At 72.9% G+C, this 54,077-nt stretch carries 47 protein-coding genes and 1 rRNA gene (2 of these 48 running past the window's edge); 28 read left to right on the forward strand and 20 right to left on the reverse strand.

Features of this window, described 5'->3' with window-relative positions:
• The 3 genes in view from ACGH2B_RS17400 to ACGH2B_RS17410 are tightly spaced (each overlapping or abutting the next) and all read left to right on the forward strand, a layout consistent with a single transcriptional unit that may run on beyond the window.
• Nucleotides 1-256: the 3' end of a hypothetical protein gene (locus ACGH2B_RS17400; protein WP_399090027.1), read on the forward strand. It extends 659 nt beyond the left edge of the window; only the last 256 of its 915 coding nucleotides appear in the window; its start codon lies off the left edge, out of view; it ends in the stop codon at nucleotides 254-256.
• On the forward strand, nucleotides 253-1,362 hold the full coding sequence (locus ACGH2B_RS17405) for a hypothetical protein (protein ID WP_399090030.1): 1,110 nt from the start codon (nucleotides 253-255) through the stop codon (nucleotides 1,360-1,362). The genes ACGH2B_RS17400 and ACGH2B_RS17405 overlap by 4 nt, the downstream gene beginning before the upstream one ends.
• Nucleotides 1,362-2,777, forward strand: coding sequence for a hypothetical protein (locus ACGH2B_RS17410; RefSeq protein WP_399090033.1), 1,416 nt, complete (start codon nucleotides 1,362-1,364; stop codon nucleotides 2,775-2,777). The genes ACGH2B_RS17405 and ACGH2B_RS17410 overlap by 1 nt, the downstream gene beginning before the upstream one ends.
• Nucleotides 2,778-2,932: 155 nt before the next feature.
• Here ACGH2B_RS17410 and ACGH2B_RS17415 read toward each other — a convergent pair whose 3' ends face one another.
• Nucleotides 2,933-4,462 carry a peptide MFS transporter gene (locus ACGH2B_RS17415; protein WP_399090036.1) on the reverse strand — a complete coding sequence of 510 codons (1,530 nt, stop codon included), beginning with the start codon at nucleotides 4,460-4,462 and terminating at the stop codon, nucleotides 2,933-2,935.
• A gap of 474 nt (nucleotides 4,463-4,936) precedes the next feature.
• Here ACGH2B_RS17415 and ACGH2B_RS17420 point away from each other — a divergent pair, with 474 nt between their 5' ends.
• Together ACGH2B_RS17420 and ACGH2B_RS17425 are read left to right on the forward strand one after the other, a co-directional pair.
• Nucleotides 4,937-5,617: a response regulator transcription factor gene (locus tag ACGH2B_RS17420; RefSeq protein WP_030282226.1), complete on the forward strand. Its 681-nt coding sequence runs from the start codon at nucleotides 4,937-4,939 to the stop codon at nucleotides 5,615-5,617.
• Nucleotides 5,618-5,734: 117 nt separating this feature from the next.
• A complete protein-coding gene (locus ACGH2B_RS17425) occupies nucleotides 5,735-6,982 on the forward strand; it encodes an ATP-binding protein (RefSeq protein WP_399090041.1) in 1,248 nt (415 codons plus the stop codon).
• 38 nt (nucleotides 6,983-7,020) lie between these two features.
• On the opposite strand, the gene ACGH2B_RS17430 is transcribed toward ACGH2B_RS17425, so the two are convergent.
• A complete protein-coding gene (locus tag ACGH2B_RS17430) occupies nucleotides 7,021-7,554 on the reverse strand; it encodes a GtrA family protein (protein ID WP_399090043.1) in 534 nt (177 codons plus the stop codon).
• A 250-nt stretch (nucleotides 7,555-7,804) separates the two neighbouring features.
• Here ACGH2B_RS17430 and ACGH2B_RS17435 point away from each other — a divergent pair, with 250 nt between their 5' ends.
• Genes ACGH2B_RS17435 through ACGH2B_RS17445 form a run of 3 tightly spaced genes read left to right on the forward strand, consistent with a single transcriptional unit; the run spans nucleotide 7,805 to nucleotide 10,688 of the window.
• Nucleotides 7,805-8,956 carry a 5-(carboxyamino)imidazole ribonucleotide synthase gene (locus tag ACGH2B_RS17435; protein ID WP_399090046.1) on the forward strand — a complete coding sequence of 384 codons (1,152 nt, stop codon included), beginning with the start codon at nucleotides 7,805-7,807 and terminating at the stop codon, nucleotides 8,954-8,956.
• On the forward strand, nucleotides 8,953-9,495 hold the full coding sequence (purE, locus tag ACGH2B_RS17440; RefSeq protein WP_399090049.1) for a 5-(carboxyamino)imidazole ribonucleotide mutase: 543 nt from the start codon (nucleotides 8,953-8,955) through the stop codon (nucleotides 9,493-9,495). The genes ACGH2B_RS17435 and purE overlap by 4 nt, the downstream gene beginning before the upstream one ends.
• The gene (locus tag ACGH2B_RS17445; RefSeq protein ID WP_399090052.1) at nucleotides 9,495-10,688 is read left to right on the forward strand and encodes a dipeptidase; all 1,194 of its coding nucleotides are present in this window, start codon (nucleotides 9,495-9,497) and stop codon (nucleotides 10,686-10,688) included. The genes purE and ACGH2B_RS17445 overlap by 1 nt, the downstream gene beginning before the upstream one ends.
• A 93-nt stretch (nucleotides 10,689-10,781) precedes the next feature.
• Here ACGH2B_RS17445 and ACGH2B_RS17450 read toward each other — a convergent pair whose 3' ends face one another.
• A complete protein-coding gene (locus tag ACGH2B_RS17450; protein ID WP_399090055.1) occupies nucleotides 10,782-11,153 on the reverse strand; it encodes a VOC family protein in 372 nt (123 codons plus the stop codon).
• Nucleotides 11,154-11,327: 174 nt separating this feature from the next.
• Nucleotides 11,328-12,668 (reverse strand): UDP-glucose dehydrogenase family protein, encoded by a 1,341-nt coding sequence (locus ACGH2B_RS17455; RefSeq protein ID WP_399090058.1) that lies wholly within the window; start codon nucleotides 12,666-12,668, stop codon nucleotides 11,328-11,330.
• Between the two features lie 248 nt (nucleotides 12,669-12,916).
• Here ACGH2B_RS17455 and ACGH2B_RS17460 point away from each other — a divergent pair, with 248 nt between their 5' ends.
• Nucleotides 12,917-14,089 (forward strand): acyl-CoA dehydrogenase family protein, encoded by a 1,173-nt coding sequence (locus ACGH2B_RS17460; RefSeq protein WP_399090061.1) that lies wholly within the window; start codon nucleotides 12,917-12,919, stop codon nucleotides 14,087-14,089.
• Between the two features lie 139 nt (nucleotides 14,090-14,228).
• On the opposite strand, the gene ACGH2B_RS17465 is transcribed toward ACGH2B_RS17460, so the two are convergent.
• The 4 genes from ACGH2B_RS17465 to ACGH2B_RS17480 all read right to left on the reverse strand — a co-directional run bounded on the left by ACGH2B_RS17465 (nucleotide 14,229) and on the right by ACGH2B_RS17480 (nucleotide 15,328).
• Nucleotides 14,229-14,417 (reverse strand): hypothetical protein, encoded by a 189-nt coding sequence (locus ACGH2B_RS17465; RefSeq protein ID WP_399090064.1) that lies wholly within the window; start codon nucleotides 14,415-14,417, stop codon nucleotides 14,229-14,231.
• Nucleotides 14,418-14,422: 5 nt separating this feature from the next.
• Nucleotides 14,423-14,557 carry a hypothetical protein gene (locus ACGH2B_RS17470; RefSeq protein WP_381699091.1) on the reverse strand — a complete coding sequence of 45 codons (135 nt, stop codon included), beginning with the start codon at nucleotides 14,555-14,557 and terminating at the stop codon, nucleotides 14,423-14,425.
• 385 nt (nucleotides 14,558-14,942) lie between these two features.
• Nucleotides 14,943-15,140 carry a hypothetical protein gene (locus ACGH2B_RS17475; RefSeq protein ID WP_399090068.1) on the reverse strand — a complete coding sequence of 66 codons (198 nt, stop codon included), beginning with the start codon at nucleotides 15,138-15,140 and terminating at the stop codon, nucleotides 14,943-14,945.
• Entirely contained in the window at nucleotides 15,140-15,328 is a 189-nt protein-coding gene (locus ACGH2B_RS17480; RefSeq protein WP_399090071.1) for a hypothetical protein, read from the reverse strand. The genes ACGH2B_RS17475 and ACGH2B_RS17480 overlap by 1 nt, the downstream gene beginning before the upstream one ends.
• 182 nt (nucleotides 15,329-15,510) lie before the next feature.
• Between ACGH2B_RS17480 and ACGH2B_RS17485 the strand changes: the two genes are divergently transcribed.
• The 3 genes from ACGH2B_RS17485 to ACGH2B_RS17495 are packed head-to-tail and all read left to right on the forward strand — an operon-like array spanning nucleotide 15,511 to nucleotide 17,115.
• Entirely contained in the window at nucleotides 15,511-15,765 is a 255-nt protein-coding gene (locus ACGH2B_RS17485; RefSeq protein WP_399090073.1) for a hypothetical protein, read from the forward strand.
• Nucleotides 15,737-16,252: a DUF6879 family protein gene (locus ACGH2B_RS17490; RefSeq protein ID WP_399090076.1), complete on the forward strand. Its 516-nt coding sequence runs from the start codon at nucleotides 15,737-15,739 to the stop codon at nucleotides 16,250-16,252. The genes ACGH2B_RS17485 and ACGH2B_RS17490 overlap by 29 nt, the downstream gene beginning before the upstream one ends.
• A gap of 14 nt (nucleotides 16,253-16,266) precedes the next feature.
• Entirely contained in the window at nucleotides 16,267-17,115 is an 849-nt protein-coding gene (locus ACGH2B_RS17495) for a helix-turn-helix domain-containing protein (protein ID WP_399090079.1), read from the forward strand.
• Between the two features lie 238 nt (nucleotides 17,116-17,353).
• Here ACGH2B_RS17495 and ACGH2B_RS17500 read toward each other — a convergent pair whose 3' ends face one another.
• Nucleotides 17,354-18,628, reverse strand: coding sequence for an LCP family protein (locus ACGH2B_RS17500; protein WP_399090082.1), 1,275 nt, complete (start codon nucleotides 18,626-18,628; stop codon nucleotides 17,354-17,356).
• A 227-nt stretch (nucleotides 18,629-18,855) separates the two neighbouring features.
• Between ACGH2B_RS17500 and ACGH2B_RS17505 the strand changes: the two genes are divergently transcribed.
• Nucleotides 18,856-19,410 carry an acyl-CoA thioesterase gene (locus ACGH2B_RS17505; RefSeq protein ID WP_399090085.1) on the forward strand — a complete coding sequence of 185 codons (555 nt, stop codon included), beginning with the start codon at nucleotides 18,856-18,858 and terminating at the stop codon, nucleotides 19,408-19,410.
• Here ACGH2B_RS17505 and ACGH2B_RS17510 read toward each other — a convergent pair.
• The 3 genes from ACGH2B_RS17510 to ACGH2B_RS17520 form a co-directional block, all read right to left on the reverse strand.
• A complete protein-coding gene (locus ACGH2B_RS17510) occupies nucleotides 19,361-19,942 on the reverse strand; it encodes a VanZ family protein (protein ID WP_399090088.1) in 582 nt (193 codons plus the stop codon). The genes ACGH2B_RS17505 and ACGH2B_RS17510 overlap by 50 nt on opposite strands.
• A 111-nt stretch (nucleotides 19,943-20,053) precedes the next feature.
• On the reverse strand, nucleotides 20,054-20,476 hold the full coding sequence (locus tag ACGH2B_RS17515; RefSeq protein WP_399090091.1) for a hypothetical protein: 423 nt from the start codon (nucleotides 20,474-20,476) through the stop codon (nucleotides 20,054-20,056).
• Complete coding sequence (locus tag ACGH2B_RS17520; protein ID WP_399090094.1) at nucleotides 20,467-21,936, reverse strand: LCP family protein; 1,470 nt, start codon at nucleotides 21,934-21,936, stop codon at nucleotides 20,467-20,469. The genes ACGH2B_RS17515 and ACGH2B_RS17520 overlap by 10 nt, the downstream gene beginning before the upstream one ends.
• Before the next feature lie 266 nt (nucleotides 21,937-22,202).
• Between ACGH2B_RS17520 and ACGH2B_RS17525 the strand changes: the two genes are divergently transcribed.
• Nucleotides 22,203-23,225 (forward strand): glycosyltransferase family 2 protein, encoded by a 1,023-nt coding sequence (locus tag ACGH2B_RS17525; RefSeq protein ID WP_399090097.1) that lies wholly within the window; start codon nucleotides 22,203-22,205, stop codon nucleotides 23,223-23,225.
• A 76-nt stretch (nucleotides 23,226-23,301) separates the two neighbouring features.
• On the opposite strand, the gene ACGH2B_RS17530 is transcribed toward ACGH2B_RS17525, so the two are convergent.
• The 4 genes from ACGH2B_RS17530 to ACGH2B_RS17545 all read right to left on the reverse strand — a co-directional run bounded on the left by ACGH2B_RS17530 (nucleotide 23,302) and on the right by ACGH2B_RS17545 (nucleotide 29,616).
• Complete coding sequence (locus ACGH2B_RS17530) at nucleotides 23,302-25,122, reverse strand: LCP family protein (protein ID WP_399090100.1); 1,821 nt, start codon at nucleotides 25,120-25,122, stop codon at nucleotides 23,302-23,304.
• Between the two features lie 69 nt (nucleotides 25,123-25,191).
• On the reverse strand, nucleotides 25,192-26,922 hold the full coding sequence (locus ACGH2B_RS17535) for an LCP family protein (RefSeq protein WP_399097086.1): 1,731 nt from the start codon (nucleotides 26,920-26,922) through the stop codon (nucleotides 25,192-25,194).
• A gap of 219 nt (nucleotides 26,923-27,141) precedes the next feature.
• Nucleotides 27,142-28,269 carry an LCP family protein gene (locus tag ACGH2B_RS17540; protein WP_399090103.1) on the reverse strand — a complete coding sequence of 376 codons (1,128 nt, stop codon included), beginning with the start codon at nucleotides 28,267-28,269 and terminating at the stop codon, nucleotides 27,142-27,144.
• Nucleotides 28,270-28,851: 582 nt separating this feature from the next.
• Nucleotides 28,852-29,616: a TIGR03089 family protein gene (locus ACGH2B_RS17545; RefSeq protein ID WP_399090106.1), complete on the reverse strand. Its 765-nt coding sequence runs from the start codon at nucleotides 29,614-29,616 to the stop codon at nucleotides 28,852-28,854.
• Nucleotides 29,617-30,044: 428 nt separating this feature from the next.
• Between ACGH2B_RS17545 and ACGH2B_RS17550 the strand changes: the two genes are divergently transcribed.
• Nucleotides 30,045-31,127 carry a sugar phosphate nucleotidyltransferase gene (locus ACGH2B_RS17550; RefSeq protein ID WP_399090109.1) on the forward strand — a complete coding sequence of 361 codons (1,083 nt, stop codon included), beginning with the start codon at nucleotides 30,045-30,047 and terminating at the stop codon, nucleotides 31,125-31,127.
• A gap of 436 nt (nucleotides 31,128-31,563) precedes the next feature.
• On the forward strand, nucleotides 31,564-32,469 hold the full coding sequence (locus tag ACGH2B_RS17555; RefSeq protein ID WP_399090112.1) for a DNA-3-methyladenine glycosylase family protein: 906 nt from the start codon (nucleotides 31,564-31,566) through the stop codon (nucleotides 32,467-32,469).
• Between the two features lie 322 nt (nucleotides 32,470-32,791).
• On the opposite strand, the gene ACGH2B_RS17560 is transcribed toward ACGH2B_RS17555, so the two are convergent.
• From ACGH2B_RS17560 to ACGH2B_RS17570, 3 genes are read right to left on the reverse strand one after another with little or no spacing between them, the layout of a single operon-like run.
• A complete protein-coding gene (locus ACGH2B_RS17560; RefSeq protein ID WP_399090115.1) occupies nucleotides 32,792-34,159 on the reverse strand; it encodes a coenzyme F420-0:L-glutamate ligase in 1,368 nt (455 codons plus the stop codon).
• Nucleotides 34,156-35,145, reverse strand: coding sequence for a 2-phospho-L-lactate transferase (gene cofD, locus ACGH2B_RS17565; protein WP_399090118.1), 990 nt, complete (start codon nucleotides 35,143-35,145; stop codon nucleotides 34,156-34,158). Before cofD ends, ACGH2B_RS17560 begins: the two co-directional genes overlap by 4 nt.
• A 54-nt stretch (nucleotides 35,146-35,199) precedes the next feature.
• Complete coding sequence (locus tag ACGH2B_RS17570) at nucleotides 35,200-35,718, reverse strand: cysteine dioxygenase (RefSeq protein WP_399090121.1); 519 nt, start codon at nucleotides 35,716-35,718, stop codon at nucleotides 35,200-35,202.
• Nucleotides 35,719-36,419: 701 nt separating this feature from the next.
• On the opposite strand from ACGH2B_RS17570, the gene ACGH2B_RS17575 reads away from it, so the two are divergent.
• The 3 genes from ACGH2B_RS17575 to ACGH2B_RS17585 all read left to right on the forward strand — a co-directional run bounded on the left by ACGH2B_RS17575 (nucleotide 36,420) and on the right by ACGH2B_RS17585 (nucleotide 42,480).
• Nucleotides 36,420-36,683, forward strand: a complete 264-nt coding sequence (locus tag ACGH2B_RS17575) for a WhiB family transcriptional regulator (protein ID WP_030282286.1) — start codon at nucleotides 36,420-36,422, stop codon at nucleotides 36,681-36,683.
• Nucleotides 36,684-37,054: 371 nt separating this feature from the next.
• A complete protein-coding gene (locus ACGH2B_RS17580) occupies nucleotides 37,055-40,906 on the forward strand; it encodes a glycosyltransferase (protein WP_399090124.1) in 3,852 nt (1,283 codons plus the stop codon).
• Complete coding sequence (locus ACGH2B_RS17585; protein ID WP_399090127.1) at nucleotides 40,903-42,480, forward strand: DUF5719 family protein; 1,578 nt, start codon at nucleotides 40,903-40,905, stop codon at nucleotides 42,478-42,480. The genes ACGH2B_RS17580 and ACGH2B_RS17585 overlap by 4 nt, the downstream gene beginning before the upstream one ends.
• A gap of 59 nt (nucleotides 42,481-42,539) precedes the next feature.
• Here the strand turns inward: ACGH2B_RS17585 and ACGH2B_RS17590 are convergent, their stop codons facing one another.
• Entirely contained in the window at nucleotides 42,540-42,992 is a 453-nt protein-coding gene (locus ACGH2B_RS17590) for a metallopeptidase family protein (protein ID WP_399090130.1), read from the reverse strand.
• Between the two features lie 342 nt (nucleotides 42,993-43,334).
• Between ACGH2B_RS17590 and ACGH2B_RS17595 the strand changes: the two genes are divergently transcribed.
• The 9 genes from ACGH2B_RS17595 to ACGH2B_RS17635 form a co-directional block, all read left to right on the forward strand.
• Nucleotides 43,335-43,754: a DUF3499 domain-containing protein gene (locus tag ACGH2B_RS17595; protein WP_399090133.1), complete on the forward strand. Its 420-nt coding sequence runs from the start codon at nucleotides 43,335-43,337 to the stop codon at nucleotides 43,752-43,754.
• A gap of 261 nt (nucleotides 43,755-44,015) precedes the next feature.
• The gene (locus tag ACGH2B_RS17600) at nucleotides 44,016-45,374 is read left to right on the forward strand and encodes a phosphomannomutase/phosphoglucomutase (protein WP_399090136.1); all 1,359 of its coding nucleotides are present in this window, start codon (nucleotides 44,016-44,018) and stop codon (nucleotides 45,372-45,374) included.
• Nucleotides 45,375-46,045: 671 nt separating this feature from the next.
• Nucleotides 46,046-46,228: a Trm112 family protein gene (locus ACGH2B_RS17605; protein WP_399090139.1), complete on the forward strand. Its 183-nt coding sequence runs from the start codon at nucleotides 46,046-46,048 to the stop codon at nucleotides 46,226-46,228.
• 77 nt (nucleotides 46,229-46,305) lie between these two features.
• Nucleotides 46,306-47,442: an SIS domain-containing protein gene (locus ACGH2B_RS17610; RefSeq protein ID WP_399090142.1), complete on the forward strand. Its 1,137-nt coding sequence runs from the start codon at nucleotides 46,306-46,308 to the stop codon at nucleotides 47,440-47,442.
• Nucleotides 47,443-47,537: 95 nt separating this feature from the next.
• Nucleotides 47,538-48,752 carry a mannose-6-phosphate isomerase, class I gene (gene manA, locus ACGH2B_RS17615; protein ID WP_399090145.1) on the forward strand — a complete coding sequence of 405 codons (1,215 nt, stop codon included), beginning with the start codon at nucleotides 47,538-47,540 and terminating at the stop codon, nucleotides 48,750-48,752.
• Between the two features lie 465 nt (nucleotides 48,753-49,217).
• A complete protein-coding gene (locus ACGH2B_RS17620; RefSeq protein ID WP_399090148.1) occupies nucleotides 49,218-50,177 on the forward strand; it encodes a cation diffusion facilitator family transporter in 960 nt (319 codons plus the stop codon).
• Nucleotides 50,178-50,971: 794 nt separating this feature from the next.
• Nucleotides 50,972-52,429 (forward strand): adenosylhomocysteinase, encoded by a 1,458-nt coding sequence (ahcY, locus tag ACGH2B_RS17625; protein ID WP_399090151.1) that lies wholly within the window; start codon nucleotides 50,972-50,974, stop codon nucleotides 52,427-52,429.
• A 207-nt stretch (nucleotides 52,430-52,636) separates the two neighbouring features.
• Nucleotides 52,637-53,251, forward strand: coding sequence for a hypothetical protein (locus tag ACGH2B_RS17630; RefSeq protein ID WP_399090154.1), 615 nt, complete (start codon nucleotides 52,637-52,639; stop codon nucleotides 53,249-53,251).
• A 759-nt stretch (nucleotides 53,252-54,010) separates the two neighbouring features.
• Nucleotides 54,011-54,077: ribosomal RNA gene (locus tag ACGH2B_RS17635) — 16S ribosomal RNA — on the forward strand; it runs 1,462 nt beyond the window's last position.

The following is a 54,077-nucleotide window of genomic DNA, read 5'->3' on the forward strand; positions in this document are numbered from 1 at the left end:
GCCCTGGTCCGATCCGCCCGCGCTGGACTCCGTGGACGTCACCCTCACCGCCACCGCCGCCGGGGGCGCGTACGCCTCGGCGCGCGCCGGGTACGCGCCTCCGTCCCGGAGTGTGCTCGGCGCGGGTGTACTCGCCGTCGTCGCGGGCGCGGGCGGTGCGCTGTGGCGTCGGCGGCGCCGCGCCGGACGTACCGCACCGAAGGTTCAACCCGCTGATGGAACAAGGGAGTTGACGCGCGTGGGAGACGGATCGTGACCGGGGGAGCGGCGCGCCGCACCGCCGCGCGGGGGTGGCCGCTCCGGGTGGCCGCCGCCGTTCTCGTCCTGGGCGCGGCGCTGCTGCCCGGCGCGTCGCCCGCGGCGGTGGCCGCACCGTCCACGGGGACGCCCACCGCCGAGGTCTCCACCGGGCAGGCCGGGGCCGGCGGCACGGTGACCGTCTCCGGGCGCGGCTGGCGGCCGAAGGCGCTGCTCACCCTGTTGATCTGCGGCCAGAACATGATCGGTGGCACCAACTCCTGCGCCAACGGTGACGGGCGGGCGGTCACCACCGACGCCCATGGCGCGTTCCGTACGGCGCTGCCGGTGGCCGAGCCGCCCAAGCCCTGCCCCTGTGTGGTGCATGTGGCGGCCGTGACCGGGGCGGCGGCCGCCGACGACGTGCCGTTCGCGGTGGCCGGGCACCCCGTCGCCCCGCTGCCGCGGCAGGACACCGGAGCCCGGCTCGCGGTGGTCTCCGGGCCCGAACTCACCGGCGGCGACAACCTGCTGACCTGGTTCGGCGCGCCGCCGCGGCGCCGGCTGACCTTCACGGTCGGCAACACCGGAGCGGTCCCGGCGACGGACCCGGTCTTCAAGGTGGGCACCGCGCACGGCGTGTTCGCGCCCGAGTGGGAGGACCGGCAGTGGCGCGGCACCGTACCCGCCGGGAAGAAGGCCCGCGTCGCCCTGGACGTGGAGCTGGCGGCCGGCGCCCACGGCGACTACCGGGTCTCCGCGACTTACGGCGGGAAGCTGCTGGTCGAGCAGGCGTGGGACGTCGGGCGGCCCTGGGGCGTGACGCTGTTCTGGACGCTGCTCTGCCTGGTGGTGGCCACCGCCGTCTTCCGCGCGGGGATGGCCGCCGTCGACCGCGTACGGCCGCGGACCGCACCGGCGCCGCGTACCACCGGGCCCGCCCACGGGGGCGCCGGGCCCCGCACGCCGGGCCGGCTCCGCGTCCGCCCGCGCACCCTGCGTGGCGGCCCGGACGGGGGGACCGCACCGGCGGACCGCCCGGCCGCGCTGCCCTGGTACACCCCGGACACCGCACCGTCCGCGACCACATCCACCGCACCACCGACAGCGGAAGGGTCATCGTGATGAGGCAACCAAGGAGAGCGGGGGTGGCCGCCGGGGCCGCGCTGCTGCTCGCGGGCGCGGGGCTGGTGGCCACGGCGCCGCTCGCGCGGGCGGCGGACGCCGCGTACCGGACGGAGTGCACCCCGCCACCGATCTCGGGGCTGCCGCTGGTCGAGGGCACCACCGAGGTGGCGCTGAGCGCACCGGCCACCGCGAAGGTCGGCGAGGAGATCGAGGTGGTGTGGAAGACGGTCGCCGCCGCCTCGAAGAACCCGGACGTCCTCGACCTGGGCAAGGACACCGTGCAGCCGTCCGGGGTGGTGCGGCTGGCCGGGGCGCGCACCGGTGAGCTGGCGATGAAGGGGCCGCGGAGCAATCCGCCGATCCCGAAGAACAGCCCGATGGTGCTGCCGGGCATGAAGGGCACGCTGAAGCTGGAGAAGCCGGGCGAGGTGACGCTGACGCCCGGCGCGTACACGATCAACGTCAGCGAGCCGATCTCCACGGACACCGAGTGCGTCCCGAAGGAGGAGGTGGGACCGGCCGTCACGATCAAGGTGACGGACGGGTCGGGCGCCTCCGGAGGCGCCTCGGCCGGGGGCGACTCCGGGGGAACGGCCGCGGGCGGCGCGTCGTCCGGTGGCACGTCGTCCGGCTCCGGCTCCGGCGGTACGTCCACGGGCGGTACGGACGGCGGGACCGGCACCGGAGGTACCGATTCCGGCGGCGGGACCAGCGGCGGCGAGACCGGCGGTTCCGGCGGTGAGCCCGACGGCACCGCGCACCAGGGGAAGCAGGTGCAGGTCCCGTACGCCTGCAAGACGCCGATCGGCGACAAGAAGGCCACCTCGCCGGTGCGGGTCGACGCGGTGGCGAAGGGCGGCGGCTACGACCTGACGGTGAAGTTCGCCAAGTCCGTGATGGACAGCCCGGCGGACATCCCCGAAGGCTCGGTGAAACCGTCGATGGCCCTCGCGCTGGGCGGCGCGGACAAGGGCACCGTCAAGGTCGAGGGCCCGGCCAACGCCGCGCCCATCAAGTCCGGACAGCCCATCGAGATCCCCGACCTCAAGGGTGTCTACACCCCGGGCGCCACCGGCCGTACGACGCTGACCCCCGGCGTCCTGACCGTCAACGCCCTGGGGACGACCACCACCTGCACCCCGGAGAAGGACCCCGGCGCCTCCCTGACGCTGGACACCGCGGCCCGGCCCGGCGGCGCCTCCGGCGGCTCGGCCGGAGCGGCGGGCGGGGCGTCCGGGGCGTCGGGCTCCACCGGCGGCGCGGCCACCGCGGGCGGCGCCCCGGGCGGCCTCGCCGACACCGGCGCGAGCGATCACGGCGGTCTGACCGCCCTCGGCCTCTTCGCCGGCACCGTGCTGCTGCTCGGCGGCGCCCTGCTGCTCGGCACCCCGTGGCGCCGGGCCCGCCGCTGACCGGCCGCGTACCGCGGAACCGCCCGCGTACCACCAGGTCACGGCCGTACGCGGGCACCGTCCGGACACCGCACGCACGAGGGCCCGGCACACCGAACGTGGTGTGCCGGGCCCTCGGGGCGTACGGGGAACGCCTCAGCGCGTACGGGGACGCGTCAGCGGACGTCGCCCATGAGCGCCATGATCTTCTTGCGGTTCAGCCAGATCGCGATACCCGCCAGGACCGCCAGTGCGGCTTCCGCGGCGAGGACGCCCACACCGCTCAGGTCGGCACCGGCCGTGGAGAGCAGGCTGACGATGCAGTCACCCGCGGTGACGGCGAGGAACCAGACACCCAGCATCTGGCTGGCGTACTTCTCCGGCGCCAGCTTGGTGGTGACCGACAGGCCGACGGGGGAGAGGCACAGCTCACCCATGGTCTGGATCATGTAGACCATGAGCAGCCACATCGGGCTGACCTTCGTGCCGTCCGACGACATCCCCATCGGGACGATGAAGACGAAGTACGAGATGCCGATCATCACCATCGCTATGGCGAACTTGACCGTGGTGCTCGGCTCCTTGAGGCGCTTGGCCAGCGCCAGCCACATCCAGGCGAAGACCGGGGCCAGCGCCATCACCCAGAGCGGGTTGACGGACTGGAACCACGTCGACGGGAAGTGCAGACCGAAGATCGAGTCGGCGGTGTTCTTCTCCGCGAAGCCGCTCAGCGTGGAGCCGGCCTGGTCGAAGATCATCCAGAAGACGGCGGCGGCGACGAAGAACCAGATGTAGCCGCTGACCTTCGTCTGCTCCTCGGAGGTCAGGTCCTTGTCGCGCTTGATCCGGGCCAGCACCGAGATCGGGATGATCAGGCCGAGCAGCGCGATCGGGATCAGCGCCCAGTTCAGGGTGAAGGTGCCGGTGCCGATGACGATGCCGTAGAAGACCGCGGCGATGGCCAGCCAGATCAGGCCCTTGCGCAGCCAGGAGTTGCGCTCCTGGACGGAGAGCGGCGTGGGCACGGTGCTGCTGATCGGCGAGAGGTGACGGGTGCCGATGACGAACTGGATCAGACCCAGGCCCATGCCGACCGCGGCGGTCGCGAAGCCCAGGTGCCAGTTGACGCTCTGGCCGATGGTGCCGACGACCAGCGGGGCGAGGAAGCCACCGAGGTTGATGCCGATGTAGAAGATCGTGAAGCCACCGTCACGGCGCGGGTCCTGCGGACCGTCGTAGAGGTGGCCGACCATCGTCGAGATGTTGGCCTTCAGCAGGCCGGAGCCGAGCGCCACCAGTGCCATGCCGGCGAAGAACATCGCCGTGCCGGGCACCGCCAGCGTCAGGTGGCCGAGGATCACGACGCCACCGCCGATGATCACCGTCTTGCGCGGGCCCCAGACGCGGTCGGCGAACCAGCCGCCGGGCATCGCGAGCAGGTAGACCATCGCGAGGTAGACCGCGTAGATGGCCGATGCCGTGGCCATCGTCATGGCCAGACCGCCGCCCTGGGACCCGGGCTTGGCGTCCGTGCCGCCGGAGATCAGGTACAGCACGAGAAGGGCCCGCATGCCGTAGAAGCTGAAACGCTCCCACATCTCGGTCATGAAGAGAGTGGCCAGTCCGCGGGGGTGGCCGAAGAAGGTCTTACCGCCCGATGCAGGGTTCCCCTGCGGGGCGGCGTCCTTCGTCAGGCTGGACGCCATGGGTGCTTCCTTGGTCTGCTCGGGACGCGAGGGTCGAACGTCACGCGCCCGGTGGGGGTGGTGACCGGCACCGGCGTAGACCTTGCCCGCACCCCACGTCCGAGGGGATCGACGCCACCCGTGGCGGTGTCGGCAGGACGGTCGTACACCGCCTTCCACGCCCCCCGTACTTCTGGCGCGGCGGACCCGGTCGACAGGTCAATCGCTGTGTGCCGGACGCGGTGTACCGCACCCCGCACACAACTTGGGGACCGAAGGCACCCGTGAGGTGCCGAGGGCCCCGGCGGTTGTGCGATGGACGTCGGCCCACCATACGTCCCGTTCGACCGACGTTGGGAGGGGTGAGACAACGCTCACATTCGACTCGGGGAACCATTCCGTCGGGTCGGGAAACCCTGCCGCCCCTTGTCGCGCTTGTCGTCCCGTACACCCCGCTCTCCCCCTGGCCACGGCGCATCGGACTACCATCGGGCCATGACCCGTGTACTGCTCGCCGAGGATGACGCGTCCATCTCGGAGCCGCTCGCCCGCGCACTGCGCCGCGAGGGTTACGAAGTCGAGGTGCGCGAGGACGGACCCACGGCGCTCGACGCCGGTCTCCAGGACCACATCGATCTGGTCGTGCTCGACCTGGGACTGCCCGGCATGGACGGCCTGGAGGTCGCCCGCCGGCTGCGCAACGAAGGTCATTCCTTCCCCATCCTGGTGCTGACCGCCCGCGCCGACGAGGTGGACACCGTCGTCGGTCTGGACGCCGGTGCCGACGACTACGTCACCAAGCCCTTCCGCCTCGCCGAGCTGCTGGCCCGCGTCCGGGCGCTGCTGCGGCGCGGCTCCACCGCCGAACCGCAGCAGCCGCCCGCCACCCACGGCGTCCGTATCGACGTCGAATCGCACCGCGCGTGGATGGGCGACGAGGAACTCCAGCTCACCGCCAAGGAATTCGACCTGCTGCGGGTGCTGGTGCGCGACGCCGGCCGGGTCGTCACCCGCGATCAGCTCATGCGGGAGGTCTGGGACACCACCTGGTGGTCGTCGACGAAGACCCTCGACATGCACATCTCCTGGCTCCGCAAGAAGCTCGGCGACGACGCCGCCAACCCGCGGTACATCGCCACCGTCCGGGGCGTCGGCTTCCGCTTCGAGAAGAGCTGACGCGCCCGGACGGGCTGACACGCTCGGACGGGACGAGCTGACGCGCCCGGGCCCGGACAAGGCCCAGGCCGGGCGGGACGCCGAGACAGACCACCGCAACCCCGCCCGGAGGGCACCGTGCGCCGCCGCCTGATCAACTCCACCCTCGCGGTGGTGCTCGTCGTGATCGCCGTCTTCGGCCTCTCGCTCGTCGTCGTCGAGACCCGCACCATCCAGGCGGGCGCCCAGGAGAGCGTGGCGTCCGAGGCGGTACGGCTGGTCGGCATCGTCGAGAGCCGGATCGGCAGCGGCGAGAAGATCACCCTGGACGCGCTCTCCGAACAGATCACCGTCCACCGCTACGCCCGCATCGAGGTCCCCGGTAAGCCGCCGGTCGAGATCGGCACCCGGCCCGCCGGCGATGTCATCCAGTCGCAGATGACGGGCGACCGCGGGGAGCGGGTCACCGTGCAGGAGTCCCGCGCCGCCGTCAACGAGGAGATCGGCCGCACCCTGCTGGTCATCCTGGCGGTGGCGTTGCTGGCGATCGTCGCCGCGGTGGGCCTCGCCATCCGCCAGGCCCACCGGCTCACCGCCCCGCTCACCGACCTCGCCGAGACCGCCGAACGCCTCGGCTCCGGCGACCCCCGCCCCCGCCACCGCCGCTACGGCGTCCAGGAGCTGGACCGGGTCGCCGATGTGCTGGACGCCAGCGCCGAGCGGATCGCTCGGATGCTCACCGCCGAACGGCGGCTGGCCGCGGACGCCTCCCACCAGCTACGCACCCCGCTGACCGCGCTCTCCATGCGGCTGGAGGAGATCACGCTCACCGACGACCCGGAGACCGTGAAGGAAGAGGCCACCATCGCGCTGACCCAGGTCGAGCGGTTGACCGACGTGGTCCAGCGGCTGCTCACCAACTCCCGGGACCCGCGCTCCGGCTCCGCCGTCGCCTTCGACCTCGACGAGATCGTCAAACAGCAGGTCGAGGAGTGGCGGCCCGCCTACCGCAGCGCCGCCCGCTCCATCGTCCGCTCCGGCAAGAAGGGCCTGCGGGCCGTCGGCACCCCGGGTGCGGTGGCGCAGGTGCTCGCCACCCTGATCGAGAACTCCCTGATGCACGGCGACGGGACGGTCGCGCTGCGCACCCGCGTCACCGGCAACCAGGCGGTGGTGGAGGTCACCGACGCGGGCCCCGGCGTCTCCGCCGACCTCGGCTCACGGGTCTTCGAACGGACCGTCTCCGGCCGCAACTCCACGGGTCTGGGCCTCGCCGTCGCCCGCGACCTCGCGGAGGCCGACGGCGGACGGCTCGAACTGCTCCAGCAGCACCCGCCGGTCTTCGCCCTCTTCCTGGCCCGGGAGGCCGAGCAGACGGAGGGCTGAACGGGACGCCGCTCCCCTCGGGGAGCGGCCCCGCGGTCCTACGCGCGCGGGGCGCCGTACGCCTGCGGCTGCCGTTCGCGGGCGTCCTGCCCGCGGGCGCCGGCGTCCGGCAGCGCCCCGGCGTCCCCGGTCGCCGTGGTGCCCGGCGTGCGGAAGACCCAGGTGCGGTACGACCAGAAGCGGAAGAGGGTGGCGACGCCGATGCCGAGGAACTTGAAGATGTTGCTCTGCAGCGGGGTGTCCCAGCCGAAGCCGTACGTCGCCGCGTAGAGCATGCCGTTCTCGATGATCAGGCCGGCGACGCTGAACAGCAGGAAGAGCGAGAGTTCGCGGGTGCGGCCCTGCTTGTCGCGGTCGCGGTAGGTGAAGTAGCGGTAGCCGAGGTAGTTGGTGCCGGTGGCCACGATCGTCGCGACGACGCTGGCCCGGACGACGGGCAGCTCGGTCAGATGCCGGACGAGGTTGAAGACCGCGAAGTTCACGATCACCCCGGCGCCGCCCACGGCACCGAACTTGGCGACCTCCCGCAGGAGCGCCTCCAGCCGCGACCGCAGCGCGCTCCGTTCACTCATGGTGATCGTCTTGCTCCCTGTCGGTGGCGGCCGGCCCGGCCGGTCTTCCCCGGGCCGCCCCTCATGCTAACCAGCGTTTCCGGGGGTCCGCCCGGCGCGCACGCGTGCGACGACGCACACCTCGCAGCGCTACGGAACATCACCCTCCGCACATCGTCCCCGGTGAGCGCGGGCAGCGGACACCCACCCTCGGACGATCCTCCAAACGCCCGCCGTCGGGGTGGCACGTCCGTACGGATACGCTGGGGGCGTGACGTTCCCGGTAGTCGGCATGGTCGGTGGCGGTCAGCTCGCCCGTATGACCCACGAGGCGGGCATCCCCCTCGGCATCAAGTTCAAGCTCCTCAGCGACACCCCGCAGGATTCGGCGGCCCAGGTGGTCAGCGATGTCGTCATCGGCGACTACCGCGACCTGGACACGCTGCGCTCCTTCGCCCGTGGCTGCGATGTGATCACCTTCGATCATGAGCACGTACCCACCGAGCACCTGAAGGCGCTGGAGGCGGACGGCATCCCCGTGCGCCCCGGCCCCGACGCGCTCGTGCACGCCCAGGACAAGGGGGTGATGAGGGCGAGACTGGACGCGCTGGGCGTGCCCTGCCCGCGGCACCGCATCGTCGCCGATCCGGCGGATGTGGAGGCGTTCGCGAACGAGGGCGACGGCTTCCCCGTGATCCTCAAGACCGTCCGCGGCGGCTACGACGGCAAGGGCGTCTGGGTCGTACGTTCCTCCAAGGACGCGGCCGAGCCGTTCCGCGCCGGAGTCCCGGTGCTGGCCGAGGAGAAGGTCCCCTTCACCCGCGAACTGGCCGCCAACGTGGTCCGCTCGCCGCACGGCCAGGCCGTCGCGTACCCGGTCGTGGAGTCCATCCAGGTCGACGGGGTCTGTGACACGGTCATCGCCCCGGCGCCCGGTCTGGACGCGGACCTCGCGGCGCGCGCCCAGGAGATGGCGCTGCGGATCGCGGCGGAGCTGGGTGTCGTCGGCCACCTCGCGGTCGAGCTGTTCGAGGTCCCCGGACCCGACGGTGAGCCGCGGGTGCTCGTCAACGAGCTGGCGATGCGCCCGCACAACTCCGGGCACTGGACCCAGGACGGCGCGATCACCTCGCAGTTCGCCAACCACGTCCGCGCCGTCCTCGACCTCCCGCTCGGCGACCCGCGCCCGCGCGCCCCGTGGACGGTCATGGCCAACGTCCTCGGCGGCGACTACCCGGACATGTACTCCGCGTACCTCCATTGCCTGGCACGCGATCCGCAGTTGAAGATCCACATGTACGGAAAGGACGTGAAGCCCGGCCGGAAGGTCGGCCACGTCAACACCTACGGCGACGATCTTGCCGACGTGCGTGAGCGCGCCGCGCACGCCGCCGGCTATCTGCGAGGAACGATCACCGAATGAGCGCCAACTCCCCCGGAAGCCCCGTCGTCGGCATCGTCATGGGTTCGGACTCCGACTGGCCCGTCATGGAGGCGGCCGCCAAGGCGCTCGACGAGTTCGAGATCCCCTACGAGGTCGACGTCGTCTCCGCGCACCGGATGCCGCACGAGATGATCGCGTACGGCGAGGAGGCCGCCGGGCGCGGCCTCAAGGCGATCATCGCGGGCGCCGGGGGAGCCGCCCACCTGCCGGGCATGCTCGCCTCCGTCACACCGCTGCCGGTCATCGGTGTGCCGGTGCCGCTGAAGTACCTCGACGGCATGGACTCGCTGCTCTCCATCGTGCAGATGCCCGCCGGGGTGCCGGTCGCGACGGTCTCCGTCGGCGGCGCGCGCAACGCCGGGCTGCTCGCCGCGCGGATGCTCGCCGCGCACGACGAGGAGCTGCTCGGCCGGATGCGGGAGTTCCAGCAGGAGCTGAACGACCAGGCCACCGAGAAGGGCAAGCGGCTGCGGAACAAGGTCGCCTCCCCGGCCGGCTTCGGTTTCGGGAGCAAGTGATGGCCGCCGCCGCGGGGGATCCGCGGATCACCGCGCTGCTCGCCGAGCACCCCGTCGTCGACGGCCACAACGACCTGCCCTGGGCGCTGCGCACCCAGGCCGGGTACGACCTGGACCGCCGCGACATCGCCGGTGACCAGTCGGAGTTCTTGCACACCGACATCCCGCGGCTGCGGGCCGGCGGCGTCGGCGCGCAGTTCTGGTCGGTGTACGTCCGCGCCGACTTCGCGGGCGATACGGCGGTCAGCGCCACCCTCGAACAGATCGACGTGGTGCGGCGGATGGCCGCGCGCTACCCCGAGGCGCTGCGGCTCGCCTTCACCGCCGACGACATGGAGGCGGCACGCGCCGACGGCGTCATCGCCTCCCTGATGGGCGCCGAGGGCGGCCACTCCATCAACAACTCGCTGGCCACCTTGCGAGCGCTGCACCGGCTGGGCGTCCGCTACATGACGCTTACCCACAACGACAGCCTGGCGTGGGCGGACTCCGCGACGGACGAGCCCCGCGCCGACGGGCTCAGCGCCTTCGGCGAGGAGGTCGTCCGCGAGATGAACCGCCTCGGCATGCTCGTCGACCTCTCGCACGTCGCGGCCACGACGATGCGGGACGCGCTGCGGGTCTCCACCGCGCCGGTGATCTTCTCGCACTCCTCGTCCCGCGCGGTCTGCGGTCATCCGCGGAACATCCCCGACGACGTCCTGGAGCAACTGCCCGCCAACGGCGGCACCGCGATGGCGACCTTCGTGCCGAAGTTCGTCCACCCCGAGGTCGCTCCCTGGGTGCTGCGGGCCGACGAGAACATGCGGGCCCACGGCTTCCACCACCTCGACACCACCCCCGAGGCGATGGCGGTGCAGCGGGCGTTCCAGGCGGCGAACCCGATGCCGGAGGCGACCGCGGCGACCGTCGCCGACCACCTGGACCACATGCGGGAGGTCGCCGGCGTCGACCACATCGGGCTGGGCGGCGACTACGACGGCACCGCCTTCACCCCGTCCGACCTGACGGACGTGGCGAGCTACCCGAACCTGCTCGCGGAGCTGCTGGACCGCAAGTGGTCCACGGCCGACCTCGCCAAGCTGACCTGGCGCAACGCGGTCCGTACCCTCCGGGACGCCGAGGACGTGGCCCGCGCGGAACAGGCCCGCCGCCCGGAGTCGATCGCCACGATCGAGCAACTGGACGGCTGAGCGGCGGTACCGGAAACGCCCTGGGGGCCCGTCGGCGACGGGCCCCCAGGGCGTTCTTCTCTCCGGTCTCCGGCCGGTCGCGGGATCTCCCGGTCAGTTTCGGAAACAGAGGCAGAAGGGGTGCCCGGCCGGGTCCAGGTAGACCCGCCAGTTCTGCCGGGCGTCGTCCTGCTGGACCAGCTTCGCGCCGAGCGCGAGCACTTTCTCGTGGGCCGCCTCGGCGTCCGCGCGCCGTACGTCGAAGTCGAGGTGGAGCTGCTGCGGATGCTCCTGGCCCGGCCACTGCGGCGGCCGGTACCCCGCCACCTGCTGGAACGCGAGCGTTCTGCCCTGCGGACCGGCGACCTCGATCCAGTCCCCGTCCTCGTCCGCCACCCGCCAGCCGAGCATCTCGGCGTAGAAGCCGGCGAGCGCCCGGGAGTCGGGGCAGTCCAGCGCGACGACGCCCAGCTCGATCAGGGCCATGGCGTTACCTCCTCAGTGACGTCAACGGATATCCGCGTCACTGCATGATGGCGGCTCGCGCCGGGCACGTCCGTCGATTTCCGCGTTCCGCCGGCGGCGCGCCCCGCACGGAGCACGCCCGCCCGGCCGGAAGCGGACCCGGCCGGGCGGAATGAGGAACGACGGGGGAAAGGGCTACGCCTGCGGTCGCCCCAGCGCCCGGTAGGTCCAGCCGGCCTTGCGCCACAGCTCCGGGTCGAGGGCGTTGCGGCCGTCCAGGACGCGGCGGGTGGTGACCGCCTCGCCCAGCACCGCCGGGTCCAGCTCCCGGAACTCCCGCCACTCCGTCAGGTGCAGCACCGCGTCCGCGCCGCGTACCGCCTCCAGCGCGCTGTCCGCGTAGCCCAGCGTCGGGAAGAGCCGCCGGGCGTTCTCCATGCCCTTCGGGTCGTACACGGTGACCTGGCCGCCCTGGAGGTGGATCTGGCCGGCGACGTTGAGGGCGGGGGAGTCGCGGACGTCGTCGGAGTCCGGCTTGAAAGTGGCGCCGAGGACCGCGACGCGCTTGCCGAGGAAGGAGCCGCCGACCGCGTCCCGGGTCAGCTCGACCATGTGGCCGCGGCGCCGCATGTTGATCGAGTCGACCTCGCGCAGGAACGTCAGCGCCTGGTCCGCGCCCAGCTCACCGGCGCGGGCCATGAACGCCCGGATGTCCTTGGGCAGGCAGCCGCCGCCGAAGCCGACCCCGGCGCGCAGGAACTTCTTGCCGATCCGCTCGTCGTACCCGATCGCCTCGGCCAGCTTCACCACATCGCCGTCGGCCGCTTCGCAGACCTCCGCCATGGCGTTGATGAACGAGATCTTCGTCGCCAGGAAGGAGTTGGCCGCGGTCTTCACCAGCTCCGCCGTCGGGTAGTCCATGACGACGAACGGCGAGCCCTCGGCGACCGGCTTCGCGTAGATCTCCCGCAGCACCGCCTCGGCCCGCTCGCTCGCCACACCGACGACGACCCGGTCCGGGTGCAGGGTGTCGTCGACGGCGAACCCCTCGCGCAGGAACTCCGGGTTCCACGCCAGCTCCGCCGCCTCGCCCGCCGGTGCCTCGCGCGCCAGCAGCCGCGCCAGCCGCGCCGCGCTGCCCACCGGCACCGTCGACTTGCCGACGACCAGCGCCGGACGGTCCAGATGCGGTGCGAGCGAGGTGAAGGCGCTCTCGACGTACGACATGTCGCAGGCGTACTCACCGTGCTTCTGCGGGGTGTTCACGCAGACGAAGTGCACATCGCCGAAGGCCCCGGCCTCCTCGTAGGAGGTGGTGAAGCGCAGCCGGCCCGTGGAGCCCTCGATACCGGCGATGTGGCGGCGCAGCAGCTCCTCCAGTCCCGGCTCGTACATCGGGACCTCGCCGCGCCGCAGCATCTCGATCTTCTCGGGGACGACGTCCAGGCCCAGCACCTCGAAGCCGAGTTCGGCCATGGCGGCGGCGTGGGTGGCGCCGAGGTAGCCGGTGCCGATCACGGTGATCTTGAGGGCCATGGGTGCTCCAAACCAGGTTTCGGCGCGGCGCGCCGGTATGTGGGGTGCGGGTCGGTGACGGACGGGTGAAAAGGCGCTGACCGAGCATAGTCGGGCCGCTCCACATGACCGGCGGCCACCGGCCATGGCGAGAATCCGCTCCCTGTCGGAAACCTCACGTCCCTCCGCCGGTGCGGGAGCCCTAGAATCCGGAGAAGATAAGGGTTACTTAACGGTAGTTAGCTCAGCTCTCAGGGGAGTGAGAAACCTTGGCGGGAACCGCTGATTTCGATCTGTACCGGCCGTCGGAGGAGCACGACATGCTCCGGGAGTCGGTGCGCGCGCTCGCCGAGGCGAAGATCGCACCGTTCGCCACCGCCGTGGACGAGGAGGCGCGTTTCCCCCAGGAGGCGCGTGACGCGCTCACCGCCAACGACCTGCACGCCGTCCACGTCCCCGAGGCGTACGGCGGCGCCGGTGCCGACGCGCTCGCCACCGTCATCGTCATCGAGGAGGTCGCCCGGGTCTGCGCCTCGTCCTCGCTGATCCCGGCGGTCAACAAGCTTGGCTCGCTGCCGGTGATCCTCTCCGGCTCCGAGGCGCTGAAGGCGAAGTACCTCGGCCCGCTGGCCAAGGGCGACGCGATGTTCTCGTACTGCCTGAGCGAGCCGGACGCCGGTTCGGACGCGGCGGGCATGAAGACCAAGGCGGTACGCGACGGCGACTTCTGGGTCCTCAACGGCGTGAAGCGCTGGATCACCAACGCCGGGGTCTCCGAGTACTACACGGTCATGGCCGTCACCGACCCGGAGAAGCGCTCCAAGGGCATCTCCGCCTTCGTCGTCGAGAAGGGCGACGAGGGTGTCTCCTTCGGCGCCCCCGAGAAGAAGCTCGGCATCAAGGGCTCGCCGACCCGCGAGGTCTACCTCGACAACGTCCGCATCCCCGCCGACCGCATGATCGGCGCCGAGGGCACCGGCTTCGCCACCGCGATGAAGACCCTCGACCACACCCGCATCACCATCGCCGCGCAGGCGCTCGGCATCGCCCAGGGCGCGCTGGACTACGCCAAGGGCTACGTCCAGGAGCGCAAGCAGTTCGGCAAGCCGATCGGTGACTTCCAGGGCGTGCAGTTCATGCTCGCCGACATGGCGATGAAGGTCGAGGCCGCCCGCCAGCTCACCTACGCCGCCGCCGCGAGGTCCGAGCGCATCGCCGCCGGCGGCAAGGACGAGGACCTCACCTTCTTCGGCGCCGCCGCCAAGTGCTACGCCTCCGACGCCGCCATGGAGATCACCACCGACGCCGTCCAGCTCCTCGGCGGCTACGGCTACACCCGCGACTACCCGGTCGAGCGCATGATGCGCGACGCCAAGATCACGCAGATCTACGAGGGCACGAATCAGGTGCAGCGGATCGTGATGGCGCGGAACCTGCCGTAACTGGGTTCTCGCAGGTCAGAAGTCATGTGGATGGCCTGTGGGCCGCGATCGGTTCCCGTCCGTTCGGGGCCGTTTCGGGCTGATCGGAAGAGCATGAACGCCCCCGCCGGATGGCAGGGGCGTTCATGCGTTCACGGACCTACACGAGGCTGATCCCGGCCTGGGCCTTGATGGTGTTCACCGCGTCTTCGGTGAGCCAGCGCAGAGGGACCACGGTCCACTTGTCGCGCTTGCGCATGACCACGGCCTTACCGTCCCTGGTGCGTCCGACGTGGATGAAGCCATGATCACGCCGCAGGTCTTTCGCCAGGTTCTCGCCGTGGATCACGGGCGTTACTTCCCTTCGCGGTCCTCATCGTCGGCCATGCTGCTGTGCACGTCCCCGTTCTGAGAGACACGGGTGTCAGGGTCGGTCGCCTGGCCCTGGTTGGCGTACGGGTCCCACTCGTCCTCGTTCTGCTTACCCATTCTGATCTGCTCCCTGGATCGATGGCTGAGGCGAAACGGGGAATCGGTCCCCGCGTCGTCGTGCAACCCGTCCCGGCCGCCAGGCTGTCCGGTAACTGAGCGATCGGGCGGGGGCTTGCACCGCCCCTGCCGGGATTCTCGAATGGGTACAGGGGGAGCCCAATTCGGTGCCGCCCGGCAGGGACGGAGTCTGTGGGTGCTTCGGCTTCCCTGAGTCCGAAGCGGTTGCCCTCACTGCTCAGGGCAGCACCCCAGTGAAGGGGCGGATCGGGGCGAGAGCCTGGGCCCGTCAGCTCAGACCGGGCACGTCTGCCCGTACTCGACGGCTTGTCCGATCGGGGGACTCTCCGGCTGCCTGCCACGGGGTAGCAGGACGCCGGAATTCTCAGGTCCGGGATACGGAGGCGGGCGGCGCCATCCATTCCTTGCCGCCGCGTTCGGGCCAGATGAAAGCGGTCGGCTGCTTGCGGCGCTTCTGGGGCAGCTCGGCCGGGTCCTCCCAATCAGGGATCACATCCCGCAGGATGCCGACTCTTCCCGAGCCGTCCTCGACCCGCTTACCGATGTCGTCAACCGTGACCATCAGTGCCCCTCCGGGTGACGCCGCAGGAAGACGTTGCAGTCCGACACCGTGGTCCAGTCGCCCCCCGCACGGGCCCGGGACCGCACGTTCGCCAGCTCCACACAACCCGCGCAGCCCTCTACGGGGAGCGGCTCCAGGTCCAGCCGCAGCTCTACCAGTTCACTCGGGTACGTCTTCGGCTGGCTCATGCCGACAACCCCTTTGCGTCGTCCGTGTGATGAGGACGCTACGAATAGCTGGACGGAGGGCTCCACAAACTTGCATGGGCTTGCACGTCAATTTGGCTGGCTGGTAGGGCTGTTGACGTTGTCTCCACTGCCCAGACAAGCTCGTGCAAGCCCGAGCAAGCACCTAGACCAGGGAGCCAGCCATGGCCGTAGAGTTCGTAGGAATCGACCCCAACACCGACCGGGACCACTGCCCCACGGTATGGGCGGACGCCGATGCCCGGGAGATCTTGTTTCAGGGGTGGGAGCCGAGCCCTGAGACTCAGGCCGATTGCGAGGCGAGCAGCCCCGCGAACGGTCCGGTGCCCGACAGCGAGGCCATCGTCAGGATTCCGGCCAGGATGATTCCGATGATCAGGGAGGCGTGTGATGCCGTCGAGCGTGCCCAGCTTCGCTGAGCTGCTTGGTCAGTGTGAGCGCTCCGCCGTCCACTTGGAACTGCGCGACTCCTACGCCGTCACGGATCGATTCGAGGCGTGGAAGCGTGGAGAGCGGATCACATGGGAGGATCGCGAGTCCTGGTGGCATCCCTACGATCAATTGATCGCTGACACCGTCGCCAGGGGCGTGGTGATCCGAAGGGCACGGGTGATCTCCGAGCCGGTCTCGGAGTACATCCGGTGGGAGCATTACGTCACTCACGCCAACGTCACGGCAGGGGAACAGGTCCGCTGGCTCCCCCGGCGGCAGGCCACGACCATCCCGCTGCCAGGCAATGACTTCTGGCTGTTCGATGACGCGCTGCTCCGGGTCCACCACTTCTCAGGTGAAGGCGTGGTGGTGGAGGACGAGATCACGGCCGAGCCGGAGGCAGTGGGGCTGTGCTCCACTGCATTCGAAACGGTCTGGGAGCGAGCGATCCCGCACCACCAGTACAAGATCTGACGAAAGCCAGCTCCATGCCCCCGCACCCCTCGTCACGCGTTCAGAAGGCCCGCGAAGCCCTGGCCGGCCGTCTGCGTGAAATCCGGAAGGACGCGGGGATCAGCGGGCGGGAGCTGGCCGTCAGGTGCGGTTGGTCCGAGTCGAAGTCATCCCGGATCGAGAACGCCAAGACACCCCCGTCCGATGCCGATATCCGGGCGTGGTGCCGGGCCTGTGCTGCCGAGGACCAGGCCCCGGACCTGATCGCGACCAACCGGCAGTCTGCCGAAGCGCATGTGGAGTGGAAGCGACTCCAGAGGACCGGTCTCCGGCGACTCCAGGAGAGCACCGGCGACCTGTACCAACAAACCAAGACCTTCCGCGTCTACGTATCCGACGTGATCCCGGGCTTCCTGCAGACACCGGGATACGCCTCCGCCCTGCTGTCCTCCATCGCGGACTTCCGGGGAACACCGGACGACGTGAGCGAGGCCGTGGCGGCTCGGATACGGCGTAACGAGGCACTGAAAATGGGCGGGCGCCGGTTCTCCTTCGTGTTGGAGGAGTCGGTGCTGCGGTATCGGTTGTGCACTGCCGAGACCATGGCGGCGCAACTTGGCCACCTGCTCGGGGTCATGGACCTTCAGAACGTCGCCGTGGGCATCGTCCCGTTCTCGGAGCAACGGGCCGTGTGGCCCATGCCCACCTTCACGATCTTCGACGACAGCCGGGTGCACGCCGACACCCTGGATGCCGCCGCCACGCTCACTCAGCCCAGCCAGGTCGAGCTGTACGCCCGCGCCTTTGAACGTTTCTCGCAGCAGGCCGCCCGGGGTTCGGCAGCGCGCTCCCTCATCGTGGATGCCGTGGCCTCCCTGAGATGACCAGAGGCGGTGAGACTCACGTACGGGGTGATCATGGGGAAATGCTGGGGAGGCACCCCAGGAAAGGGGTGTTCTCGCAGGTCAGAGCGGCATTTTCCGTAAAGCACCCAGATCTACGAGGGCACGAATCAGGTGCAGCGGATCGTCATGGCGCGGAACCCGTCGTAGGGGATCCCGCCGCACCGAACGGCCCCCGGCGTTCTCGCCGGGGGCCGTCGCTGTCGTACGGGTGCGCAGGTCACTGGCCGTCGGTGACGGTGACCTTCTCGTCGTTGTTGAGCTGCTGGACGAGCTGCTGGACCTTGCCGGTGTCCCACATGACGAAGCCGTCCCTGATGCCGGACATCGGCATGTTCAGCGAGGTGCCCTCACCGCTGTTGACGCCCTTCATCGCGAAGAACATGTTGCCCAGGTCCCACAGGCTCATGTCCTTGTCGACGATGACGGTGTCCAGGCCCGCGCCGAGCGTCGGGTAGAGCTGGAACGGGTTGAGCAGCGTGCCGGGCGACGCCGCCTGGCTGGCGAGCGCGGCGAGGAACTTCTGCTGGTTCTTGGTGCGCGCCAGGTCGCTCTGGGCGAAGGCGTGGCGGGCGCGGACGAAGGCGAGCGCCTGGCTGCCGTTGAGGGTCTGCTTGCCCGCCTGGAAGTCGGAGCCGGAGTCCTTGTCCTTGAACGCCTTGGGGATGTCCAGCTCCACGCCGCCGATCGCGTCCACGATGCCCGCGAAGCCGGCGAAGCCGATCTCGACGTAGTGGTCGATGTGCAGCTTGGTGTTGTACTCGACCGTCCGCACCAGCAGCTCGGCGCCGTCCATGGCGTACGCGGCGTTCAGCTTGGTGCGGCGGCCGGTGGCCGGGTACTTCTTCCCGGACTCGGAGCCGATGAACGACGGTATCTCCACGCCGGAGTCGCGCGGCAGCGAGATCAGCGTGGGGCCGTTGCTGCCGTCGTGCAGGATCATCATCGAGTCGGTGCGCTTGCCCTCGGCCGACCCGGTGTGGAGCTTCTTCTTGTCGTCCGCGGTCATGCCCTCGCGGCTGTCCGAGCCCACGATCAGGTAGTTGGTGCCGTCGCCCTCCGCGGGCCGGTCGATGACCTTGCTCAGGTCCACCTCGCGGCGCAGCTTGCCGTCGGCCCAGAAGTACGTGGCGACGGAGGCGACCGCGAAGACCACGACGACGGTGAGCACCGTCCACTTGATGCGGCGGCCCCAGTTCGGGCGCGGCCGGGCGTCGTAGCCGCCCTGCTGCGGGCCGCGCGGGCCGCCACCGCCGTAGACCTGACCGGTGTTGTAACCGTCGTGGTCGTCGTAGCCCTGCGACTGCTGCGGGGGGACGGTGCCGCGGCGCGGACTCATCCCCGGGGGCAGCGGCGGCTCGGCGCGGCCGTAGCCGGGGCCGGCGTCCCGCCGTACCTGCGGCATGGCGCGCGCGCCTTCCGGCTGGGCGCTGCCACTGCCGCGCCCGTACCCGCGCCGGTCGCGGGAGGATCCGTTCCCGTGCCACTCATTCATACGAAGGAGTGTGCCTGGCGCGGTGCGGGGTCTTACAGGGCGGGGGCGGGTTCGCAGCGGTGCTGTTGCAGAGCTGATGCAAAGCGCGCGGGCATACCGCAAGCGGATGTGACCATTCCGACGTGGCGGGGGAAAACCGCATTACGGGCGCCCGCGCGGGCCCGGAACGGCCCCCGCCGACCCGTCCTCCCGGTCGGTTACCGGCCGTCACCGCTTAGGGTGGACGCATGACCGAACTCGTCACCGACGGCGAGGAGGGCGCCCCCGCGGGCAAGCCCACCGCCGTCTCCCGCACCACCCTGTCGCACATCATGACCGCCGCGGACACCAATCTCCTCGGCACGGTGCACGGTGGCGTGATCATGAAACTGGTCGACGACGCGGCGGGCGCGGTCGCGGGACGGCACTCCGGCGGCCCCGCCGTCACCGCCTCCATGGACGAGATGGCCTTCCTGGAACCGGTCCGCGTCGGCGACCTCGTGCATGTGAAGGCCCAGATCAACTGGACCGGCCGCTCCTCCATGGAGGTCGGCGTCCGGGTCCTCGCCGAGCGGTGGAACGAATCCACCCCGGCCACCCAGGTCGGCTCCGCCTACCTCGTCTTCGCCGCCGTCGACGCCGAGGGCAAGCCCCGCCGGGTGCCGCCGGTGATCGCCGAGACCGAGCGGGACCGGCGCCGCTACCAGGAGGCGCAGATCCGCCGTACGCACCGCCTCGCCCGGCGGCGCGCGATCATGGAGCTGCGCGCACGGCACGCCGCCGAGGGCCTGAACGACGCCTGACGGCCGCGGCCCACCGGGCCAGCGCCGCCACGCCCAGGCCCAGCCCCGCCCCGGCCGCCCCGCACAGCACGTCGTTCACGTCCGGGACCCGGCCCGCCCGCATCACCGCCTGCGCCGCCTCGACCGCCACGCACACCCCCACGGCCGTCCAGAACGCCCCGGACGCCGGCCCGCGCACCGCCGCGAACCGCAGCAGCAGCGGCACCGGCAGGTAGAGCGCCGCCCCGGCGAGGTGCTCGCGCACCAGCACCGGCAGTTCGTCCGGCGGCAGCGGCGCCCCCGGGTCGAACAGCCCCTCGCCGGGCAGCCACCACACCGTCGCATCGCCCGAACCGATCGGCTGCGCCGGCGCCAGCGTCACCGCCAGCAACACCGCCAGCCAGCCGGCCAGCAGCACTCCGGCGGTCCGGCGCGGCCACGGGTCCGCCGTGCCGCGGCCCTCCCACAGCGCGAGCCCGGTACCCAGGGCGAGCGCCCCCGGCAGGCAGAGCACCACCGTCACGGGCGAGACGCCCCGGACCAGCTCCCACACGATGCGACCCTCCGGAACCCGCCGCCGCCGGCCCCGGGGCCCGCCGTCCCGCTCCCGCCCGCCTCGCGGCTCCGGGCGACGACGGCGGGAGTGGGACGGCGAACCCCGGGGTCAGCCGCAGCTCCACTTGGTGACGTAGACCCGTTCCCCGTGCTCCATCACGCCGCGGACGCACTCCCCGGGCGTCATCCCCACCCGGCCGCGCAGCACCGCCGCGCCGCCGGACGTCCGTACGGTGCCGAACCACCCGGGGAACGCGGTGATCCGGGAGTCCTTGCGCTGGTAGCCCAGGCGCACGGTGATCTCGCCGGGGCCCGGTGCGCGCCGGTAGCGCGCGGTGTAGACGCCCGGGTGGCCCACCGGACCGCGCAGGCACAGCAGCCCGCCCGAGGGACCGCCGCAGGCGGCCGGCGCCGCCGGGGCCGGCGGGGCGGCCGCCGCCACCGTCGCGATCAGGCACAGCGCGGCCGTCAGGCCCGCCCGCCGGGCGTAGCCGCGGCGGTCCGCGGGGCCGGCCGGCCCGTTCACGGGCACGCGGCCTCGTCGCCGGTGACCGCCGAGATCCCCGGGGTGCCGGGCGCCGGCTCCTCGGCCCGTACCGGATGCACCCCGGTGTAGTCCGCTCCGGCCGTGACCCGCAGCACCGGGCCCAGGCCCGCGACCTGCCGCAGTTCGGCGCCGGGCAGCGCGGCGGCCAGGGTCTGCGCCGAACGGTCCCAGCGCGGGTCGTAGGAGACGACCGTCTTCGCGTGCGGTCCGTCGGGCGCGTCCCCGGGGACGCCCGAGGGGACGAAACCGGCCGCGCCCAGCGCCTTGGTGACGGTGTTGGCCAGCCCGCGCCGCTCGGTGCCGTTGTCGACATGGACCCGGATCTGCTCCGGCGGGACGTCCACGACCGTCGGCCGGGGCGCGTGCGGCGCCGCCTTCTTCGGGCGGACGGCGAGCGGTTCGTCGTCGCGCAGCGCCTGGAAGACCTGCTTGGCGGCGACCGGGTCCCAGCGCACCGTCGTCCCGCCGTCCGGCAGCCGCACCCCCTCCCGGGCCAGCGGCACCGACAGGAACTCCGACGACGCCGGGGTGAAGCCGCGCATCGCCTGCCCCAGGCCGACCAGGTCGTCGGCGGTGAAGCCGGAGTCGGCGCGGACCGATGTCAGCATCGCGTCGGCGACCTGCCGGAACCGCACCGGGTTCATCAGCACCCCCGACGACGTCACCTTGTGGATCAGCGACGCCAGGAACCGCTGCTGGCGCTGCATCCGGCCCAGGTCCGCGGAGCCGTCGATGTGCCGGGAGCGGACGTACTGGAGGGCCTGCCCGCCGTTGAGCGTCGCCTTCCCGGCGGGCAGGTCGAGCCCCGTGTAGCTGTCCTTCAGCGGCCGTACGGTGCAGACGTCCACCCCGCCGACCGCGTCCACGCTCCGCATGAAGCTGGTGAAGTCGACCTCCAGGTAGTGGTCGATGTGCACGCCCGTCATGTGCTCGACGGTGCGGACCGTCAGCCCGGGCCCGCCCTCGGCGTACGCCGCGTTCAGCTTCACGGCGTGCGCGCGCCGCTCCCGCCCGGCCGCGTCCTTGTGGGCCGGCACCTCGGCGTAGGAGTCGCGCGGCAGGCTGACGACGCTGGCGCGGTCCCGTCCGGCGGAGAGGTGCACCAGCATCAGGGTGTCCGTGCAGTGGCAGGGCGCGCCGCCCAGGTGGTACTTGCGCTTCTCGGCGGGGGTGATCCTGTCCCGGCCGTCGGTGCCGACGACGAGGAAGTTCAGCCCGTCGCCGCCGGTGGGCCGGTCCTGCTCCCGCATCCCCTGGAACGGCTGGACCCGCCCGATGCCGTCCTCCACCCCGGTGACCATGGCGTGCCCGACACCGCTCGCGGACAGCAGCAGCACCGACACGGCGGTGGCGAGCCGCAGTCCCCAGCGCCGGCGCGGTGCGCGCCCGCGTTCCCGGGCGGTGCGGCGCGCCGCGGTACGGGCGGGGCGGGGCGGGACGGTCAACGGGGGACACCTCCGCGGCGGGACGGGTGTGAGCGGCGCGCCCCGCCGCGGCGGGCGGGACGGTCCGGTGGCGAACTGCGGGAACACGGTAAGCCGATACGATCTACTGCAAAGTGCCACACGCCGGGCCCCGCCCGCCCCACCACCCGCCTGCCGTCCGGCGGTGTCCCCCGTAAGCGGTAACGTGAGTCGCGATTTCGCACTCTCCCGGCGAGCGCTGCCGTCCGCGATGGCGGCTCCGCCACGGGCCGTCCCCCCGAGGAACCATGCCCCAGCAGCAGCCCCCGGCCGTCTCCGTGATCATGCCGGTGCTCAACGAGGAACGTCATCTGCGCAATGCGGTCCGGCACATCCTGGAGCAGGAGTACGCCGGCGAGATGGAGGTGGTGATCGCCGTCGGACCGTCCGCGGACCGTACGGAGGAGATCGCCGCCGAGCTGGCCGCCGAGGACCCGCGGGTGCGCACCGTCGCCAACCCCACGGGCCGCACCCCCGCCGCGCTGAACGCCGCGATCAAGGCGTCCCGGCACCCGATCGTCGTCCGGGTCGACGGCCACGGCATGCTCTCGCCGAACTACATCGCCACCGCCGTCCGGCTCCTGGAGGAGACCGGCGCGCAGAACGTCGGCGGCATCATGCACGCTGAGGGCGAGAACGCCTGGGAGGACGCGGTCGCCGCGGCGATGACCTCGAAGATCGGCGTCGGCAACGCCGCCTTCCACACCGGCGGCCAGGCGGGCCCCGCCGAGACCGTCTACCTCGGCGTCTTCCGCCGCGAGGCGCTGGAGCAGCAGGGCGGCTACAACGAGGAGTTCATCCGCGCCCAGGACTGGGAGCTGAACTACCGCATCCGCGAGGCCGGCGGCGGGGTGTGGTTCTCGCCCGAGCTGAAGGTGAGCTACCGCCCCCGGCCCAGCGTCAAGGCGCTGGCCAAGCAGTACAAGGACTACGGCAAGTGGCGCCACGTCGTCGCGCGCTACCACTCCGGCTCGATCAACCTGCGCTATCTCGCCCCGCCGACCGCGGTGTGCGCCATCGCCGCCGGTGTCGTCGTCGGCGTCGCCGTCACGCCCTGGGGCTTCGTGGTCCCGGCCGGATATCTGGCGGCCATCACCGCGGGCTCCGTCCCGGCGGGCAAGGGCCTGCCGCTCAAGGCCCGCGCCCGGATTCCTCTCGCGCTGGCCACCATGCACATGGCGTGGGGCGCCGGTTTCCTCACCAGCCCCCGCTCACTGGCCCGCAAGGTCATCGCCAGCCGCCGCCCCGCGGTGAAGCCCGCCACGCCGTAGCGGTACGGAACCGGCGTACGGGAAAGGGGCGGGCCACGGCGGCCCGCCCCTTTCCCGTGTGTGCCCGGCGGTGGCGTCAGAAGGTGTATGCCGGGTTGACGTGCATGCACGCCTTGTCGTCCTCGCCGTTGAGCGCGGAGTCGTTCTTCGGCGCCTTGCCGGAGCTGTCGCCCGCGTCCTTCGGGTAGTCGGTGCCGGTGCGCCAGTCGTTGCCGACGACCATGCGCAGCCCCTCGGCCGAACCGCTCTCCCGTACGGCGCTCGACGGCAGCCCCAGCTCCTTCGCCAGCGCCAGCGCGTCGCCGCGCAGCTTCTTGTCGTGGTACTCGATGGTGGTGTCCGCCTGGCTGGTGAGCGTGGAGTCGGTGCCCGCCGCGGTGTAGCCGAGCTGCGCCAGACGCTGCTGGACGATGCCCGCGCGGCCGGGGACCGGGCCGGAGACGGTGCTCTGGGTGCCGTTCTGGACGGTGACCGGAAGCTGCCCCTTGGGCATCGACGGCTTCGGGTCCGGCGCCTTCTTCTTCTTGCCGGTGTCCTTGCCGTCCAGCGAGGTGTCGTTGCGCAGCAGCGCGAAGGTCTGCTCCGCCTCGACCGGCTTCGGGAGCACGTACTTCTCCAGGGGGCCGTACACCCACGGCATGGTGATCATCGTGATCCGCTTGGTGGGCACCCGCCGCAGGTCGCCCGCCAGGTCGTAGAGCTTCATGGGGGAGCCCAGGTCGTTGTCGACGGTGATCGCGTTGGTGGCGGCCTCGGCGAGGTCGTGCAGCTTGCCCGGGTCGGTGAGCTTGGTGCCCGCCTTGAGCTGGCGGACCATCGAGTTCATGTACATGTGCTGGGCCTTGGCCCGGCCGATGTCGGTGTTGTCCTCGAATCCGTAGCGGGTCCGCAGCCACTGCAGCGCCTGGACGCCCTTGATGGAGTGGGTGCCCTTGGTGAGCTTCAGCCCGCTGCCGTGGCCGTCGCTGCGGTTGTGCGAGTAGATGTTGTTGTCGACGCAGACCGGGACGCCGCCGATGGCGTCGGCCATGTCCACCACACCGGAGAAGTCGACCATCATGAAGTGGTCGATGTAGACGCCGGTCAGCTCTTTCCAGGTCGCGACGGTGCAGCCCGGACCGCCGTGCTGGAGCGACTGGTTGATGGCCGCGGTGGTCTGCGGGTAGACCGTGCCGTCGTCCGGGTCGGTGCACTTGGGGATCGTGACGCGGGTGTCGCGGGGGATCGACATCACCGACATGTTGCTGCGGTCCGCCGAGACGTGCAGCAGCATCTGGACGTCGCCCAGCGGCTTGCGGTCGCGGTCCTCGCCGGCGCCGCCCAGCTTGATGTTCTTCGCGCTGTCCCGGCCGTCGGAGCCGATCAGCAGGATGTTCAGCGGGGTCTGGCCGAACGCGTTCGGCTCCGGCTTGCGCAGTCCGCCCTCGCCGAGGTCCAGCTTGTCCTTGCGGAGGTTGTCGCTGAGGTGCTGGTAGTAGAGGTAGCCCGCGGTACCGGCGCCGGCCACCAGCACGAAGACCAGGCCCAACGCGGTCCACAGGATGGTGCGGCGCTTGCGGCGGCGCCGCCGTCCGCCGCGCGCGGAGCCGTCGCCCCCCTTGTTTTTGCGGCGACTGGCCCGGCCGCCGCCCGCTGCTCCTCCGGCGTTCTCGGTGGCCGTGTCGCCGGCCGTGTCGCTGTCCGTGCCGCCGGAGCCGTCGGCCCGGTGATCGCTGCCGCCGGCGCCGTCCGCGGACACGGCGTCGGCGCCGGGTATCCAGCCGGGGGCGTCCGGCGGCGGGCCGGAGTTCTTGTACAGGCTGTCGTCCCAGCCCAACTGTTCGGCGTCCGGCTGGTGTTCCGGCGCTCCGGACCGGCGTCGGCGCGGTCGGTCGCCGCGCACACTGTTCTGCCGCATCGGGCTCTCTCCCCGGGTCGGTAAAGGGTGCGCTCGGCGCCTGTGCGGGGCGGCCGCAGCTCGTTCAGGTCACTTGGCGCAGACGTTCTTGTCATCTGCATTGACGTTCTGGACACCGTCCGGGGTTTCGGTCGGCGCCTCAATAGGGGTTCCAGGGGCGGTGAAGTCCTTGCCGAGGGTCAGCTTCATGGGCACCCGGTCCCCCGCGTTCGTGGCGGACTTCTTGAGTGCGCTCTTGGGCAGGCCCATCCAGTCCGCCAGCGTGGCGGCCTGATCGGCCTGGTCCGGGGCGTACTCGAGCTGGGTGGTGGCCAGCTTCGCCGGGGCGTTGCCCGCGTTGGTGGAGAGCTTGGCGGCCTTGCTGTTCTGCAGCCAGTCCACGGTCTCCTGCGCCGCGCCCAGCGGTCCGCCGCCGTTGGTGACGTCGACCCGGACCAGCTCCGGCGGCGCCTTCTTCACCGGTGCTTTCTTCCCCTTCCCCTTGCCCTTCTTCGCGAGCATGTGGTCGGCCTGAACCATCTTGAACAGGGGTTCGGCCTTGCTCTTGTCGAGTATGACGGTCGCATCGTCCTGAGGGTTGTCCAGGACGGGCACGGTGGCGAAGGTGATTTTGCCGATGTCGACCCGCTTGAGGTCGTTGGCGAGCGCGATGAGCTTGGTCGCACTGCCGATGCCGGTGTCGACCGTCATCGACCTGGTGGCCACCTTGCTGATGTCGTAGAGCTTCGACGGGCTGCTGAACGCGTCCGACTTGATCTTGCGGATCATCGAGCTGAGGAACTGCTGCTGCAGCTCGATACGGCTGAGGTCGCTGCCGAAGCCGACGGTGTGCCGGGTACGGACGAACGCCAGCGCCTGCTCGCCCTTGACGACGTGCCGGCCGGCCTTCAACTTCAGGTGGGACTTGGGGTCGTTGATGTCCTTCGCGGCGCAGACCTCCACACCGTCGACCGCCTCGGACAGCTCCTTGACGGCGTTGAAGTCGACCATCATGAAGTGATTGACCTTCAGCCCGGTCAGCTTCTCGACGGTCCGCCAGGTGCAGCCGGGGTCCCGGCCCTCCTGCCCCAGGCTGGTGTTGAACCGCACACCGCTCTCACCGGGGATGACCTTCTTCGAGCCGTCCTTCTGCTTCGTGGGGCAGGGCGGGATATCGGTGATCATGTCGCGCGGAATGCTCAACGCGGTCGCGTTCGTACGGTCCTTGGAGACGTGCATCAGGACGGTGGTGTCCGCGTGGCCCACGCTGCCGTTGTCGCCGTAGCCCTCGTTGCCCTTACCGGAACGGGCGTCGGTGCCGATGATGAGGATGTTCACCGGGCCGTCGGTGACCGCGTCGTTCTCGATGCCGACATCGACCTTGGGGATGTCGTTGAGCTGCCCGATGACGTAGTACGCCACGCCGCCGCCGGCCACCAGCACGAAGCCGAGGACGCCGGACGTCCACAGCAGCGCCTTCTTCCTGCCGGACTTCTTCGGTTTGGGCCGGCGCCGGCTGGACGTCGCCGCGGCGGCGCCGCCGGAGCGGGCGGCCTTACGGGCGGCGGCCCGGCCACCGGGGCGGGGGCCGCCGTCCGGGGCGGCGGCAGTGGAGCGGCGGTCGCGCTGCGCCGGCAATTCGCGGGTCTCGGTGTCGCGTTCCGGCGCGCGCCGGGAGCGTCCGGGGCCGGGATCCGGCGCGGCCGGTCCGGGTGCGGTGTCGAGCCGCAACTCGTACTTACCGGTGCTGGGGTTGAGTACCCACTGGTCGGCGGGGTCGATGTTGTCGTCCTCCGCCCGCCCACGGCCTTGCGCGTCCACGGTGCCCTGCATCCTCCGTCGGTGCCACGCGGCGCCTCCCCTCGGGCGCACGGTCGGACCTGTGTTTCACGTTCGTTCGTCCGGCTGGTCTGCGGACCGGATCACTCACACTATCCGTCCAGTTCAGCGTGGAACGCCGCCCGTGACAAATTCCACTTCCCTACAACTGGGCAATCCGCCCAATCCATTCGAGCCGTTGGTGCGACCTTTGCGGCATTTTTATTCGCAGATCCCGCGTTCTGTGGTGGTTGCGGGAATGGGCGGTCGCGAAGGCGTCGGTGGCGTTGGGGAACTGACCGTCTTCTCATCGGAGGATGTCGTATCCGAAGCGTTCGGTGAAGAGGTGTGACCGGAGTCGCCGGGGCCGTGCGCGCCGCCGGACGCGGGGGCGGCGGGCACCGGAAGATCCCGGGCCAACCGGTGGAAGAGCTGGTCAGCGGCGGGTTGTGCCAACTCGTCGCGATTGGCGTCGTAGCGGTACCCGGTGCGTGGCACGGTCATGAACCGCACGTGTCCGGCAGGAATGGCGCGCGTGCTGCGGACCAATTCGTAGAGACCGGTGAGGGAAGCCAGTGCCTTGTCGGTGGTGAGGGAACTCGTCGCGGCATCCAGCAGTGGATAGAGCCGGGCCGGATTGAGCAGCACACCATTGCTCTGCACTTTCTTCACGAGAGCGTCAAGGAACTGCTGTTGGCGTTCCATACGCTGCGTATCGCTTCCGTTACCCAGACTCTTGCGGGCGCGGACAAATCCGAGGGCTTCTTCGCCGTGCAGGGTCTGCCGCCCGGCCGGGAGATCGATCCGCGCCTGGGGATCGTGGAGCGGCCGTGGCAGACACATCGCGACGCCGCCGACCGCGTCCACCATCCGCTTGAATCCGACGAAATCGACGATGACGTGGTGCCCGACGCGGATGCCGGTCAGCTTCTCGACGGTACGGATGACGCAGGCGGCGCCCCCGGTCTGGAACGCGGCGTTGAACGGGGTGACGCCCGCCGGTGTCCGCCGCCCGTCCGCGCCGGTGCACGCGGGGACGGACACCATCAGATCGCGCGGGATGCTCACCGCGGTGGCGCTGCGCCGGTCGGCGGCGAGGTGCAGCAGGAGGGTGGTGTCCGCGCGCCGGGTGCCGTTGTCGGTGCCGTACGCGCCGTTGCCGCCGCCGCGGGTGTCGGAGCCGATCAGCAGGATGTTCTCGGCGTCCGGCGGTCCGCTCGGGGGGCGCTCGGCCTCGTATTTCTCCAGTTCGTTCTGGGTGGCGCCGTCGGCGTGGAGGTTGCCGCTGAGGTGGGCGTAGAGGGCGTACCCGGTACCGGCGAGCCCCAGCAGCGCGGCGGCGGCGCCCACCGCGACCCACCGGGGCCAGCGCCGCCGGGGAGCGCGGTCCGCCGGGGCGGTGCCGTCCGCCGGGGGGCCGCCGGGGGCTTCGCCGGGGTTTCCGCCGGGGGCGTCCGGGGCGCCGGGCGAGGGGTGGGGATTGCCGGGCGGGGGGTGGGGGCCGTCCGTCACCTGCGCATCCCTCCCTGGCCTCTCGGCGGTGCCGCGCGCGTGGCCCGGTGGTGGGGGCGCGGTGGTGGCGCCGTCCCGCGCCGGGCGGGCGCGTATTCCAGGATCATGGCCCCGCGGCGCCGAAGAGGCCCGCTCCGGCGGAGGTACGGTCCGCCGGACGGGGGAGTTCCGGGGCGTGCGCCGGGTGTGCGGCCGTGGTGTTCCGGGGCGTGCGCGGGCGCGCGGGAGGCGGTGCGACGGCGGGGCCGCGGGGTGGTGCGACGGCGTGGTGCGCGCGAAGGGCCGGCCGCCCGCGACGGGGGTGGCGTACGGCCCGCGGACCGGGGGTCCGGCCATCCCCCCCCCGGGCGCCCGGCCGCGCGCGGGCCGGAAAGCGACGACCGGCCGCGCGGGCCGGAGCCCGGCGGCCGGACGTGCGGGTCAGAGCGTGGCGGAGGGGGCCTGGAAGGTGACCTGTTCGCTGCGGGCGCGGGTCGCGGCGGCGGTCTCGTCCAGCCGCTCCGCGTGGCGGCACAGCACCACCGAACCGCCGGTGGCCAGCGGGGCGTACAGCCCGTAGGACAGGCCCGGCCAGCCGTCGTAGGCGAGGCCCGACAGCACCCGGGGCGTGGGCGGCATCCCGGCGGCGCGGGCGTCGGCCAGCGCGCGGTCGACGACCTCCGCGCCGGTCAGCTCCTCGCCGTCCACGGAGAGCGAAAGGTCATCCCCGGTCACCGGGGCGAACGGGGCGAAGCGGTCACCCTGGGAGGGCACCTCCACCGCGTAGTCGGCGAACCCGGCCGGCGGCTCGGGGAACCGGCCGCCCAGCGGCCGCAGGGCCAGCGCCACCCGCTCACCGGTGCAGGCGCGGGCGGTCTCCAGCCGGTCCGGGCCGCTGACCACCACATCGGCGGCGGCCGGGTCCCCGTCGACATCGGCCAGCACCCCGACGGACGAGGCGGCCACCAGCCACACCGCGGTCTGCCAGTGGGCGGGCAGCAGCAGCGCGAGGCGGTCGCCGGGACCGGCGGCCAGATCGCCCTGGAGATAGTTGGCGGTCTTCGCCACCCAGTTGGCGAAGGTCGCGACGGACAGCTCCACGCGCTCACCGGTGGCGTCGTCGTAGAAGGTCACGAGGGGGCGGGCGGGATCCGCGGCGAGCGCGGAACGCAGCAGGCCGGCGGGGGTGCGTTCGGTGGCGTTCACGGTCGCAGGGTACGGGACCGGGCCCGCGCGGTGACGGTGGATGAGCGGGTGCGGGGCACGGACCCGTACGGGGCGGGGCCGCTTCCTCACAGGGCGGGGCGCGGGTCCCGTAAGGGGCGTCCGGCGGGCCCGTAGGGGAGAGGGCCCGACCCGTACGGGACGGCCGTCGGCCCCTACGGGTCCTGACGCGGTATCAGGCCGGGCCGGGTGCGGCAGTGGTGAGGCGTGGCCCGCCGGGTGGGCGGCGGAGGGCGGCGGGCCGGGGGCGCGGGGCCCGGAGCGCGGCGTCGCCGGGGGCCCGTCCGGTGCCGGTGTGCCCGGCAACACCGCACGTCACCGCGTACGCCGCCCCCGGGCCGGGCCGCCAGGGCGTCTGCCTACACTGGTCGGCCGATCGGCCGACCCCAGCAGGAAGCAGAGACGACAAGGTGACTGAAGCGATCCTCCTGGTCGGCGGCAAGGGCACGAGGTTGCGCCCGCTGACGGTGCATACGCCCAAACCGATGGTGCCGGCGGCCGGTGTGCCGTTCTTGACCCACCAGTTGGCGCGGGCCCGCGCCGCGGGCGTCGAGCACATCGTCCTCGCCACCTCCTACCTCGCCGAGGTCTTCGAACCGCACTTCGGCGACGGCTCCGACCTGGGCCTGCACCTGGAGTACGTGACGGAGGAGGAACCGCTGGGCACCGGCGGCGCGATCCGCAACGTCGCCTCCCGGCTGCACTCCGCCCCGGGCGACCCGGTCCTCATCTTCAACGGCGACATCCTCACCGGGCTCGACATCCCGGCGCTCGTCGACACCCACCGCACCAGCGGCGCCGACGTCTCGCTGCACCTGTCGCGGGTCGAGGACCCGCGCGCCTTCGGGCTGGTGCCCACCGACGACTCCGGTCGCGTCACCGCCTTCCTGGAGAAGCCGCAGACGCCGGAGGAGATCGTCACCGACCAGATCAACGCCGGGGCGTACGTCTTCAACCGCTCGGTCATCGACACCATCCCGGCCGGCCGGCCGGTCTCCGTCGAGCGCGAGACCTTCCCCGGACTGCTCGCCGACGGCGCCCATCTCCAGGGCATGGTGGATTCCACCTACTGGCTCGACCTCGGCACCCCGCAGGCGTTCGTCCGCGGCTCCGCCGACCTGGTCCTGGGCCGCGCCCCGTCCCCGGCGGTGCCCGGCCGGTGCGGGGAACACCTGATCCTGGACACCGCGCGGGTCGCCCCGGACGCCAAGCTGACCGCCGGCACCGTCGCCGGTCCCGGCAGCCGGATCGGCGCCGGCGCCCGGGTCGAGGGCTCCACGGTGCTGGCGGACGCGGTGATCGAGGAGGGCGCGGTCGTCCGCGACTCCCTGATCGGCGCGGGCGCCCGGATCGGCGCCCGCACGGTCCTGGACGGCGCGGTCATCGGCGACGGCGCGGTCATCGGCGCCGACAACGAACTCCGCGACGGCATCCGCGTCTGGTGCGACGCCCACCTCCCTGACGGCGCCGTGCGGTTCTCCTCGGACCAGTAGCCGTGCGGTTCCCCTCGGACCAGTAGGGGAGAGGCGGGCCGAACAGGGGAGAGGCGGGGCTCTTGGGGGCCCCGGGCCTCCCCGTAAGGGACGGGGCCTGGGCCCGGGGGCGTCCGCCCCTCCGGCTACGCAGGCCCGTAGGGCTGGGCTGTTTCCGTACGAGTTCGGGCCCGGACCCGTAGAGCCTCCGTCTCGGCCCGTAGGGGCTCCCGGCCGGACCCTCGGGGGCCGGGGACCGCTCCCGTAAGGGGTCCGATTCCGGTCCCGTAGGGGCGACGGGCGCGGGCCCCGCAGGGCTTCCGCCCGGGGCCCCCGGAGCGCCGTTCCGCCCCGCCGCGGCTCCCGGCCGGACCCGTAAGGGCTTCCCGGCCAGGCCCCGCAAGGGGCGCGGATCGCTCCCGCCCCCGCTGTCACCCCGATCGCCTACGCTGGCGAGATGCCCGTCCGTACCTGGGAGCCGCCCGGCCCCTACGACCTGCACCGCACGCTCGGCGTGCTGGGGCGGGGGCCGGGCGATCCCGCTTTCCAGGTGCGCGGCGGCGAGATCTGGCGGGCCAGCCGCACCCCGGAGGGACCCGGCACCCTCCGGCTGGCGGTCCGGCCCGCCGACGGCGTTGTGGCGGCCGAGGCGTGGGGGCCCGGCGCCGACCGGCTGCTGGAGGGGCTGCCCGCACTCCTCGGCGCGGCCGACGACCCGGAGGCGTTCACCCCGCGCCACCGCCTCGTCCACGCCGCGCACCGCCGCCACCGCGGCGTCCGGCTCGCCCGTACGGGGCTGGTCCTGGAGTCGCTGATCCCCTCCGTCCTGGAGCAGAAGGTCACCAGCGACGAGGCGTACCGCGCCTGGCGGCTGCTGCTCCAGCGGCACGGCGAGCCCGCCCCCGGCCCCTGGGAGCGGCTGCGGGTGATGCCCGATCCGCGCGGCTGGGCGATGATCCCGTCCTGGGAGTGGCACCGCGCGGGCGTCGACGCCAAACGCTCCGACACGATCGTGCGCGCGGCGCGGGCCGCCCGGCGGCTGGAAGAGGCCGCCGCGATGGACCTCACCGCCGCCACCCGCAGGCTCCGCGCCCTCCCCGGCATCGGCCCGTGGACCGCCGCCGAAACACTGCAGCGCGTCCTCGGCGCCCCGGACGCGCTCACCCTCGGCGACCTCCATCTGCCGAAGATCATCGGCTACGCCCTCACCGGCCGCCGGGGCACCACCGACGCGCAGATGCTCGACCTGCTCGCGCCGTACGACGGCCAGCGCCACCGCGCGGCCCGGCTGATCCTGCTCTCCGGCACGGTCCCGCCCCGCCGCGCCCCGCGCTTCCCCGTCGGCGACATCGCCCGTCTGTGACCCGCGGGCACGGCCCCCCCGTGCGGGAGCCGCGGGGGACGCGCCCCCCGGACCCGCACCGCTCCCCTTACGGGCTCCCACCGAACCCGTAAGGGTGGCCCTTCGACCCGTACGGGGCCGCCCCGGGACCCCCCTCGAACCCGTAAGACTCGCGCCGCACCCCGTACGGGCCGACGCCGAACCCGTAAGGGCGACACCGCCCCCGTACGGGCGACACCACCCCCCCCGGCCCGGCGCCACGGAACGGAGCCCGCCGGGCCGATACAGGCATCCGGCGGGCTTCGGCCCTTCTCCTTTACGGGCGGTGGTCAGCCCCGGCCGCTCACCGGACCTCGATGAAGTCCGCGCCGTCCCGTGCGGGGCGGTCCTTCGGCGGGGCGGCGGGGCGGCCGATCGCGACGGCGCCCATCGGATCCCAGTCGGCGGGCAGGTCCAGGACCTCGCGGACCACGTCGCGGCAGAACATCGTCGACGACACCCAGGCCGAGCCGAGGCGCTCACCGGCGAGGGCGACCAGGAAGTTCTGGATGCCGGCGCCGTTCGCGACGACGAACATCTCCCGCTCGGCGGCCGCCCGGCGCGCGTCCGGATAGCTGTGCGCGCCGTCCGCCACCAGGCACGGCACCGCCAGATACGGGGCGTTCCGCAGCACATCACCGCGGCGCAGCCGGCGGGCGACGGACTCCTCGGAGAACCCGTCGGCCCGCAGATCGGCGGCCCAGGCGTCCCGCATCGCGTCCAGCAGCCGGGTCCGACTCGCTTCCGACTCCAGCAGGACGAACCGCCACGGCGTGGTGTGGTGCGGCGCCGGGGCGGTCAGCGCCGCCGCGACCGCCCGCCGCACCGCGCCGCCGTCCACCGGATCGTCGGTGAACTCCCGCACCGTGCGCCGCAGCGTCACCGCCTCGCGGATCGCCTCGGACGTACCGAGCCGGAACATGTCACCGTCACCGCCGCGCACCAGCGCCGACGCACCCGTGTCGGCCGCGTCGCCCGCGCCGTCCGCCGCGTCCGGACCGGCCGCCGTCACGACGTGCGGCAGCCCCCGGACCACCGCGACCGGCAGCGCCGCCGCCTTGCCCTTCACCAGGTCGCCCGCGGCGGCGAGCTCATCGGCGGTGGCCACCACCGTCGCGCTGAGCGGATTGCCGTACGCGTCGGTGCCGCCCCGCAGATCGTCCAGCACACGGACGCCCGCGGCGCCGATCGCCACATCCGTCAGCCCCGACCGCCACGGCCGCCCGAAGGTGTCGCTGATGACGATGCCGACGTCCACACCGAGCGCCTCCCGCAGCCCGGCGCGGAGCGCACGCGCCGACGCGTCCGGGTCCTCGGGGAGCAACAGCACCGTCCCGTAAGGGGTGTTGGAGGCGTCGACCCCGGCGGCGGCCATGATCAGACCCTGCCGGTTCTGCACGATGCGCAGCGTGCCGCGGCGCGCCACCACGCGGACCGTCTCCCGGTCGATGGCCTCCTCGCGGTCGGTCGCCTCGACGATCCGGCCCTCGGCCTTGCTGACGATCTTGGACGTGACGAGCAGGACGTCGCCGTCGGCGAGCCCGGGCAGCCCGCCGGCGGTGGCGGCGGCCGCGATCAGCTTCACCAGATCGTCGCCGGGACGCACCTCGGGGATGCCGGGCAGCGCCCAGACACGGTATGCGGGGACGGCCGCCCCGGTGGAGTCGTTCATGCCCGTGCCTCCCCGGCAAGCGTCAGCGCCGCCCGCGCCATCGCGGCGGTCGCGTCGAGATCGGTCATCATCAGCGGCACCGCCCGGCAGCGGATCCCCGCCGCCTCGACATCGGCGACGGCCGCGGCGTCCACCTCGTCGACCAGCCAGCCGTCCAGCAGCCCGGCGGGGACCCCGTCCGCCGCCGCGCGCCCCTTCGGCCCGTAGTGCCGGGCGACCGCCGCGGCCGTCGCCTCGACGCCGACGGCGGCCAGCACCTTGTCGGCCATCCCGCGCACCGGCGCGCCCCCGACGATGGGGGAGAGGCCGACCACGGGGGCGTCCGCCGCCGCGACGGCCTCCCGGATGCCGGGCACCGCCAGGATCGTGCCGACGCTCACCACCGGGTTGGACGGCGGCAGGACGATGACGTCCGCGGCGGCGATCGCCTCCAGCACGCCCGGCGCCGGAACGGCGTCCTCGGCGCCGACCGGCACCACCGCGAGCGCGTCCACCGAGGCCCGCATCCGCACCCAGTACTCCTGGAAGTGGACCGCCCGCCGCTCCCCGCCCTCCTCGACGGCGACGTGCGTCTCGACACGGTCGTCGGTCATCGGCAGCAGCCGCACGCCCGGCTTCCAGCGGTCGCACAGCGCCTCGGTGACGGCGCTGAGCGGATAGCCGGCGCCCAGCATCTGGGTCCGTACGAGGTGGGTGGCGACGTCCCGGTCGCCGAGACCGAACCAGTCGGGCCCCACGCCGTACGCCGCCAACTCCTCCTTCACCCGGAAGGATTCGTCGTCACGGCCCCAGCCCTTCGCCTCGTCGATGCCGCCACCGAGCGTGTACATCACGGTGTCGAGGTCGGGACAGACCTTGAGCCCGAAGAGATGGATGTCGTCGCCGGTGTTCCCGATGACGGTGATCTCCGCCTCCGGCTGAGCTGCCTTCAGTCCCCGCAGGAAGCGGGCGCCGCCGATACCGCCGGCCAGAACAACAATGCGCATGCCCTCAGTCTGGCAGCCGCGCGTCACCGGCCGGCGGCCGCCGTCGACGGATCGTCAGCGCGCGGCGGCCTCGGCCGCCTGAGCGGCGACGGCGTGCTGCGAGGGGTGCATCTCCATCTCCGTCAGCCCGGGGAAGTACAGGTGCAGGCTGACCGCGGGCGTCAGCGCGTCGTTGACGACCTCGTGGACGTACCCGGGCGCGAAGACCCGCTGCGCACCGGGGCGCAGCGTGCGGTGCGTCTCCCGCCCGCCGGACGTCGCACGTTCGGTCAACTCCCCTTCCAGCACCGTCAGTACGCCGGACGAACGCCCGTGGTCGTGGCGGCCGCTGCCCTGTCCGGGCAGCCAGCTCAGCAACCACACCTCGTACCCGGCGGACGGGACCGAGCGCAGCCGGTGGTACCAGCGGGTGGTGGCGTCGTAGCGGACCAGCGGGGCCCAGGAGGCGCGGTCGGCGGCGAGGGAGCCGGCCAGCCCGGCGAAGCCGGCGACGGTGGAGGGGTGGGCGGGGACGGGCGGCAGGAGGTGGGCGACGGAGAGCGGGTCACCGGCGATCTGGACATCGCTGTTCATGTGCTTCGGGTTCCTCGGCGGACGAGCGGAGACGGGGGATGACGCGAAGGGGCTGCGGCGGGCGCGCGGTGGTCTCCCGGTGGGGCACCGACTGGCGCGCGCGTTCAGCGGAGCGCTGCGGGGGTGGTGCGGCGAAGGGGGCTGGAGCTCGGTGGCTTCAACAGCTCGAACAGCGACAGCGAGCGTGCGCGGCGCGCAGCGACCCGTGGAAACGGGTCGTACGGGGCGCGGAGGTCGCTGGCATGGCACCAAGGAGACCGGTTTGCGTCCGCGATGTCAACCGGACGCCTTCCGGGGCGGCGGGGCTTCACCCCATCCGGTCGGACCGCCCGGCGAAAGGTTTGTGCCCCGGTGTCCGGGAGCAAGGGCCCGGCAGCCGCGCCCGCGTACGCCGTCGCGGTCCTGTGACCCCGCTGTGATCTTGTCCGCTCCGGGGCGCGGGGTGCAACGCGCGTGCGGTCGGTCACGTCCCTGTGGGTAACGGGGCGAGCCTCCCGGCGCGCACCCCAGGGAAGTGTCCTGGTTTTTCATGATTTGAACACTTTCTGCGTACGTTTGGTTCCGCAGAGTGAATAAGGAGCGCAATAGCAGATCTTGGCTTGACTGGCCCGGATCCCCGCACTTGTAATTTCACTCGTGTCGTTCGGCCGTTGTCGATCACGGTCGCATCACGGGGACGTCAAGACAGACGAGGGGCGCACATGACCGAGCTGTTCGAAGAATTGCTGGTCGAAGAGGCGGAGGAAGAGCTCGGCTGGCAGGAGCGCGCACTGTGCGCGCAGACCGACCCCGAGTCCTTCTTCCCGGAGAAAGGCGGCTCCACCCGCGAGGCCAAGAAGGTCTGCCTCGCCTGTGAGGTCCGCTCCGAGTGTCTGGAATACGCCCTCGCCAACGACGAACGCTTCGGAATCTGGGGCGGTCTGTCGGAGCGCGAGCGGCGCCGGCTGAAGAAGGCCGCCGTCTGAACGCGGCACGGAAGTCCGCCGGGCGGACGGTACGCGGCCCCGCGGGCCCCGCGGCCCTCCCACGCCAACTCCCCATATCCCCCTATAGCGAACCCACCGCCTCCGGCGCACATGACGCCGGGGGCGGTCCGCTGTGTGAGGAGCCGGTGGGCGCGGGCGGGTGAACCATTAGTGTGGGGCTCCGTCCGAGACGTGCCGCCGCCCGAGCGGGCGCGCGCGTCCCTAGGGGGTGTCGTCAACGTCCCGTCCGGCTCGCGGCGCCCGGCGGTGACGCTTCCCCTAGTAGTCCGTCGCAGTGTCTTCCGGGGGCGCCGGTCCGCGCGGCTTCGCCGCCGGCCCCGAACTCCCGGGTCCGGAGGGCCCGTACCTCGATGTCCGTGCACAGCCAGTCGGCGGCCCAGACCGCCACAGATCCCGCAGGCACCCCTCAGTTCCCACGGCATGTCGTCACCGCCGTGATCGTCTCCCACGACGGTGCCCGCTGGCTGCCCGACGCGCTCGCCGGGCTGCAGGGCCAGGAACGCCCGGTACAGAACGTCATCGGCGCCGACACCGGCAGCGCGGACGACTCCGCCCAACTCCTCGGCGCCGCCCTCGGCGACGAGCGGGTACTGCACCTCGCCCGCCGCTCCGGCTTCGGCACCGCCGTCGACGAAGCGGTCCGCACCGCCCCCGTCCTCACCCCCGACGACCTGCCGTACCTGCGGCGCCCCAGCGGCTGGGACCCCGTCAGCCGCACCTGGCGCGACGACGCGTACGACATGCCGGAGCTGCCGCACGGCGAACCGGTCCAGTGGCTGTGGCTGCTGCACGACGACTGCGCGCCCGAGCCGACCGCCCTCGCCGAACTGCTGCGCGTCGCCGACGCCAGCCCCTCCGCCGCCGTCATCGGCCCCAAGCTGCGTAGCTGGTACGACCGCCGGCAGTTGCTGGAGGTCGGCGTCTCCATCGCGCGCAGCGGCCGCCGCTGGACCGGCCTGGACCGCCGCGAACAGGACCAGGGCCAGCACGACCAGGTCCGCCCGGTCCTCTCCGTCTCCAGCGCCGGCATGCTCATCCGCCGCGATGTCTACGAGGAGCTGGGCGGCTTCGACCGGCGGCTGCCGCTGATGCGCGACGACGTCGACCTGTGCTGGCGCGCCCAGGCGGCGGGCCATCAGGTCCTCGTCGCCCCCGACGCCGTACTGCGGCACGCCGAGGCCGCCGCCCGCGAACGCCGCACCGTCGACTGCGTCGGCCGCTCGGTGGCGAGCCCGCACCGCGTCGACAAGGCCGGCGCCGTCTACACCCTGCTCGCCAACACCCGCGGCGCGCTGCTGCCGTACGTACTGATCCGGCTGGTCCTCGGCACCGTGCTGCGGGTCCTGGCCTACCTGGTCGGGAAGGTGCCGGGGCAGGCGCTCGACGAACTCGCCGGGCTCTTCGGCACGCTGCTGCGGCCGGGCCGCATCCTCGCCGCCCGGAAACGGAGAGGCCGCCCGGCCACCGAGGCGGGCGAGCTGCGCCCGCTGTTCCCGCCGCCGGGCGCGACCGTCCGCGTCACCGTCGAACAGGTCGCGGGCAACCTCACCGGCCGGGCCGCGCCCGATGTCGCGTCGGCCGGGCGGCACGGCGCGGTGGAGTCCGGGCCGGGCGGGGACGACGCCGACTTCCTCGACGTCGAGCAGTTCGCCCGGCTCAAGCGGATCGCCCGCCGCCCGGCGCCGGTCCTCTTCGCCGTCCTGCTGCTGGTCTCGCTGATCGCCTGCCGCGGACTGCTCGGCTCCGGCGCGCTCTCCGGCGGCGCGCTGCTGCCCGCGCCCGCGCACGTGACCGAGCTGTGGTCGTCCTACCTCGACAGTTGGCACCAGGTCGGCACCGGCTCCACCGCCGCGGCGCCGCCCTACCTCGCCGTCCTCGCGCTGCTCTCCACCCTCTTCCTGGGCAGCACCGGCTTCACCCTCACCCTGCTGCTGGTCTGCTCCGTCCCGCTGGCCGGCCTCTCCGCCTACTTCGCCTCCCGCCCGCTGGTCGCCTCCCGGCTGCTGCGCGCCTGGGGCAGCGTCGTCTACGCGTTCCTGCCCGCGGCGACCGGCGCGCTGGCCGGCGGCCGGCTCGGCACCGCGGTGCTGGCGATCACACTGCCGGCGATGGCCCGCGCCGCCGTCGCGGCGGGCGGACTGCGCCTGGCGCCGGGCACCCGCCCGAGCTGGCGCGCCACCTGGGCGCTGGCGCTGCTGACCACCTTCACCATGGCGTTCACGCCCGTCGTCTGGCCGCTCGTGGTGGCGCTGAACCTCGCGCTGCTGGTGCTGCGCGCCCTCGACGGCAGCCGCGCCCTGCTCACCGGGTACGCCCTGCGGTTCGCGGCCGTGGCGCTGGCACCGCTGGTCGTCCTCGCGCCCTGGTCGCTGTCGCTCTTCGCGCACCCCGCCAACTTCTTCCGTGAGGCCGGTCTGGAGTACGGCGCGGGCTCCGCGTCCGCGTTCGACCTGCTCTCGGTCGACCCCGGCGGCCCGAAGACGGCGGGCGGTCTGCTGCTGCTCGGCATCGTCCTGGCCGCGCTCGGCGCCGCGCTGCGCGACGCCCGGCAGAAGACGATCCGTACCGCCTGGGCGGTCGCGTTCGCCGCGCTGCTGCTCGCCGCGCTCGGCAACGGCCAGGGCTGGACCGGCCCGCTGATGCTGGTCTACGGCCTGGCGCTGCTGACCGCCGCGGCCGTCGGCGCGGAGGGCATCCGCACCCGCATGATCGCCCTCGGCTTCGGCTGGAAGCAGCCGGTCGCCGTGCTGATCGCGCTGGCCTCGGCGCTCGCGCCGCTCTACGCCGCCGTCACCTGGATGATCACCGGCGCCGCCGGGCCGCTGGAGCGGCGCGATCCGGTGCAGGTCCCGGCGTTCGTCGCCGAGGAGTCGTCCACCGCCGACCGGGCCCGCACCCTGGTGCTCGACGGCGGCGACGGCCACGTCGGCTACAGCCTGGTCCGCGGCTCCGGCGCCCGCCTCGGCGACGCCGACCTGGCCCGCGAGGCCGGGGACGACCAGCGGCTCGGCACCATCGTCGCCAACCTCGTCGCCGGCTCCGGCGCCGACCAGACCAGCCAGCTCGGCGGCTACGCCGTCCGCTACGTCCTGGTCCGCGACGGCGCCCCCCGCGAGATGGGCCGCGTCCTGGACGCCACGCCCGGCCTGACCCGGCTCAGCCAGGACGACGGCAGCGCCCTGTGGCGCGTCGACCGGCGCGTCTCCCGGGTGACGATCGTCGCGGGCGACGCCGCCGACGGCACCCGCGCCGGGGACGCCGCCGCGCCCGTCGCGGTGGCCGCCGGACCCGTCGAGGCCCACACCCGGGTGCCCGCCGGACCCGAGGGCCGGGTCCTGCGGGTCGCGGACGCCGCCGACGCGGGCTGGCAGGCCACGCTGGACGGCACCCCGCTCAAGCCGGTCACCGTCGACGGCTGGGCGCAGGGCTTCGCCCTCCCGGCCGGCGCCGGCCGCCTCGACCTCACCCACGAGAACCCGCTCGGCCACACCCTCTGGCTGGCCGCCCAGGGCCTGCTCGCCGTCGTCCTGGTGGTCCTGGCGCTGCCGGGCCGCCGCCGGGAGATCGACGACGACCTGCCGGAGGAGGCCGCCCCGGCCCAGGCGCAGGCCATGGCCGCGACCGGCGACGGCCGCCGCGCCCGCCGCCTGCGCGCGGCCGCCCAGGCCGCCGAGGCCCCCGCACCGGACGCCGACGCCGCCCCCGGCGACACGTTCCCCGCCGCCCCGGCCCCCGGCCAGGGCCCGGACCCGTACGCCCCGGCGGCACACGACCCGTACGCGGTGGCCCCGCAGACCCCGTACGACCCGTGGGGCGGCACCCCGCAGCAGCCCGACGAGCCGTCGGCCGTCCCGCAGCCCGGCGGCCCGGCCCCCGTCCCGCAGCAGTTCGGCCACGACACCGGCGACGCCCACGGGGCGCCGTACGGCGACGCGGCCCCCTACGGTGACGCCGCCCGGACCCCGTACGGGTACGGGCAGCCCGACCCCTACCAGCAGCCCGGCGGCCACCCGGCCGACCCGTACGGGACCGGCGCCCCGCAGCCCGGCGGCTACGACCCGTACGCCTACGGGCAGCAGCCGTACCCGGGGCAGCAGCCCTACGACGGGCAGCAGATCCCGGCCCAGCAGCCCTACGACGACGGCACGACGTACCCCGGCCCGTCCGCCGGACCGCGCCGTGACGGGAGCGAGCAGCAGTGAAGCGCACGATGATGACCCTGACCGGCGCGGCGGTCGCGCTCGCCGCGGCGACCGGCGTCGCCGCCGTCGCGGCCCCCGGTGGCACCTCCGCCGAGGCGGCGCACGGCGCGGCCCGCAAGCCGGTCGAACGCTCCGCACTCCTCTGCCCGACCCCGACCTCGTCGGACGTCGGCGAGACCACGTACACCGCGTTCTCACCCAAGGGCGCCGCCGGCGAGGGCACCGCCGAACTGCACGCCGCCGGAACGGTCCAGGAGACCACCGGCGGCAAGGACAAGGACGACGAGGACGCCAAGGGGGACAAGGGCGGCAAGGACGCCAAGGACGGCGGCGCTCCGGAGGCCGGGCAGCAGACCGTGCCGCCGCGCGACCGCAAGCCGGTCGCCCCGCTGAAGAGCGCGGGCACCCCCGTCACCGCCACCACCAACCGCTCCGACGCCCCCGCGCTGACCGGCGAGGCCGACGGCGCGCTGGCGCCCGGCTGGACCGTCCAGCAGACCACCTCGGTCGCCGCGGGCTCCGGACGCGGTCTGCTCGGGCTGAGCTGCGCCGCGCCCGACACCACGTTCTGGTTCCCGGGCGTCAGCACCGGCAAGGACCGCCAGGACTACGTCCACCTCACCAACCCCGACGCCACCCAGGCCGTCGTCGACCTCGAACTGCGCGGCAAGGACGGCGCGCTCAGCGGCGACGCGGGCGAGAACATCGCCGTCCCGCCGCACACCACCGTCCCGGTGCTGCTCTCCACCCTCACCACCTCCCCGCAGCCCGACGCGGCGCTGCACGTCACCGCCCGCGAGGGCCGGATCGGCGCCTCCGTGCAGGCGTCCGACACCCACCGGGGCGGCGACTGGCTCCCGGCCGCCGCCGACCCGGCGCCCGGCGCGGTGCTCCCCGGCATCCCCGCCGACGCCACCTCCGTCCGGCTGATCGTCCTGGCCCCCGGCGACACCGACGCCGACCTGAAGGTGCAGCTCGCCACCCCGACCGGCTCGATCACCCCGGCCGGACTGGAGTCGCTGCACGTCAAGAGCGGAATGACGACGGCCGTCGATCTCAAGAACCAGGGCGAGGCGGGCTCCCTGGTGCTCTCACCCGCCGACGGCGGCTCCCGCGCCCCGATCGTCGCGGCGCTCCAGGTGACCCGCGGCAAGGGCGACAACCAGGAGATGGCGTTCATCCCCGCGACCCGCCCCGTCGAGGCCCGCGCCACCGCCGCCGACAACCGCGCCAAGGGCTCCACGCTCTCCCTGGTCGCCCCGGAGAAGGGCAAGGACGCCAAGGTCACCGTCACCGCCTCGGCGGGCAGCGGCGGCGGCAGCCCGGTCAGCAAGACGTACACGGTCAAGGGCGGCACCACCCTCGCCGTCGAACCGCCGCACCCGCAGGGCCTCAAGGGCGCCTACGCCCTGACGGTGACACCGGCCCCCGGCAGCGGCCCGGTCCACGCGGCCCGCACCCTGGCCCTGCCGCAGGGCGCCGTCCCCGCCTTCACGGTGCAGACCCTCCCGGACGACCGGGGCACGGTGGTGGTCCCGACGGCGGGCCAGGACCTGTCACTGCTGACCGACTGACGGACCGACGGGCCCCGGGCCGCCCGGCCCGGGGGAGCGGTGGACGCGTGGCGGCCGGATCAGTCCTGGCCGTAGCGCGGATCCACCGACTCCGGCGCCAGCCCCAGGAGTTCGGCGACCTGCTCCACGACGATCTCGTGGACCAGCAGCGCCCGCTCGTCACGGCTCTTGGTACGGATCTCGACGGGGCGGCGGTAGACGATGACGCGGTCACGGTGCGGCCCGGCGGCCGGGACCGCCCGCCCCAGCGGCACCGTCCCGTCGTCCGGCTCCGCCCCGTCCTCCGGACCGAACAGCGGCACCTCCTGGACGAAGAAGTCGACGCCGGACAGTTGCGGCCAGCGCCGCTCCAGCCGGTCACGCGCGTCGTGGACGAGATCCTCGAAGGCGTCGGCGCGGCTGACCGAGAGCGGGACCTGCGGCGGGGCGATGGGACCGCGCATGCCACGGCCGTGGCGGTCACGGCGGCGCGGGCGCGGCTCCGTCGGGCGGGGCGGTTCGGACGTGTCCATCGCCTCCGAGCGTAGCCGCCGCGGCCCTTCCGGGGAGGCGGAGCGAGGCATCCGGGAACACCGGGGCGGATGACCGGTCCGATAACGATTGTGTTCATTTGGCGCGCCCCGGCCGCCGCGCCGCCGCCTGCCCCGGGTGCGCGGCCCATCCCGGCCCCTCCCTCCGGCGTTTCGCCCTTTTCCTCCCCATCTCCCTCCGGGGAATCCCGGTATGCCGCCCCGGAGCGGCGCTCATTCCGCCGCCGCGCGGCCCTTTCCGTGCCGTCCGGCGCAGGCCGCCGCGAGCGGGTGCAGGTCAGACGCACCGGACGAAGTGGGACGACACGGTCGGGCGAGCGGGAGGTGAGTCGTCGCGGCCCGGTCAAGAGTGCGGTACCGTCCAACGTCGTGAGCCCTGTACGTCGCTGTTCGCGCACTGCGTGCGGCCGCCCCGCCGTCGCAACGCTGACGTACGTCTACGCGGATTCGACCGCCGTGCTCGGGCCGCTCGCCACCTACGCGGAACCCCACTGCTACGACCTGTGCGCCGAGCACTCCGAGCGCCTGACCGCACCCCGTGGCTGGGAAGTCGTCCGCCTCGCCGTCGATCCCGGCCCGGCCCGCCCCGGCGGTGACGACCTCGAAGCGCTCGCCAACGCGGTCCGTGAGGCGGCCCGTCCCCCGGAGCGCCCCGCCGCCCCGGAGCGGACCGAGACCCGCGACCCCCAGCCGGGCGCCCCGCGCCGCGGCCACCTCCGGGTCCTGCGCTCGCCGGATTCCTGACGCCTGGTCAGTTTTTCGCACGGGCCTGGTTCCTGACGGCCTGTCTGTCCGGTCCGCCCCCTCGCGTGGTCCGGTTTCCGCCGCCGTCCACCTTCCGGTGAAGGCCCGTTTCCCTCCTGGAGTCCGGGCTGTCACGGGTGGCGCGGCCGTCCGCGTACCGCCTGGCGCGTACCCGACGTCCGTCCGGCCGGCTGTCAGTACCTCCGGGTAGGTTGGAACTCCCCGTACCGATCTCCCGTACCGATTCCAGGAGGAGTGGCCGTGGCTGATCTGTCGCAGCTCGTGAAGGCGTACGACGTGCGCGGTGTCGTGCCCGACCAATGGGACGCCTCGCTCGCCGAGCTGTTCGGCGCCGCCTTCGCCGAGGTCACCGCCGCCGACGCGATCGTGATCGGGCACGACATGCGGCCCTCCTCGCCGGGCCTGGCCCAGGCGTTCGCGCGCGGCGCCGCGGCGCGCGGCGCGGACGTCACCCACATCGGCCTCTGCTCCACCGACGAGCTGTACTTCGCCAGCGGCGCCCTCGGCCTGCCCGGCGCGATGTTCACCGCCTCGCACAACCCCGCGCAGTACAACGGCATCAAGATGTGCCGCGCCGGTGCCGCCCCCGTCGGCCAGGACACCGGTCTCGCCGACATCCGCGCCCTGGTGGAGCGCTGGTCGGACGAGGGTGCCCCGGAGCCCGCCGCCGTCCCCGGCACCGTCGGCGAACGCGACGTCCTGGCGGAGTACGCCGCCCATCTGCGCTCCCTCGTCGACCTGTCGGGCATCCGCCCCCTGAAGGTCGTCGTCGACGCGGGCAACGGCATGGGCGGCCACACCGTCCCCACCGTCCTCGCCGGTCTCCCCCTCGAAGTGGACGCGCTCTACTTCGAGTTGGACGGCTCGTTCCCCAACCACGAGGCCAACCCCCTCGACCCGAAGAACATCACCGACCTCCAGGAGCGCGTCCGCGCCACCGGCGCCGACCTCGGCCTCGCCTTCGACGGCGACGCCGACCGCTGCTTCGTCGTCGACGAGCACGGCGACCCGGTCTCCCCGTCCGCGATCACCGCGCTGGTCGCCGCCCGCGAGCTGGCCAAGCACCCCGGCGGCACGGTCATCCACAACTGCATCACCTCCTGGTCCGTCCCCGAGGTGGTGAAGGAGCACGGCGGCACCGCCGTCCGCACCCGCGTCGGCCACTCCTTCATCAAGGAGCAGATGGCGAAGACCGGCGCGATCTTCGGCGGCGAGCACTCCGCCCACTACTACTTCCGCGACTTCTGGAACGCCGACACCGGCATGCTCGCCGCCCTCCACGTCCTCGCGGCCCTCGGCGGCCAGGACCGCCCGCTCTCCCAGCTCGTCGCGGCGTACGACCGCTACGCCGCCTCCGGCGAGATCAACAGCACCGTCGCCGACCAGGCCGGCCGCCTCGCCGCCATCAAGGCCGCCTACGAGAACCGCGACGGCACCACCCTCGACGAGCTGGACGGCCTGACCGTCACCTCCGCCGACTGGTGGTTCAACCTCCGTGCCTCCAACACCGAGCCCCTCCTCCGCCTGAACGTCGAGGCCCGCGACGCCGCCACCGTCGCCCGGGTACGCGACGAGGTCCTGGAGATCGTCCGGGCGTAGGGCGGGGAGGCGGGGCAGGGACGCGGGGCTGGCCGGGGAGCCCTGCCCGTAGCGGGGCGCGCGCCTGTCGCCGGGCAGGAGGTCCGGCCGGGGCGGGTGCGTGCTGTCACCGGGGCCGGACCGTCACCGGGGCCGGGGCCTGCCGGTGCGGGAGCGCCCGGTGGCCGCGCGTGACCTGAGCTGGAGCGTGTCCGCGGGTCCGTCCGCTTCGCTCCGCTCCGGGCGTACGGAGCCGGGGCCTGAACTACGGAGCCCCGGCAGAGGGCGGGGGCTCCGCCCTCTCCCGGAGGCGTGGGAAGTACCCGTCATACGGTGCGGCGTGCCCCCGGACCCCAACCGGCCCTCGGGGCGGAGCCCCGGGCCACCCGGACTCGTCCGGCAGTCCGCTGCGCGGCGCCCGCCCCGACCGCAGGCCCCTTCCCACCCACACCCCGCCGCCGACCGGCCACGCCCCGTGATCCACCGGGCGTCGCCCCCCGCCCCGCCCACCCCCGGCCGCCGACCTCGGCCGCAGCGGCCCGGCGGCCGGGGCACGCCCCCGCACGACCCGACGGGCCCCGTACCGGACCGCCCACCCCACCCCACCGCCTCCCGCCACCCCGACGACAGGCCCCCGCCCCCCACCCGGCGGTAGGCTGGCGGGGCCGCAACCATCGAAGGAGCAAGCCCCCATGCCGGTCGACGCCAGCCTCATCGAGATCCTCGCCTGCCCCGCGTGCCACGCGCCGCTGGCGGACCGGACGGCGGACGACCCCGCCGAGCTGACCTGCACCTCCGCCGCTTGCGGCCTCGCCTACCCCGTGCGGGACGGCATCCCCGTACTCCTCGTCGACGAGGCCCGCCGCCCCGCCTGACCGGACGCCGCCGGGGCCCGGCCCCGGCACCGCCCGGCGTGTCCCGCCCGTACCGGCGAACGGAGGCCGCGCCCACCATGCTCGACGAGTCGCTCCTCGACAATCCTGAGGCGCTGGCCCGCGCCGACCGCTACGGCCTGCTGCGCGGCGTCGCCGAATCCGGCGCCCGGGTCCGTACCGCCGCCCGCGGCGCCGTCGAGGCCGGTATCGCCGACCTCGACCCGGACGGGCGGCCCCGCGCCGTCCTCGTCGCCGGGCCCGGCCCCGTCGCCCCCTGCGTCGCCGACCTCTTCGGCGCGCTCGGCGGCGGCAGTTGCCCCGTCACCCACATCCCGCCCACCGGCGTCGACGCCCGCCCCGGCGCCCTGCGCTGGACGCTGCCCGGCTGGTGCGGCCCCCTCGACCTGGTCCTCATCACCGGACCCGACGGTTCCGACCCCGGCCTCGCCGAACTGGTCGAGAGCGCCTACCGCCGCGGCTGCTCCGTCGTCGCCGTCACTCCGGCCGGATCCCCGCTCGCCGAGGCCGTCCGCCAGGCCCGCGGCCTCGCCGTCCCGCTGGCGACCACCGCGTACGACGCCGAGTTCGACGTCGAGGGCGCCCCGCCCGCCGCCCCGGGCACCCTCTGGTCGCTGCTCACCCCGATCCTCGCGCTCGCCGACCGGATCGGGCTGGTCAGCGCCCCGCCCGACGCGCTCACCCGCCTCGCCGACCGCCTCGACCAACTCGCCGAGGACTGCGGCCCGGCCGCCGCCACCTACACCAACCCGGCCAAGACCCTGGCCGCCGAGGTCGCCGACGCCCTGCCGCTGATCTGGACCGAAGGGCGGGTGGCCGGTGCCGTCGGCCGCCACTTCGCCGCCGAAGTCGCGAGCCTCGCCGGGCGCCCCGCCCTCGCCGCCGAACTCCCCGAGGCGCTCACCGCGCACGGCACCCTGCTCTCCGGCGCGCTCGCCGCCGGCGCCGACCCGGACGATTTCTTCCGCGACCGCGTCGAACAGCCCGCCGCCCTCCACGCCCGCGTCATCCTCCTGCGCGAACACGCCCCCGGCCCGCTCTCCGCGACCCGCGCAGCCCACGCCCTCGCCGAGGACCGCGGCACCGCCGTCAGCGCACTGGAACCACCCGAGGGCACGGACCTGGAGATCGCCGCCGAACTACTCGCCATCGCGGATTTCGCCGCCGTTTACCTCGCGCTCGCCGACACCGAGTGATCTGTGAGGACGGCCCCGCGACCACCCCGCGGGGCCGCCGCCCGTACGCCCCACGGAAACCTCCTCCCGTACGTCCCGCAGGAAGCAGCAGCCCCATGGACCGCCTCGACAACACCGTGCGCCCCTACGCCTGGGGCTCCCTCACCGCCCTGCCGGAGCTGCTCGGCACCGAGCCCACCGGCGAACCCCAGGCCGAGATGTGGATGGGCGCCCACCCCGGCGCCCCCTCGCGCATCGACCGCGGCGCCGGCCCCGTCTCCCTCGCCGACGTCATCGCCGCCGACCCCGAGGCCGAACTGGGCGACGCCACCGTCCGCGCCTTCGGCCCCCGGCTGCCCTTCCTCCTCAAACTCCTCGCCGCGGGCTCCCCGCTCTCCCTCCAGGTCCACCCCGACCGCGCCCAGGCCGAGGCGGGCTACGCCGACGAGGAGCGGCGCGGCGTCCCCCTCGACGCCCCGCACCGCAACTACAAGGACCCGCACCACAAGCCCGAGCTGCTCTGCGCCCTCACCCCCTTCGAGGGGCTCTGCGGCTTCCGGCACCCCGCCGAGGCCGCCGACCTGCTGGCGGGCCTCGACGTCGACGCGCTCAAGCCGTACGTCGACATCCTGCGCGCCGCACCCGAGGCCGACGCGCTCCGCGAGGTCCTGACCGCCCTCCTCGGCACCGACCGCACCGCCCTCGCCGACTCCGTCGACCGCGCCGCCGCGGCCGCCGGCCGGCGGGGCGCGGAAGGCGGCCCGCACGCCCCCGCGTACGCCGCCTACGCCGCCCTCGCCCACCACTACCCGGGCGACCCCGGCGTCCTCGCCGCGATGCTGCTCCACCACGTCACGCTCCAGCCCGGCGAAGCGCTCTTCCTCGGCGCCGGCGTCCCGCACGCCTACCTCAACGGCCTCGGCGTCGAGCTGATGGCCAACTCCGACAACGTCCTGCGCTGCGGCCTGACCCCCAAACACATCGACGTCCCCGAACTGCTGCGCATCGTCCGCTTCACCCCCGGCGACCCCGGCATCCTCCGCCCCGAGGAGACCGACGGCGAGGAGGTCTACGACACCCCCGCCGACGAATTCCGCCTCTCCCGCCACGTCCTCGCCCCCGGCGCCGCCCCCCGCACCCTGGACGCCCGGACCCCGCAGATCCTGCTCTGCACCTCCGGTACGGTCCTCGCCCGCCCGGCCACCACCGAACTCCCCCCGGAACAAGCCGAGTTGTGCCTCGCCCCGGGAGAATCCGCCTTCGTCCCGGCCGGGGAACAGGTCATCCTCTCGGGTGAGGGCACGCTCTTCCGGGCCACGGTCGTCGCGTAGACGAGCCGGGGCGTCCGGGTGCGAATTGGCCGGCAGCCCGGGCGCGGCCGGCGATCGGGTACCGGCGGTTGCTCGGGAACCGGCGGACGCCTCCCGTCCGAGTACGCCCCGTCAGGCGCCGGGCGCTCTCCGGCCGGGCGGACGCCGAGGGCACGCTTGCCGGGCAGCCGGGCAGCCGGGCAGCCGGGCAGCCGGGCAGCCGGGCGCCCGCCCGTGCCCACCGCCGACGGCGTACCCGGCGACGCCCCGCACGGGAAGCCGCCGTGAACCGCCCCGGCCGCCCCGCACTCCGCACCCGCGAATTCCAGCGCCCCCGCCGCCCCGGCCTCTGACCTGCCACGACCACCGGGTCACCGTCCACCCGCCGGGCACCTCACACCGCCCCGGGGCCGTGCTGCGACAATGACCGACCCACAGCCTTAAAGAGGCAGTAAAGCCGGCCGACGGAAGGGACATAAGGCACTCATGAGTGCATCAGGCGGAACCAAGGCGATCGTCGCGGCGCTGGGCGCCAACCTGGCGATCGCCGCAGCGAAGTTCGTGGCGTTCGCCTTCAGCGGCTCGTCGTCCATGCTCGCCGAGGGGGTGCACTCGGTCGCCGACTCCGGCAACCAGTGCCTGCTCCTGCTCGGCGGCAAGAAGGCCAAGCGCGCCGCCACCGAGGAGCACCCCTTCGGCTACGGCCGCGAGCGCTACATCTACGGCTTCCTCGTCTCCATCGTCCTCTTCACCATCGGCGGCGTCTTCGCGCTCTACGAGGGCTACGAGAAGATCCACGAGCCGCACGCCCTCGACAACTGGTACTGGCCGGTCGGCGTCCTCGTCTTCGCCGTCATCGCCGAAGGCTTCTCCTTCCGTACGGCGCTCAAGGAGTCCAACGAGCTGCGCGGCAAGCAGAGCTGGGCGCAGTTCATCCGCCGCGCCAAGGCCCCCGAGCTGCCCGTCGTCCTGCTGGAGGACTTCGGCGCGCTCATCGGCCTCGTCCTCGCCCTGTGCGGCGTCGGCCTCACCCTCGCCACCGGCGACGGCGTCTGGGACGGCATCGGCACCATGTGCATCGGCGCGCTCCTCGTACTGATCGCGCTGGTCCTCGCCGCGGAGACCAAGTCGCTGCTGCTCGGCGAGGCCGCGGGCGCCGATCAGGTCGCCAAGATCCGCGCGGCGGTCGTCGACGGCGACACCGTCACCCGCGTCATCCACATGCGCACCCTCCACCTCGGCCCCGAGGAACTGCTCGTCGCCGCCAAGATCGCGGTGCAGCACGACGACACCGCCCGCGAGGTCGCGGACGCCATCAACGCCGCCGAGGAACGCATCCGCGCCGCCGTCCCGATCGCCCGGGTCATCTACCTGGAGCCGGACATCTTCGACGAGGCCGCCGCGGCCGCCGGCGCCGACCCCGAGAAGTCCCCCGGCGGCCGCTGACCCACCCGCCGCACCCCGCGGTGAGCCCCGCCGAGGCGGCCCCGCCACCTCGGCCTCCGCCCGCGACCTCTCAGGCCCCGCACCGCCCGCCGGTGCGGGGCCTGAGCACACCCGCAGGCCACCGGCAGTTCCGCACGGCCCGTGCGGCGCGGTGTACGCCCACCGCGCGCCCCGGCGTCATACCCGGAACACCGGGCGGCACCGGGGAGCGTCGTCCGCCCTGACCAGGCGCGACGGCCGGCCCACGACCGGGGTGACGGCAAGAGCGCGAAGCACGAGAACAGCGCCACCCTCCGGCGGCCCGCGCCCCCACCGGCCGGGCGCCCCTCGGCGTACGGACCACGCCTGCCCGCACCGCACCGCCGGACACCGCCCCGCACCCCACGGACCCCGCGGCCACCACACGATCTCGGCCCCGATCGGCCCTCGCACCGCGGCCCGGCGGGCGCCCCCGCCCGAGGCCCGTCCCGCACGGCCACCCGGCCGGCCCCCTCCTCACACCCCCGTACGGGGCAACCGCCGGCACCCGGACCGCCGCCCCCACAGTGCACAGAATGAGCCGAGGCGGGCTGGGGCCGCCGGGCCGGTCGGTGTAGATTCGTCCCCAGTGCCAGACGTCGCTGCTGATGGCGGTCGGGCGGCCCGCACCGCGGACCGGCCGAGGGAGAGAGGGCCTCCGACGGACTGCGCTGCGGCCTGGGGAGAGGTGCGTCCGCTTCCGCGTGCGCTTCCGCCTGCCCGCGCCGCAGACTGCCCAGCCCGACATCCACCTCGCCGTACGAGGAGCAGCCCGTATGACCACCGCAGCCACCGGCCAGGACTTCAAGGTCGCCGACCTCTCCCTCGCCGCATTCGGCCGCAAGGAGATCACCCTCGCCGAGCACGAGATGCCCGGCCTGATGGCGATCCGCAAGGAATACGCCGAGGCCCAGCCCCTGGCGGGCGCCCGCGTCACCGGCTCCCTGCACATGACCGTGCAGACCGCCGTCCTCATCGAGACCCTGGTCGCCCTCGGCGCCGAGGTCCGCTGGGCGTCCTGCAACATCTTCTCCACCCAGGACCACGCCGCCGCGGCCATCGCCGTCGGCCCCGACGGCACCCCGGACAACCCCCGGGGCGTCCCGGTCTTCGCCTGGAAGGGCGAGTCCCTGGAGGAGTACTGGTGGTGCACGGAGCAGGCCCTGACCTGGCCGAACTCGCCCACCGGCGGCCCGAACATGATCCTCGACGACGGTGGCGACGCCACCCTCCTCGTCCACAAGGGCGTCGAGTACGAGAAGGCCGGCAAGGTCCCCTCCGTCGACACCGCCGAGAGCGATGAGCACCGCGCCATCCTGGAGCTGCTCACCCGCACCGTCGCCGAGACCCCGCAGAAGTGGACCCGCCTCGCCTCGGAGATCCGCGGCGTGACGGAGGAGACCACCACCGGCGTGCACCGTCTCTACGAGATGCACCGCGACGGCGAGCTCCTCTTCCCGGCGATCAACGTCAACGACGCCGTCACCAAGTCGAAGTTCGACAACAAGTACGGCTGCCGCCACTCCCTCGTCGACGGCATCAACCGCGCCACCGACGTCCTCATCGGCGGCAAGACCGCTGTGGTCTGCGGCTACGGCGACGTCGGCAAGGGCTGCGCGGAGTCGCTCCGCGGCCAGGGCGCCCGCGTGATCATCACCGAGGTCGACCCGATCTGCGCGCTCCAGGCGGCGATGGACGGCTACCAGGTCACCACCCTGGACGAGGTCGTCGAGACCGCCGACATCTTCGTCACGACGACCGGCAACAAGGACATCATCATGGCCTCCGACATGGCCCGGATGAAGCACCAGGCCATCGTCGGCAACATCGGCCACTTCGACAACGAGATCGACATGGCCGGCCTCGCCAAGCTCGATGGCATCGTCAAGGACGAGGTCAAGCCGCAGGTCCACACCTGGACCCACCCCGACGGCAAGGTCCTGATCGTCCTCTCCGAGGGCCGCCTGCTGAACCTCGGCAACGCGACCGGCCACCCCTCTTTCGTGATGTCCAACTCCTTCGCGGACCAGACCCTGGCCCAGATCGAGCTGTTCACCAAGCCGGAGGAGTACCCGACCGACGTCTACGTCCTGCCCAAGCACTTGGACGAGAAGGTCGCCCGCCTCCACCTGGACGCGCTGGGCGTCAAGCTCACCACGCTCCGCCCGGAGCAGGCCGCCTACATCGGCGTCAAGGTCGAGGGCCCGTACAAGCCCGACCACTACCGCTACTGAGCGGACGCGTAACGCCCGCAGCAGCCGGTGAAGCCAGGCCCTCGCCCCACCGGGCGAGGGCCTGGCCCGTACCGCCCCACGGAAACAAGCGCCGCCCCGCGCGGGCCCACTCCGCACCCCGGCCCCCACCGAACGGGCCGCTCCCACCGAACGGTCCGTCCCGGCCCGGAGCCCGCAGCCCCGCCCCCGCCCGCCCGAAGGACCCCCATGCCCCGCGGCCACTACTCCCTGCACGATCCGCACGACCACACCCCCCTCGGCGAAGAACACTTCCACTGCGCCACCGGCCCCTCCGGCTGGCGTTACGTCTCCCAGATCACCTCCCCCTCCGGCGACCACGCCGGCTCCGTCGACCTCACCCTCGACGAACGGGGCCGCCCCCTCCGGCTCGAACTCCACGCCGGCGCCTGGCAGGTACGCGGCGCCGCACTCGACGGCGTCACCTGGGTACGCACCGACCCCACCGGCCAACACGCGACGGAGGGCAACGTCCCCGCCCACGCCTTCACCGGCGCGTCCCCCGCATTCCTCATCGCCACCGCCAGGCTGCTGCGCCCCGCCCCCGACGCCGGAGCCATCCGCACCCGGCTCGTGGCCTTCACACCCCCCGTCCTCGCGCCCCGCACCCTCGACCAGTCCTGGGCACTGGTCTCCAGCACAGCACACGCCACTGACAACGCCCCGCTGATCGACGACGAGTACCAGGTCAACGACCTGGAGACCGGCGAACAGCACACCGTCCACCTCGCCGGCGACGTCGTCCTCTCCGCCCCCGGCATCGAGCTCGAATCCCTCGACTCCCCACCGTCGGTCTTCCCGTAGCCGACACCCCGGGCCCGATGTGCGTCTCACCCCGCTGGCCTGGTAGTGTTTGTAGCTCCCCAGGAAACCCGTTGACACGGGAGTCTCAGGGAGGTAGATTCGAACGGTTGCGGGGGGAACTGGACAGGTTCCATCGCAACGGTTAGTCTCACATCTCGCTCCGATCAGAATTCGATTCGACGGAGCCTCTCGAATCACTTAGCAGAAACTTCCCCGATTCTCTTGGGTGAAATGCTTTCTGGTAATGTTCGGGGCAGCCGAAAGGCAAACCCCCTCCGACGGGTAATCGGAAACGAATTCGGACCGGAAACGGCGAGAATCGGATCTGCTAGAGTCGGAAAGGCCGGAAAGCGAAAGCCGAAGGCCACCCCGCTCCAACAGGGGGCCGGAAACGCCCAGCGGATCTGGTAAGGTTGGAAACGCGGAAAAGCCGAAAGGCCCGACCGCACCGGCGGAAATCAGAACCGAAAGGATCTGATAGAGTCGGAAACGCAAGACCGAAGGGAAGCGCCCGGAGAGCCTGGTGAAACAGGCACAAAGGAAGCGTCCGTTCCTTGAGAACTCAACAGCGTGCCAAAAGTCAACGCCAGATATGTTGATACCCCGTTACCGGCCATCAGGCCGGAACGAGGTTCCTTTGAAAGCCCACCGGAACCCACAGGGTGACGGTGGCACACACAGCGAGGACGCTGTGAACCATCGGACTATTCCTCCGATGGTTCCGCTCCCGTGTGTGTTCACCCGGATTACCGGGAAACATTCACGGAGAGTTTGATCCTGGCTCAGGACGAACGCTGGCGGCGTGCTTAACACATGCAAGTCGAAC

Origin of the sequence: Streptomyces sp. BBFR2, assembly GCF_044497305.1 — a bacterium.
Lineage (GTDB): Bacteria > Actinomycetota > Actinomycetes > Streptomycetales > Streptomycetaceae > Streptomyces.

Bases quoted from the DNA above. Each gene is read 5' to 3' on its own strand.
- ACGH2B_RS17410 (WP_399090033.1), top strand. From the start codon at position 1,362: ATGAGGCAACCAAGGAGAGCGGGGGTGGCCGCCGGGGCCGCGCTGCTG.
- ACGH2B_RS17415 (WP_399090036.1), bottom strand. From the start codon at position 4,462: ATGGCGTCCAGCCTGACGAAGGACGCCGCCCCGCAGGGGAACCCTGCA.
- ACGH2B_RS17420 (WP_030282226.1), top strand. From the start codon at position 4,937: ATGACCCGTGTACTGCTCGCCGAGGATGACGCGTCCATCTCGGAGCCG.
- ACGH2B_RS17430 (WP_399090043.1), bottom strand. From the start codon at position 7,554: ATGAGTGAACGGAGCGCGCTGCGGTCGCGGCTGGAGGCGCTCCTGCGG.
- purE (WP_399090049.1), top strand. From the start codon at position 8,953: ATGAGCGCCAACTCCCCCGGAAGCCCCGTCGTCGGCATCGTCATGGGT.
- ACGH2B_RS17445 (WP_399090052.1), top strand. From the start codon at position 9,495: ATGGCCGCCGCCGCGGGGGATCCGCGGATCACCGCGCTGCTCGCCGAG.
- ACGH2B_RS17450 (WP_399090055.1), bottom strand. From the start codon at position 11,153: ATGGCCCTGATCGAGCTGGGCGTCGTCGCGCTGGACTGCCCCGACTCC.
- ACGH2B_RS17455 (WP_399090058.1), bottom strand. From the start codon at position 12,668: ATGGCCCTCAAGATCACCGTGATCGGCACCGGCTACCTCGGCGCCACC.
- ACGH2B_RS17470 (WP_381699091.1), bottom strand. From the start codon at position 14,557: ATGGGTAAGCAGAACGAGGACGAGTGGGACCCGTACGCCAACCAGGGC.
- ACGH2B_RS17475 (WP_399090068.1), bottom strand. From the start codon at position 15,140: ATGGTCACGGTTGACGACATCGGTAAGCGGGTCGAGGACGGCTCGGGA.
- ACGH2B_RS17480 (WP_399090071.1), bottom strand. From the start codon at position 15,328: ATGAGCCAGCCGAAGACGTACCCGAGTGAACTGGTAGAGCTGCGGCTG.
- ACGH2B_RS17485 (WP_399090073.1), top strand. From the start codon at position 15,511: ATGGCCGTAGAGTTCGTAGGAATCGACCCCAACACCGACCGGGACCAC.
- ACGH2B_RS17490 (WP_399090076.1), top strand. From the start codon at position 15,737: ATGCCGTCGAGCGTGCCCAGCTTCGCTGAGCTGCTTGGTCAGTGTGAG.
- ACGH2B_RS17495 (WP_399090079.1), top strand. From the start codon at position 16,267: ATGCCCCCGCACCCCTCGTCACGCGTTCAGAAGGCCCGCGAAGCCCTG.
- ACGH2B_RS17500 (WP_399090082.1), bottom strand. From the start codon at position 18,628: ATGAATGAGTGGCACGGGAACGGATCCTCCCGCGACCGGCGCGGGTAC.
- ACGH2B_RS17505 (WP_399090085.1), top strand. From the start codon at position 18,856: ATGACCGAACTCGTCACCGACGGCGAGGAGGGCGCCCCCGCGGGCAAG.
- ACGH2B_RS17525 (WP_399090097.1), top strand. From the start codon at position 22,203: ATGCCCCAGCAGCAGCCCCCGGCCGTCTCCGTGATCATGCCGGTGCTC.
- ACGH2B_RS17530 (WP_399090100.1), bottom strand. From the start codon at position 25,122: ATGCGGCAGAACAGTGTGCGCGGCGACCGACCGCGCCGACGCCGGTCC.
- ACGH2B_RS17555 (WP_399090112.1), top strand. From the start codon at position 31,564: ATGCCCGTCCGTACCTGGGAGCCGCCCGGCCCCTACGACCTGCACCGC.
- ACGH2B_RS17560 (WP_399090115.1), bottom strand. From the start codon at position 34,159: ATGAACGACTCCACCGGGGCGGCCGTCCCCGCATACCGTGTCTGGGCG.
- cofD (WP_399090118.1), bottom strand. From the start codon at position 35,145: ATGCGCATTGTTGTTCTGGCCGGCGGTATCGGCGGCGCCCGCTTCCTG.
- ACGH2B_RS17570 (WP_399090121.1), bottom strand. From the start codon at position 35,718: ATGAACAGCGATGTCCAGATCGCCGGTGACCCGCTCTCCGTCGCCCAC.
- ACGH2B_RS17575 (WP_030282286.1), top strand. From the start codon at position 36,420: ATGACCGAGCTGTTCGAAGAATTGCTGGTCGAAGAGGCGGAGGAAGAG.
- ACGH2B_RS17580 (WP_399090124.1), top strand. From the start codon at position 37,055: ATGTCCGTGCACAGCCAGTCGGCGGCCCAGACCGCCACAGATCCCGCA.
- ACGH2B_RS17590 (WP_399090130.1), bottom strand. From the start codon at position 42,992: ATGGACACGTCCGAACCGCCCCGCCCGACGGAGCCGCGCCCGCGCCGC.
- ACGH2B_RS17605 (WP_399090139.1), top strand. From the start codon at position 46,046: ATGCCGGTCGACGCCAGCCTCATCGAGATCCTCGCCTGCCCCGCGTGC.
- ACGH2B_RS17610 (WP_399090142.1), top strand. From the start codon at position 46,306: ATGCTCGACGAGTCGCTCCTCGACAATCCTGAGGCGCTGGCCCGCGCC.
- manA (WP_399090145.1), top strand. From the start codon at position 47,538: ATGGACCGCCTCGACAACACCGTGCGCCCCTACGCCTGGGGCTCCCTC.
- ACGH2B_RS17620 (WP_399090148.1), top strand. From the start codon at position 49,218: ATGAGTGCATCAGGCGGAACCAAGGCGATCGTCGCGGCGCTGGGCGCC.
- ahcY (WP_399090151.1), top strand. From the start codon at position 50,972: ATGACCACCGCAGCCACCGGCCAGGACTTCAAGGTCGCCGACCTCTCC.
- ACGH2B_RS17630 (WP_399090154.1), top strand. From the start codon at position 52,637: ATGCCCCGCGGCCACTACTCCCTGCACGATCCGCACGACCACACCCCC.